Source organism: Reichenbachiella sp. MSK19-1 (assembly GCF_003590315.1).
In the GTDB taxonomy this organism is placed as follows: domain Bacteria; phylum Bacteroidota; class Bacteroidia; order Cytophagales; family Cyclobacteriaceae; genus Reichenbachiella; species Reichenbachiella agariperforans.
The window spans coordinates 115,343-160,021 of record NZ_MIER01000019.1 but is presented as its reverse complement, the minus strand read 5'-3'; the positions used below and the strand labels follow the sequence as shown (position 1 = coordinate 160,021).

The window sequence follows — 44,679 nt, the reverse complement described above, 5'->3', positions numbered from 1 at the left end:
CTCTCGAAAGAGCGGTAGCGGTCATACGACCCAATGTTGTCTGATATCCTAGCCTTAACTCAAAGTCGATCCTAAGATCAATCATTGAACGGTTTGTTGTTTTATTCTCATCTTCTCAAAGAACGTTTTGACTACCTGTGATTCGAAAGATTTAACTCATATACTCGATGGCTATTCTCTCTCTTTTTATTGAATCACTCTGTCAATTGTTATAAAAATCTCGTTTGATCTTTACCAGTAAAAACCTGCCGTTTTTACTATTTAAAGCCGCTTTTGGCTCGCTTTCTGAACTCTCGTTCTAGAAGCGGATGCAAAAGTAAGAAGCTTTTTTCTTATCTGCAAACTAAAAATGAAAAAGTTTTTAACTCTTTTCAGGATCATTTTTCTAGCACTTTTAACTACTAGTTTCTCCCTTATCATTCGAAGTTTTCAGTACATTAATCCAGCAACCTTTTGTCGCTTTCTCTTCTTGTTTTGCCCCGTTGTTTTGTAACGGGATGCAAAAGTAAGAAAATTATTTCTAATTCCAAGACTAAAGATGAAAAAGTTTTAACTCTTTTCAAGATCATTTTTCTAGCACTTTTAACTACTAGTTTCTCCCTTATCACTCTACTCCTTTCACTAAACTAATCCAGCAACCTTTCGTCGCTTTCTCCCTAACGGGACGCAAAGATAAGAATAAACCCTCTCCAAATCCCAAACAATATCGAAATTAATTTCTAAATAATTCCTAGCCCTTAGTAAGTAGCTAATTACCACCACCTAACACCAAAATTATATCGATACCTCACTAAAAAAATCCAGAAACCTTTCGCTCCCTTCCCCCTTAACGGGACGCAAAGATAGAAAGATATTGATCAAAATAACTAATCGGAAACTAGATTAATTGAACATTAATATTACTTGATCGATCAACCTATTATAGACCAGTAAGTTAAGTATATTAAAAAATTCAAATTTTGTGTTATTACTCTAATCAGAGAGATCAATTAGAGTAATAACACTCCTACATATGGAACACAAGCCCTACTCGACTATCTGTTGCCAATCGGTATGAAACACATCTTCTAGTGATCTATCTTTCCTCCTATAGGTATGAGACCCAAAGTAATCACGCTGAGCTTGTATAATATGGGCAGAGGACTGCTCGGAGGTAAATCCATGAAGATAATTAATAGCCGCCGAGAATACAGGCATGGCAATTCCCATTTGTAAGCTATATGCCACTGTATTAGCTAGTGTTAAACGCTCTCCTTTTAGTTGATGAATAAAGGAATCTATCAATAACGTGTGTTTTAAAGGATTGTCACTATACTCCTGAACCAGCTGCTCCATTAAGGAAGAACGTATGATACACCCATTGGTCCAGATACGAGCCAGTTCAGACAAATTGATATCCCACCTATACTCCGTTGATGTCGTACGAATCATTTCAAACCCTATGGCGTGGTTGACCACACGAGCGGCCTGATAAGCGACCTTTAACTCCGCAATCATAGTTTCGGTATTCTCTGAGGGATTCTTTGGGTAATCCCTATAGTGCTTTGAGGCCTCTACACGGGTAGGTTTGAATGCAGATAAACACCGCGCCATCACCGCTTCTGAAATGGTACCGAAAGGTGCACCAACCTCCAGTGCGGAAGTTGTAGACCAGCCTCCTGTCCCTTTCTGCTGAGCCGCATCATATATGAGCTCTACGAGGTGAACATCACCTTCCTTGACCATAAGTATATCCGCTGTAATCTCTAGAAGATAACTCTGAAGCTCTCCTTGATTCCACTCCTTAAATATTACGGCAATCTCATCGATCGATAAACCTGCCCCTTCTCGCAACACAGTATAAGCCTCTGCTATCAATTGCATCTCGGCATACTCGATTCCGTTGTGAACCATCTTGACGAAATGTCCAGAGCCCTGCAAGCCTATATTCGTGCAACAGGCTTTTCCCTGTTGGTCTCTGGCGGCAATCTGCTTGAGATATGGTAATACCGCATCGACAGCTTCTTTGTCTCCCCCTGGCATAATAGAAGGCCCCTTCAAGGCTCCCTCCTCTCCGCCAGAAACACCACAGCCTACAAAATGAATAGAATGCTGGTTCAAAAGATCTATGCGACGCGTGGTGTCGTGGTAGTGAGAGTTACCTCCATCTATTATGATATCTCCTTCTTCCAAAAATGGAAGTAAATCCTGAATCACATGATCCACTGCTGGCCCAGCGTTGACCATAAGCATAATTTTACGAGGAGAGATCAAGGTCTTTACAAATGAACTAAGGTCATCAAAAACCTGAAGATTAGTTAAATGCTTATTCGTCGAAGCGAAATTCTTAGCCACATGTTCCTCACCAAGCACTGACCTATTGTAAGCAGATACATTTATATCGTGATGGGCGAGGTTGAGTGTAAGGCTCTTGCCCATCACACCTAAGCCGATCAGTCCCAAATCGGATTTCTTCATATTCATATTCTCTATTATCTCTGACACTATAGTTTTAGGTGGTTTAGCAATATCGACATTGTATGCGTACCTAGGTGGCTCCATCGTCTCCAACTGAGTCTGCAACAACTCTGGTTTGAAAAAATGTCCCTGCCTGTTACTCAGCCTTTGTTCCAGAAGTTCACGACTACCTGACAAATACACCCACTGGATCGGGAGATGGCAATATTGACCCAGCGTCTGCCTGTAGATTTCCTTCAATGCAGAACAGGCGAGTATTCCTCCTCTATTCTTCGCTTGGACTGCCAAATGGCGCGCCATGGATTCTAACCACGGCTGACGATCTTGGTCATTAAGGGGTTGGCCTGATGCCATTTTCTCCTTGTTTTCAATAGGATGAAAATCATCTCCATCATCAAAGGGTATTTTCAATGCCTCAGCTAGTATTGTACCAACAGTACTCTTACCCGACCCGCTGACCCCCAAGACCACAATAATGGATATTTGTTTCTTATTATTCATTCAGCAATTCAAATTCTCCTTCTAATCCACTTTTCGCATTTTCTGCTATCCACACTTTGAATACTCCTGACTCTGCTACCCAATCGCCCGATGCATTGTAGAAAATTAGATCTTTTTGGGTGATTCTAAAATCAACCCTAGCTTGTTGTCCAGGGTTCAAAATCAAACGTTCGAATCGCTTTAATTCCTTTACCGGTCTCGTGAGGCTACCGAATCTGTCCTGCAGGTAAAGTTGTACAATTTCCGCTGCCTTTACATCTCCTGTGTTTCGTACTGTGGCTGATACTACTAAGGTGTCGGTCGGTTTGATTCTATCATCCGATATAGTCAAATCACTATACTCAAACTGGCTATAGGTGAGACCATATCCGAAAGGATACATCGGTTCGAACCCCTCATCGAGATAATGCGAAGTATTACCCAAGGAACTTTGCCATGCATGTAATGGAATATCATCAATATGCACAAAGCTCTCTTCGTTCGCTGGCCGACCTGTACTTTTATGGTTATAATAGATAGGGATCTGTCCGACAGACTTAGGCCAAGACACTGGCAGCCTACCACTAGGAGAAGCTTCTCCAGACAGCAAATCAGTCACCGCTGGCCCTGCCATCGTACCTGGATGCCAAGCAAACAATACGGCATCTACCTCCTCTATAATATTACCTAATGTGATCGGACGCCCCGCCATTACTACCAGTACTATTGGTTTTCCTGTTTTCGCCAGTTCGTGAATCAAATCCTCCTGTCTGCCGGGTAAGCTAATATCTGCACGACTGTGCGCCTCTCCTGACAAAATAGCCTCCTCACCTCCGAAAAACAAAATGACCTCCGAGCTCTTGGCCACTTTAATTGCAGACTTGAATCCAGAAGTCGACTGATCACGGCTATATGACAATCCAGAAGCATACTTGACTGCTTCACCATACTTTCCCTTTAAACTAGTAAGCGGTGTGACCGAGTGTTTTTCGTCTCCGTCAAATATCCAAGTGCCCAACTGTTCTCGTGGTGCATTCGCCAACGGACCTATGACAGCTATATTCTTTGTCTCTGACGAAAGTGGTAGGACCGACTCGTTTTTCAGCAAGACCATGCTTTGGATTGCCATTTCTTTGGCCGCTTCTAAATGCTCTTCTGCATACAGCACGTCCTGATTGGGATCAAAATAGGGTGACTCGAATAGTCCCATCCGAAGTTTGATACGCAAGATATTTTTCACCTTCTCGTCCAACTGCTCCATCGACAACCGTCCTTCGTTGATCAACTGTTTCATATTGTTTTCATACGCGTGACTGGTCATCTCCATGTCCAGTCCAGCACGTGCAGCACTGTATGCTGCCTCCTTTTCATTGGCACTGTATCCGTGTGCTATCATCTCCGTCACGCTGTTCCAATCACTCACTACTATACCGTCAAACTTCCAGTCATCTCGCAATATTTGTCTCAAGACATATTCATTGCCCGAAGCTGGTACCCCATTGACTTCATTGAAAGAACTCATAAAGCTGGCTACACCTGCATCGGCTGCTGCTTTGAATGGCTTCAAGTATACATTGTGCAACAACGGTTCACTGATCACAGCGGTATTATAGTCTCGTCCTCCTTCAGCTGCACCGTAGCCTATAAAATGCTTGGCACATGCTGCCATAGAGTTAGGGTTAGACAAGTCATCGCTTTGAAATCCTCGTACAGCGGCCGCTCCCATCATGGATGTCAAATAAGGATCTTCTCCAGAGGACTCTGCGATTCTCCCCCACCTCGGATCACGAGCAATATCAATCATAGGAGCAAATGTCCAACGGATACCTGTCGAACTGGCTTCTATCGCTGACACTCTAGCCCCCTGCTCTACCAAATCAGGATTCCAACTGGCTGCTTGTCCTAAAGGAATCGGGAAAATGGTTTTGAACCCATGAATCACGTCACGTGCGAAAATCAATGGAATACCATTAGGGCTCTCTTCGACGGCTATGCGCTGCAGTTCGAGGATAGATTCTTTACTCTGGACATTGAGAAACGACCCTACTCGCCCGTCTCGAACCATTTGTTTTAGTTCTTCAGATATTCCGTTCTCACGAGAGGATGTCCCTCGCTGATTGAGCTGTCCGAGTTTCTCCTGCAAAGTCATTTTGGAGAGTAAAACACTTATATACTCCTCGTCTGGATCGTTGGTTTCTGATGGTGTTTGCCAGCCAACCATTGTGAGCATGATGGAAACCGGTAGTATGAACAGTAGTTTGGAAACGAGTTGTTTTTTCATCGAGTAAATTCTGAAATATCTTAAACACCAAAACTACCAAGAGAGGCAATAGAAGTCCCTTGTATATATTTCAGAATGGATGGGTAAATATATCAATGCGAAAACTTGACAGGAAATCAAGTAAAACAAAAAAGCCCACAAGTTCTGGTATAGCTAGAACTTGTGGGCTTTTTCAATACTCCTTTTCGTTACTGATTGAGTTGAAACACTTGAAGAGGCCCTTGGTTATTGGCCACTACTATGGTTTTGGTACCGTCATCTAGCAACTGTACCTTCTTGGCATCATACGGAACAAGCAGACCAGACTCCATCATACTCTGCGCTGCAAAGTTTCCCTGTCCATCGCCTAACATGACTAGACCAATACCTCCATCGTTTCGCGGTGTTTCTATCTCTGAGGCATACAATCCGCCAACAGATACTAGATCTAGGTTTCCATCACCATTCAGATCATTGACCAACCAATCATTGATCGTAGAAAACTGCGCTTCATAAGGCAATTCATGCCTCACCAGCTTACCATCTTTGTTCTCCAAATACACACTAGCAAAATGCTCCACTTGAAAATGGTAGGAGCTATCGAGCATATCGTCCCCGAAGATGTCCTGCATACTCGCGGTAGAAAAAGAGTTGTAATCTTTGTAAGCTACCTTGATCGCTGGAATCTGTTGCGACGAGCATTGACGCCCTCGGACGGGATACTCCTCTCCTTCGTTGTGATAGCTGAGGACTATGTCGCTTTTGTTGTTGTTATCAAAATCATCTGCATAGATACCAAAAGGCGCCTCTGGACTGGCCTGATACTTATAGTTCCTGCCCAAGTTACCAAGGACATAGTCCATGTCTCCATCACCATCAAAATCACCCTGATCTATGCTAAACCACCACCCGGTGGTATTGCCCGCTAACCACTGTGTACTCTGATCTTCGAACCCTTCTTCAGTTTGAATGTATGCTTTGATGGACATCCATTCCCCTACAACCATCAAATCTGTCAAGCCATCAGCATTGATATCAGTCCACAGAGCATCCGTAACCATACCTATATTGGTTAGTTCAGGTAAGAGCTCATCAGTCACGGGCTTATATTTGAGTTCCCCAGTTTCCACCGTGTTTTCTAGCAAATAACTCTGCCCTGGATAAGGATAGTTTTGTGCAAAATGCCTCCCGCCTACGAAGAGATCCAAATCACCATCTCCGTCATAGTCATACGGTCGTACACATCCACCACTGTGGTACATCATCGGTAGCACATTGACACTACGTGTAAACACACCCTTTTCATTAAGAAAAAGTCGATCTTGATAATTTTGATGCCCTGGAGCATCTTGATTACCTCCGCTCACTACATAGAGATCCAAGTCTCCATCTGCATCTGCATCATAAAATACAGCATCTAAATCCTCGTGCCATATATTGTCCTTAGCATCCAGTAGCTGAGACACAAATTCTCCTGAGTCCGTTTGCATGAAAAGTTGACCCGCATAACCAGATGCAGCTCCTAGGTAGAAATCTTGCTTGCCATCACCGTTCACATCTGCAGCAGCCAGTGCTGGGCCAAAATTGGACATCTTGTGAGGGAGTAGCACTTGGACTTTAAAATCATTGAAATCGTTTTCGACATGAATAACTGATTTGCCCAACTTGTCCTTTGTCACTTCTGTGAGCAATGATTTCCTTTTTGGTGCAGTAGCATATTGCTGCTGGCTATCCATAGTTATCACTAAGGTTTGGTTAACCGGTAAGTCAAACCGCTTTTCGATCACTTCACCGTTTTTGACTATCCAGATAGAATCTACTTTGATTGCGTTTTTCAATCCGAAGTGCAACAAAGGCTCTACGGCAGACTGAAAACCACGAACGGGATTGAGTTGTCCTGTTTGCATTTGTCCATCGGTATATACCTTGACTTCAGCACCGTATGCCGAATTATTTGACTCCTTACTCGTGAATGAAAGGCGCAAATAATTACTCCCTGCGATATTCTCACTATTGTTTCGGTAGATGAGCGCTTCACTGTCGATGTTGTTGACGACCAAATCAAGATCTCCATCATTGTCCAAATCACCATAGCTCGTACCATTAGAGAACCCTACAAATTCAACTCCCCACTCTTGGTTCACCTTTTCAAATCCCTCACCTTTTTTATTCCTAAAAATGAAGTTGTCTATCGGCTCAGAAGGGATACTGTCAGACAAAAGTTTGAGTTCATGATCCGATGCTCTGTCGAGTTTGCCATCCAGTGGAATGAAAAAATCTCGATTATTAATCTCTTTTCTGGTTCCATTGGACACGAACAAGTCTTTGAATCCATCATTGTCAAAATCCGCGAGTAAAGGTGTCCAACTCCAGTCCGTAGAAGAAACGCCTGAAACCCATGCGACATTACTCATGACTGGCAATCCATCTTTGATCCCTCGATTCAGCTGTAGACTGTTATACATATACTGATAATGAAACCCACTGTTAACAGTCGACCAAAACAATGCAGGGTTCATACTGGCCATGTTGGCTTTGGATCTGCGGTTGTTGGCGGCAGACATATCTACTTGGATCAAGTCGATAAGACCGTCATTGTTGATATCTGCGGCATCTGACCCCATGCCATAGAAGCAGGTCTGTTTGGTGATCTGCTGTAGTTCGTTTCGAAATGTACCGTCTCCATTGTTGATATAGAAATAATCAGGCGTACTAAAATCATTAGACACATAGATATCCTCCCAACCGTCTTGGTTAAAATCTACAATACTTGCACTCAGACTCAACCCAAACGAGAGCAATCCTGACGCTGCTGTCGCATCGACAAACACACCGTCTCCATCATTTCGATATAGGTGGTCGCTTTTCTCTAGGGTTGGATTATTGACCAGATTGTAATAAGTAAAATTACTCGTGTTGAACCTAGTAATAGGATAGTTGGTCACGAACACATCTAAGTCGCCATCATGGTCATAATCGAGGAATGATGTTTGGACAGAATTACCCGGATCGGCTAGCCCATACTCCACGGCTGATTCGGTAAACGTCAAATCGCCGTTATTAATATAAAGTTCATTGGTTCTATCCTCGCCTAGTCCAGCGACACTATAGTATAAATCCATCCACCCATCAGAGTTGATATCTACGATACTGACTCCTGTGTACCATTTGGTCGTATCACCCTCAAGGTTCGCAGAGTTAGTGAGATCTTCGAATTGCAGGTTGCCCTTGTTGAGGTAGAACTTATTTGCGACCATATTTCCAGTAAAGACAAGATCTTGTAGACCATCATTGTTAAAGTCTGCGATGGCTACCCCTCCTCCCATATAGAGATAGGGATACTTAAAATAATTGAGGCTGTCTGATTCTGTAAGGGTGTTGGAGAAAGTGACCTTAGAGTGCTCACTTTGAATTCTATCGAATCTTTTATACTGCGGATCGTCACATGAGCCTAAAACAAAAACACCCACGACACACCACAAAGACCAAAAATTAATTTTCATAACTCTGCTTACTTATTGTATTCTGTAAATAAAAAAAAGGGCTGAATATTCCAGCCCTTTCCAATTGTTTTTTCTAGAACTTATTGTCCAGACCAAGCATCATTCTGCGTTAAATTCTCAGATATATCCAATGCACGCAATGGAACTGGGAATATGTTATGCTTCTCCGTATATGTATTCGCAGAGAAAGTAGTCACTGTTCTCTTTTCGTTTGCAACGAACTCGTTGATGATATCAACTGCATAAGAAGGATCATTTTGACTCCACCTTCTCAAGTCAAACATTCTATGTCCTTCCATAGAGAGCTCCAGTCTTCTTTCGAACCTTACCATCTCAACAGGATCAGTAAATGTAAGCAAAGTATATGGCTCTATCGAATAAGCCGCAGCGTCCGTAGTACCGTCCTCTGCTTTGACTGTCGTAGAGGTCTTGGCACGGTTCCTGACCTCATTTACTAATGCCATCGCTCCAGCAGCATCACCTTGCTCAGCTTTCGCTTCGGCAGCCATCAATAGTACGTCTGCGTATCTGATCACATTGTAGTGAATACCAGAGAACTGCTGTCCCCAGTCGCCTGTACCCATTGTACTAGTTTCACCTGATTTATAAACATTCTTCTTAGGTAGATAAGGTCCTGCATCTGCCTGAGCTCTCACCCAATCAAACCCAGCATGAATACCATAACCATTGTACTGTATACCTCTACGACCAATTGTATAATCCAACCGTGGGTCTAAATCACCAGGATACGGAGTAAATGGATCCTCAGATGTCAAACCGTAATCGTTGTTGATATCTGTATCATTATAGGTATCGATCTCTGGCAAACCAGCAGTCGTCTTAAATGCATTAGCTAAATCTTGTGTTGGCTGATAAAACCCACAACATGTGCCTAAAGGACCACTACCTGGAAAGTTCAATGTCCCACCTTTGTTGCCATTGGCATTATTAGTAGCTCCATCATTCGCTTCGAACTGGATAGAGAATATTGCTTCCGCAGAATTCTTACCCGCTGCGTTGAAATTATCATTGAACTCCGCATTAAGTGCATATGGGCCGTTATCAATCACATCATCAAGCATAGTCTCTGCTGCAGCCCATTTTTCTTGATACAAGAGTGCTTTACCCATATAAGCTTTTGCAGTCCATGAGCTAGCTCTACCCGCTCCATTGTCAGGAGGCAAGTTGTCAATCGCAAACTGAAAATCAGCCTCTACTTCTGCCCAAACGGGACCTTCATTCGGTACGTCAGGATTTTCTATCGCAGTGATCTCATCTACATAGGCCACATCACCATAGAGTCTGGTCAACTCAAAGTAATAATGTCCACGTAAAAATCTAGCCTCAGCAATTTTGGTAGTTAAATCTACATCTTCGATCGTATTGGCTAGTGCAATCACTGCATTGGCTCTGTTTGCTCCGGCATAAAGCGCTACCCACTTACTGTTGATAAAACTATTACCTGTTGTCCAATCATAAGTTTGCAATGCATGTAACAAAGGCTGGTCACCATTGGTACTACCCTTGTGCGAATCATCTGTCAAGGCATCCATCCACCAGTTGTCACCAGTCGGTTCCCAATCACCTACTACTCCTACTTGGCCATCCAGCGCACTATATGCTGCGGTCAGAAGTAAATCTACCCCATCCGCATTGGCTAGAGCCGCGTCACTCAAAGCACCTTTATTAGTACCTTCAGAAAAATCTTCACTACATCCCAGTACAACCAAAGCTGTAAGGATGTATGCTATTATATGTTTTTTCATCTTGTTTTCCTTTTAAATATTAAAAATCAACACTTAAACCAATGAGGTAAGTCTGAGACGTAGGGTAGCTACCAAAGTCAATACCTGTGTCTATATCACTGTTATTGAATCTTCCGATTTCTGGATCTAGACCGCTATATTCTGTGATGGTAAACAGGTTAGATGCCTGTACATAAATTCTAGCTCTAGACATAGCAACACGAGACACTACTGATTCGGGAAGCGTATATCCTATCTGAATATTCTTCATTCTGAAGTAAGACCCATCTTCTACAAAGTAGCTATTGGCTTGTGTCTCTGAGTTGGTTACATTCCTACTCAAAGCAGGAACACTCCCATTTGGATTAGATGCTGAAAATGCATCTAGCACTCTCGTACTTCTATTACCATCATAGAAACTTGCAAAATCTGTAAATATTCTCGTATAGTTGTAAATCTCGTTTCCTTGCGACCCTGTAAAGAACATAGCTAAATCAAAGCCTTTGTATCCCAAATCGATATTGATACCATAGGTAAAATCTGGATTGGGACTACCTAGACTGGTTCTGTCATCGTCCGTGATCGTACCACTATTATCTATATCCGCATATCTGAAACGTCCAACACCATCTGCTGGCGTGGCAAAACCTTGATCAGGAGCAGCGAGCACTTCAGCTTCATCTTTGAAGATGCCAATGACCTTTCTACCATAAAAACTAGAGACAGGGCCACCTACAGCTGAGTTCGTAAACGTGATCCCTCTTAGGTTTCCTCCCACGATACTCGTTCCAATATCGTTTGTTTTAATAATCTCATTTTTATACTTAGAGAATTTCAAACCGATATTATAAGTGAAATCTGAGTTAGTACCCTGATTACCATAGTTCAAACTGATATCAAACCCTTTGTTATTGATTTCCCCATTGTTAATATATGGATTACCATTACTGGCTACTGGGGCTGTTGATGGCAAAGAAGTAGAGATAATGTTATCCTTACTGGTCAAATTGAAATAATCGAATGTCAACTCTAATTTATCGTTAAGTAATCCGACATCCAATCCAAGGTTTTGCTGAACAGATCTTTCCCACGTCAAATTCGCATTCCCTGGTGTTGACAAAACAGCCCCTGGTGTATATACTCCTCCGAAGTTGTAAAATGCCAGTTGATCGTTTGCTTGGTTAACATTAACTGTTGGGGTAGCGTTAGGAATACTTTGGTTTCCCATTTCACCATAAGATCCTCTCACTTTCAAATTAGAAAAGAACTCAGGAATGAAAGCCTCTTCACTCAAGACCCATCCAGCACTCACTGCAGGAAAGACTCCAGTATTGTTACCATCCTGGAATCTAGACGTCTTATCTCTTCTCAAAGTAGCCGTTAGAATGTATTTACCAGCATAGTTATACTTGAGCTGACCGAAGTAAGAGAACAGTGTAGTTGTGTTGCTCTGTGACTGTTGTATAGAAGTCGCTCCTACACCAAATCCTAACAAATGGTTGTCTGGTACATCATTCAACAAGAAATCTTGCTGTGCAACCGAAGTAAACTCAAAGTGATCTTCGATAGCCTCAATACCTCCAAGGAAGCCAATGTTATGATTGCCTACTGATTTTTCGTATCTCAGTGTATTTGTAAACACATACCCTGAGCTGATATATCTTCCCGTAATCAGCGAATTAGTAGTAATCGCTTCGCTATGTTCTGGATTGAGAGAATTAAATACATCACCCACTCCTGATCGATAGTTGACCCCTATATTAGATCTAGCTGTCAACCCATCGATGATATCCACCTCAGCATACGCATCTCCATAGATTCTCATGTTGGAATTGTTATTATTCTTAGCCCGGGTCATAACAGCTAACGGGTTCTGTGCGTTACCCAAACCAGCAGCTGACTGATAAGTACCCGCGAAATTTCCTCCATCGTCATAAGCCGGCATCAATGGACTCGCTCTGTACGCTAGGCCCAGTGGGCTATCGTCACCATTTTGACCTGGAAATAAGATTTGTCTAGAATATGCAAAGCTTAAGTTTTGACCAATTCTAATTCTTTCTTTGATACTAAACTCTGTATTGGCTCTCCCAGTATATCTATCATATCCAGTACCCGTCAAGATACCTTCTCTATCCATGTAGCCCATAGACATCATATACTTACTGGCTTCTGTACCACCATTCACGGAGATGTAATAGTTCTGATAAGTAGCATCTTCGAAGATTTGGTCAAACCAATCCGTACCACCGCTGGTAGCTGTCAGTCTGTTAGACCCTGCATCATACGGCAGTGATGGATCACCTCTGTAGTAATCAGACATACTAGGTGTATCACCACTTCCAAACTGTGGGTGTCCCCAAGCTTCATCACCTACTGACAATCCATCATTCCTCATACTTTCCCAAAACACTTCTCCAAGCTGCTCGGAATTCAACATATCCGGAGCAGTTACTGGTGTCTGCACACCATAAGAGATATCCAAAGTAACTTGTGGTTTTCCCGAGATGTCATAGTTGCCCTTTCTGGTCTTGATTACAATCACACCGTTGGTCGCTCTAGCTCCATATACAGAAGATACTGCTGCATCTTTCAGTACAGTCACACTCTCGATATCACTCGTATTGAGATCAGTCAAGAAATCTGGATCATTGGTTTGATACCCATCGATGATGTACAACGGATCATTATTACCCGTAGTAGCGATACCACGAATTCTTACGATCGGTGCTGCTCCTGGACTACCATTCGATACGACAGTCACACCAGACAAACGACCTTGGAAGCCTTCTGCAGCTGAAGTAGATGGAATAGAGAAAGCTTTCTCTGTATCCAAGGCATCAATAGATCCTGTGATGGTTTTCTTTGATTCGGAAGAATAACCCGTCACAATCACTTCCTGTAGAGAAGCAATATCCTCTTCTAAGCTGACATCCACAACAGAACGAGAGCCTATGGCTACTTCCTGCGTTTTCATACCAATAAAAGAAAAAACAACTGTCTGAGCATCTGCTCCGACTGAGAGTGAATAGTCTCCAGAGATATCTGTGACTGTTCCGTTGGAGGTTCCTTTTACTAGAACACTCACGCCTGGCAATTCTTCGCCAGTAGTTGAAGTCACTTTACCTCTAATGGATCTGTCCTGCGCTTGAACACTAAAACAAACTAGTGCAACCAGCATCAGGGATAGACTCATTAAGCGCTTCAACTTAATTTTAACTTGTCTAAGTTTAATCATGCTAATAGATTTAATAATTAGTAAATAGATTTAGTAATAATCGTCTTCCAAACTTCCTATTTCAAACACTGCCAAGCGCACGGGATTTGTCACAAAGGGAACGGGTAATTATTGCAATCCCCTCTTATACAGCTTAAAACAAGGTTTTTAGTTTATTTTTTCTTTCACATCGTGAGCATATTCCGATGGATTTACGCCGTATTGTTTTTTGAAACAATCTCTGAAATATTGTAAATCATTGAATCCTACCTGATAAGTAATCTCTGAGATGTTCAGTTCATCTTGCCTAATCAACTGCGCTGCTCTTTTAAGTCGAATAGAACGGATGAACTCGTTGGCTGACTGGCCTATCAGTCCTTTGAGCTTTCTATACAATTGCATGCGGCTCATTCCTAGTTCTCGTCCAAGATCATCCACATAAAACTCAGAATTAGAAATATTCTCCTCTATAACAGCTACCGCTTTAGCAATGAACTCCTCATCTCTTGATGCGATTTTTACATTCTTCGGGTTGATGTTGAAAGTGCTCTTGTTGAGCAATTGTCCACGAATTTGGTCTCTAGTCTTGAGGGCGTTCCTCACCCGTAGGCTCAGTAACTTTGGATTAAATGGCTTAGTAATATAGTAGTCCGCTCCTAATTCAAATCCGGTCAAGGCACTGTCATTGGAAGCTTTAGCCGTGAGTAATATCACGGGGATGTGACTCGTCTTGACATTAGATTTAATCTCCTCGCATAACTCAAGACCATCTTTGCCCGGCATCATCACATCAGATATGATCAGATCGGGGATAAACTCCTGTGCCTTTGACACACCATCGTTTCCATCCTCAGCCTGAATCACTCTATATTCTTCTTCCAATATACTCTTGATGTACAACCGTATATCGGTATTATCTTCTGTGACCAGAATTAAGGGTAGTTTTTTATCTTCTTCCTCGGCAATCTGATCATTAGATGAAGCGGACTTATAAAGCGACTCTTCTATCTCATAGATGCCTTGATTGGCGGATATAGGAGCTACTTGTTCGTCTTCCAATTCAAAATCCTCTGCTTCAAAATGCATCGTCCCTTTAAACAAGTGTACTTCGAAACTCGTCCCTTCATTTTCCTCACTCTTAAACGCTATGTGCCCATGGTGCAACTCGACCAATTCCTTTGTCAGAGATAAACCTATGCCAGTCCCTTTACTCTTCCGTGACTTGTGGTCACGGACTCTATAGTATCGATTGAATATGTAATCTTGGTCTTCCTGAGGAATCCCTATACCGTCATCCTTAACCTCCAGTACCACTTTATCCTCCTCCTCTCGGAGCGATACGGTGACCTTCCCATAGTCATTGGTGTATTTGAAAGCATTGGACAGCAAATTCACTACGATCTTCTCCAGCTTATCTTTGTCAAAAGACAATTCAACAGCACCTTTAGGCATTACAACCTTATAAGCCATGTTATTGCGGCTGGCTAAGGATGAAAAGGAATGAACTATGGGCTTCAAAAATGCAGTTACGTCCTTGGTCACGAGTTCCAACCTCATCTTACCAGACTCCAGTTTGGACAACTCTAATAACTGATTGATCAGATTTAGCAGATTCTCGGCATTGCGTAGCATCATGTGGACTTGCTCCTCATTACTCACATAGTTTCTTTTCTCAATCATGGCCTTCAGCGGTCCCAATATCAGGGTCAATGGCGAGCGAAACTCATGTGAAATATTCGCAAAGAAGCTCGACTTCATCTGATCCAATTCTTGCATTTTGGACAACTCCATGTGCTCGACCATGAGCTTGGTCTGCAAGCGTTCTCTATTGATGATCACCTGAAATGCCCAGTAGAGCACTCCCAGCAAAAACATCGAATAAAGGACATAAGCCCACACACTAGCATACCATGGCGGATCAACAACCAAAGAAAAAGAAGCCTCTTGACTACTCCACTCTCCACCATTGTCAGTACCTCTGACTTCAAACGTATAACTCCCCGGAGGTACATTAGTATAATATGCCTCCCGACGGTTCCCCGCCTGTTGCCACGTCTTATCGTAGTTCTTCAACCTATAGGCATATTCATTTTTACTGGTTTGACTAAAATTGATTTGAGCAAACTCAAAATCAAAATCGTTCTGGTCATAATTGAGCCTCACCTGCCCCCCTTCTATCAATCCCTTTTCTAGATAGACGCCTGCCATATTCTTAATAGACTCGTTAGAGACCTTAAAATCTACCAAATAAACCTTTGGCTCTTCGAAGACATCCGAAACTTGCGCTGGGTGGATCACATTGAATCCGTCAACTCCCCCAAAGAGTAACGCGCCTGTTGACAGCTTGAAGCTCGAATGTTTGAAAAACTCCATGGATTGCAACCCATCGTTGAGATCAAAATTTCTAACTTTTCCAGTTTCTGGGTCAAATCGCACCAATCCCTTATTCGTACTCATCCACAGCATCCCTTTGTCATCAGACAAAATCGAATGAATCACCACATCAGCAAAACCTTCGTCATACCCATACCTCGTAAAACTGTCATTTTCGGGATTGTACAAATTCACTCCCCCAGATGTACCCACCCAAATATTGCCCTGATTATCTTCTAGAACACATTGGACGGTATTGTCACTGATAGTTGTCGTATCGTCGGCAGAGTGGTTGAACCGTCTAAAGACTCCTGTAGATGGATCTTCTAGGACATTGAGTCCCGCACCTTCTGTCCCAATCCAAAATCGACCTTTGCTGTCTTCGAAAATATATCTCGTCAGATTAGAACTAAGACTCTGCTCGTCATCCTCATCATGTGTAAACACTTCGAACGTCTCTGTCTTGGGGTCATACACCTGAATTCCACTGCGAAAAACTGCAAACCAGAGCTTCCCTTCTTTATCCTCCCTGATAGAAAACACATTCTCCCTGCCTTCACGTACCTTGATCCCTGGCGGAAGTTTAAACTTCTTGAACGTAGAGCTGCCCTTTCGTTTGACCAGCGCACCACCTTGCCAGTTCCCCACCCAGACATTTTCCTGACTGTCGATCATCACGCTGAGTACCTGATTGCTCATCTGGGGGTACTCATCCTTTCGATAGTGGGTAAAACTCTCTGCCTCAGTGTCCCAATAATCCAGACCTCCTCCATCAGTTCCTATCCATACGTTCCCTTTTTTGTCTTCATAGAATGAACTTACGGCATTGTGTGTTAGAGACGTCTCGTCGTAGGGATTATGTTTATAGACGGGAAATTTTCGATTTCCTTCATCTAGTTTAAATATCCCTTTGTTAAAAGTCCCTACCCAAATCACTCCTTTTTGATCTTCGAAGAGAGACCATATAGAGTTATTCTTGATGCTATACTCCTTCTTAGAATCAACGGTGTACCAGTGATACGCTCCATCATCCGTATCTAGAATACCCAAACCATGGTTTTCGCTCCCAATCCAGAGTCGCTGTTTTTTGTCCTCTATCAAATCAAGCACAAATGGCTCTTCATCCTCTTCGCTCTTGATCACCATGTGTTCAAACCTATACTTTCCTCTATCATCGTAGGAGACTCGATCTACTCCTCGATCTGTACCAAGCCAAATATGCCCGTCGCTACCACCAGTCATACATCGGATAATGTTCGAATAAGGACTATTGACATCCTCTTCGTCGTGTCGATAGTGTATAAATCGCTTGGTATTGGTATCAAATAGGTTCAGGCCACCTCCCCATGTCGATACCCAGAGATTGCCACGGCCATCGCCTATGACTCCTGTCACGGTGTTAGAAGAAATCCCCCAAGAATCATTTTCATTGTGACGATACTGTACGATGACCTGATCTTGCGCTCTCCACATGAATAGCCCTTTTCGCTCCGTCGCAATCCATATATTGCCTTTTTGATCCTCATAGAATGCATTGACCGTCACATGATCCAACTCGGGATACCGTTCTGCGGTGGGCAGTTTACCGAATGTACCATCGGTATCGTTATAGATGCAATATCCTCCTGCCAGCGATCCAACAAATACTCGATTGTTAGTACCTATATAAAGCGATCTTATATAATTGTTGCAAAGGGATGTAGAATCACGCTCATCGTGCATGAAACTCATCATGTTGATACCGTCATAGCGATTGAGACCGCTTCTAGATCCTATCCATAGAAACCCTTCTTGATCTTGAGCCATGGCAGACACTGTGTTTTGGGATAGTTCCTGATCAATGGTAACAAACTGATAGTCCGAAATCCCTTGCTGAGAAAAGAGCAAAGAAATCGTGATAAGATTGACCAAAAAGTATATCCCTAGTGCTTTCATAATACATTGTTTACCGCAAATAATTCAAAAATACCCGTAAGTAAAATAGCCTGAACAAATACCCTCGCCTCTTTGGTATATATACCTCTGTGCGAAAATGCCCTTCTAAATCATCTTTGTGATTCAATATTTTATAACCAAGTATTTCATTCTAATGATTACAAAATATACAAAGTTTATAGCAGGTATAGTGACTATCTCTATATTCTATTTGGCATCATGCCAACAAAGTACGCCGCAAACAAATAGCGACCAAGACGGCAGAGTCACCGAACTCATGAGCCAGATGTCTGTAGAGGACAAAGTAGGCCAGATGACGCAGATCACACTGAGCATGCTCATGAAGGATAATCAGCTCAACATCGAAGAGTTGAAAAATGCCATCATCAACAAAAAAGTTGGTTCAATACTCAATGTCAACGGTACACCACTGAGCATCGAAGAGTGGCACGAGCTACTCACCAGCATCCAAGACATCGCTACAAAAGAAACCACACTAAAAATCCCTGTGTTATATGGTATAGATGCCATCCACGGGACCACATATACACAGGGTTCGACGCTCTTTCCGCACAACATCGGAATGGGTGCCACCCGAAACCCTGACCTAGTCAAACAATCGGCTAAAATCACCGCACTAGAAACACGTGCCTCTGGTATCCGATGGAACTTTGATCCAGCACTAGGTATCGCTCGACAGCCACTATGGTCTCGATACGAAGAGATGTACGGCGAAGCAACTGTGCTGTCTACCGTACTCGGCAGTGCTGCAATCACCGCATACGAAGAAGATGGACTAGACCAAGTCACAGCTGTTGCCTCATGTATGAAGCATTTCCTCGGATACTCTGTACCCTTGAGTGGAAAAGATCGGACACCTGCCTACATCCCTGACACGCAACTCCGAGAGATCTTCTTGCCTCCATTCGAGGCGGCCGTACAGAGTGGCACCTCTACTGTTATGATCAATTCAGGTGAAATCAACGGAGTACCCGTTCATGCGAGCAAGTACTACCTCACGGATATCCTCAGAGGAGAACTAGGGTTCGAAGGACTCACTGTGACGGACTGGGAAGACATCATCCGCCTACATGGCAGGCACCATGTCGCTGCGACACCAAAAGAAGCCGTCAAAATCGCCATCAATGCAGGGATAGACATGAGTATGGTACCAGTAGACTACAGTTTCTTCGACTACCTCGTAGAACTCGTCAATGAAGGAGAAGTACCTATGTCGAGAATCGACGAAGCGGTATATAGAATTTTGAAGTTGAAATATGATCTCGGGCTATTTGACAATGCCTATCCAGAGCAGGAAGCAATAGCCAATTTTGGCAAAGCGTCCTACAAAGATGTCGCACTGAATGCTGCGCTAGAGTCTATCACACTACTGAAAAACGAAGGACAAACGCTACCGCTCGACAAAAATGCAAAAGTCCTCCTCATGGGACCAGCAGCCAACAACCACGGCTCGCTACACGGATCATGGTCGTACACTTGGCAAGGGCAAGATGAGAGTCAATTCGCTAACGAAACATTGACACTCAAGTCAGCTCTAGAAGCCAAAATCGGCACGGGTAATGTCACTTGCAATACCACTGCTGTATTCGAAGATGCTGCTAATACAAGCGTTGATTTCTTGAAGAAAAATGCTGCTAAATCAGACGTCATCATACTCGCAATCGGAGAAAAATCTTACGCAGAGTCACCAGGAGGTATTCACGATTTGAATCTCGAAGCAAACCAAATCGAACTCGCTAAGGCAGCTTATGCCACTGGCAAACCCGTTGTTCTACTAATCGCACAGGGGAGACCGAGAGTTATCTCGCCCATCGTAGAGGGTGCGGATGCAATCGTCAACCTGTACCGCCCTGCTAGTCAAGGAGCTACTGCGACCATGGAGATTCTATTCGGAGATTACAATCCGAACGGGGTGCTCCCTTTCTCCTACCCAAGACATGCGGGAGACATTCTCCTCTATGACAGAAAGCACACCGAAGAGGTGACCGAATTCATCCCAGATTCTTATGGTGGTGGGGGGTACAACCCTCAGTGGGCATTTGGACATGGACTCAGCTACACGACATTCGAGTACGGAGACATCCAGTTGGACAAGAAGGCATACGCCAAAAATGAAACTATCACAGTAGCGATCGACATCACCAACACTGGGGACAGAGATGGCAAACTAGCCATAGACCTATTCGTTTCGGATCTCTATGCCTCAGTGACGCCTAGCTATAAGAAACTCAAGAAATTCAGCAAAGAGAATTTCAAAGCAGGAGAAACCAAAACGGTAACCTTCACGTTGGATGGCAAAGACTTGACCTACATCAATGCAGAAAGCCAAAAGACCTTAGAAGCAGGAGAGTTTACAGTAAGTATCGGTGACAAAAAATCAACGTTCGAGTTAAAGTAGTTCACTACATAGACTAGATATTGGTTTTCGCTTTTTTTGATTTTAACACTTAATAAAAGAGCCGATGACAAACTCTTTTGCTTCTTCCTTAGCATCAAATGCCTAGGAGATTTAAACACATAAGTTTTTGATTTGAAACCTCAGGGTATACACGCTGAGGTTTCTTTTTTTTATATAGTCCTGCCCTAAATGGCTTAGCGATTCTCATGTTTCTTTTGGGCACGATGCTCTCTTTGCTTGAAAACAAACTCCGCTAAAAAACAACCAACAACAATAGACGCAGCAATGTAGACACTCAAGCGATTGGAAGTGAACTGCTGTGCAATCAGTGCCACCAGCGCAACAGCACAAGCCACACTCCCTACACCCGATATGAGCCTATTACCCTTGATTTCTTTGGACAGTCTATAGGCTACTAGGTTAATGACCGAAAAAATGAACAAAAAACCAACACTACCAGCCGTCGAGATACTCTCTAAAGCCAATACATTGACCGCTACCAAAGTAGCCACAGAAGTGATCAACAACCCAATTGGTTGATTCCAAAACATTCCTGTAAACTGATGAGGGGCTTCATCATCTTCTGCGATCTCATAGTTGACCCTGCTCCCACCATATAGGGACGCATTGATGGCCGAAAACGTAGAGAGCAACGCCGCAACAGTAATAACGGTAAAACCTATCTGCCCCAACATAGGCTTGGCGGCCTCTGCCAGTACATAGTCCTCCGCTCCTGCGATCTGATCAAATCCCAAAGAGCCTACTGTCACGCATGCAATCGTGATATAAAGAGCAATGACAAATATCACAGAAATGGAGTAAGCCTTGCTAATGTTTTTTTCAGGATTTTCGATATCAGGGGCCGCATTAGCGATGAGTTCGAATCCCTCGTACGCTACGAATATCACCATCCCAGCAGACACCAGATGAAATGGTGACTCCCAGTACTGTGGCGACAACTGCTCCAAATAGGGATTACCAAATAACCCGTAGACTCCTACTGCTACAAAGCCCAGTAAAATCACCAATTTGGTCACGACGGCTATGGACTCTATTTTACTCACCACAGCTATACTGTAATAATTAATCCCCGTGGCAAAAATCACAATCCCACTAGCATAAATATGGGAATCGATGGTTTGATCACCAGTCATAGAGAGTAGGTTGGGCGCATAAGAACCAAACGCCGAAGCATAGAGTGCAAGCATAATAATGTAGCTAATCCATAGCAGATTATTCACCCCACCACTAAAAACACCTATACCAAACCCTTGATTGACAAATCTCACCGTCCCTCCTCTATCTGGATAGGAAAATGACAATTTGCTATAAGAGTAGGATGTGAGCAAGGCAATTGCTCCCGCTATCAAAAAAGAAATAGGTGTCCCGCCTTTGGCAAGATTCGTAGCTAATCCTAGGACAGCAAATATCCCTCCTCCCACCATACCTCCTACCCCGATGGATATGGCATCTCTTAGTTTGATCTTTGTTGGCATACGGTTCTTGGTTTCACAACTTGGTTCGGATTCAAATATAGAAAAGAAAGCCTCCTGACACTTAGAAACCTAAGTTCGATTAATAAATCTTGTTTTAGAGTTCTTCAATAGGCTTTCACAACACCTCTCCCCAAAAGGCTTTTTTACTCCCATATAGCTCAATTTTAAAAAATATATTTACTTTAATTGAAATGGGGCGAGGGTTATGTTTGCAGGAAATGTAAGCCTATAGTATAGGCTTCCCCGAACTTAGACGATCTGAGTTACCCGCATTGAAATTACTAGGCTAATAAATCCCCAAAAAGATGCAAGAATATTTATACGTGAAAAAATCCGACGGAAACAAAATGGGTACTAACATGAACAAAAACACGGATTTGTGCTACGACTTTTTTTTGAAGACAACACGCATGGAGACGATATGCTCCATGCCGTTTACATGACTTTCGAAAAAACATTAAAATCAACACCTAAATAACAGCGCTTGTACAGTCACATGTGCTATACGGCGGGCTGTCTAGCGATAACCAACGCAAACTCAACGAATAGGAAATGGAAGGAGATGACATCAAGAGAATTTCGAGACTGACTGCCATACTAACACAGTTGCAGACCAAAAGAATCGTAACGGCAGCAAGCCTTTCCGAAAAATTTAGGGTCACGCGACGAACGATTTATCGGGACATAAAAGCACTAGAGAAAGCCGGCGTCCCGGTTTTGACCGAAGAAGGCAAGGGGTATACCCTAATGGAGGGATTTAGAATCCCTCCAATCATGTTCACCGAACAACAAGCCAACGCCTTGATCCTAGCCGAACAATTGGTTTTGAAAAGTAAAGACGCCTCATTTGTACAGGACTACTCGGAGGCTATGGATAAAATCAAGTCCATCTTCAGATATACGATCCAAGACAAAGCCAACCTATTGGCAGATCGAACCCAATATGACGAAGCGCTGAATCAAGAAAGAAACAGCTCCAATTTATCTGACCTACAATATGCACTCACCAACTACAACCTGGTCAAAATACAATACATCAACAAGGAGGGCATAGCCACTGACCGAGAGATTGAGCCATTTGCCATACTAAATTCAGAGAATTGGTATTTGATCGCGTGGTGCCGTTTGCGAGAGGAGTTTCGTTTTTTTCGACCCGACAGAATTCAAAAAATGGACGTCCTTACAGAAAAATTTGAACCCCACAAGATGAGTTTACAAGAGTATTTTGATAAATATCAATAACTCTTTCGAACCCTTGACATAAGGCTGTCTCATGCCTCCCATACGTTTGCCTCACATCTTTAAAAAAACATAAAAATGACAAACGTAATGAACTCACCCCTTGATAAAACAGGGTTTCCCAAGCCTACTTTCATATCGGCCAATGGCGTAGAACTAGAAGTCTATGAAGCAGGTCGACAAAATACAGGAAAACCGATTGTACTATGTCATGGCTGGCCTGAGCATGCCTTTTCTTGGCGCTTTCAGATCCCTGCACTTGTCAAAGCTGGCTACCATGTCATGGTCCCAAACCAACGAGGGTTTGGGAACTCATCCGCTCCATCCGAAACAACAGCCTACGACATTGCGCAGCTAACAGGTGACCTAGTGGCTCTACTCGATCACTATGGATATAAAAAGGCCACTTTTATCGGACATGATTGGGGGGCAAATATTGTATGGGGGCTTGCACTGTTGCATCCAACACGGGTAAACAAAGTGATAAACTTGGCTTTGCCTTATCAACAAAGAGGAGAAAAACCTTGGATCGAACTCATGGAAGAAGTCTTTGGAGGAGACCACTATTTCGTTCACTTCAATCGACAGCTAGGAGTTGCCGACGCGATACTGGACGAAAACAAGGCACAATTCCTGCGCAACTTGTTCCGCAAGAATGTACCTCTTGCTCCACCTGATCCCGGAATGTTGATGATGAACCTTGCCCGAGCCGAAAAACCACTCGGTGAACCGATAATGAGCGAAAGCGAATTGGCAGTTTTCGTTTCCGCCTTCCAAACATCTGGGTTTACTGGAGGTATCAACTGGTACCGAAATCTAGACCGAAATTGGCACCTACTGGCAGATGCAAACCCAATCATCCCACATCCTACACTGATGATCTATGGTACACAGGATATGATCCCTCAGTCCGAAAGCCTACAAGAATTCGTCCCTAATGTAGAAGTAGTCAGTCTAGATTGCGGCCATTGGATTCAGCAAGAAAAACCCGAAGAAACCAATCAAGCCATCTTGCAATGGCTGAAACAACAAAATGAATAAGTAAATAGAGACACATTCTCCTCAAAACCGAACAGATTGGAGAAACTGGTTAAAGAAAAATCACCGGTTGAAACAGTCTGTTTGGTTTGTCCATTTTTAGGTCATCTACGAAGACCCCTTCTATCCACTGGAGGAGGCAGTAAATGAGGTCCTTTGCTTTGGATGAATAGATCACATAAAAAACTCTTGACAAAGAAAAACGGTTCTTGGTCATTGTACCCAAACGGTAATTTTCATTAAAAATAGCGATTGTAACAGCTGTATATGAGACGTAGTTTTGTTGAAAACAATATTAACTATGTCCAAGATATTAGACACTCTCAAATCATATTGTAAGGGGCCAATTCCAGAAAGATTGTATAGCTTTTTCACTTCAGAAGTTGAAAAATACAATGATTGTAAAATTGCCAATCTACCTGGATGGGATCCTGAGAGCACGTTTGGTTTGAAATTTTCAAAGGACACAATCGAAGAACTGCAAGAGCGACATGGAGATTGGATAGCAGACGGATCAGCGAATGATCGCTGTGAGTACATTGCCTTTTCTAGTTTGATTGATCTCGATTACGAAGATAAACTTACCGATTTTATTGCTGTCAATATTAGTGACGAAAATTGTCCCGTGTATTTTGGCAACCATGAAAATGGTCAATTTGAAATGATCTATAACAGTCTAGATTATTTTTTGGCTTATTTGGATAAAGAAGAAGCAAACCCTATGGAAGGCTTTACATCACTATATGAAAGCGCGAAGAGTGCTTTTTATAATGGTGATAATGAACAAGTGATAGAGGGGGTAGCTCCTTTTTTCGAACAACATGAAATAGATCCTAGTAAACCAGGCCCTTATATGAAGGAAATCCCTGATGCATTGAATTTATTGGCATGTGCCTATTATGACAGAGATCAACCAAACCAAGCTCTGGCTTATTTAGACCAAGCCTGTAAAGGCTTCTTCTGTAGAAATGCCTACTTAAACAGAGCGAAATTTATCATGGTATCTTCTGACTATGAGCGAGCCATGGAGCAATGCAATCAAGGCTTGGAGCGATTCTCAGATGATTACGCTACTTCCTTCCTCAATCTATACAGAGGTGTTATCTACGGCATTTTGGAGCGATATGATGATGCACAAACCTGTTTTGATTTGATGACTGGAAATGTCGAAAAATCTGACTTTGATATCCTGACTCCCGTAGCTGCGGTTTATACACACTATACAGAAAGCGACGATTTCGAAATGGTTTTCAACAAGGTAGCAACCCTGATCAAAGAGAGTGAATGATCCGCACATGCGATGAAATCAACGAAATAGCCAAACAATAGAAGCCGTACCGCCCCAAGGTTCTCACCTTGAAGATGCCAGACTAAATGAACACGCTAGGGGTAGCTTCATTAGCTAAAAACATACATCCAAAAACCCGCGCAGATGTAGTCCCAAACCTACTGAAGTTTTTCCTAAAGTCTGCTGAGGTTTTGCCGCAAGACACAGTAGGTTTTGTCTCAAACTCGTGCAGGTTTTGCCTAAAATCTACACAGACTTTTATTAAATCTGCGCGGATTTCCCTTCAAGTCCGTGCAGACTTTACATCAGATCTGCGCAGGTTTTCCTTCAAGTCCGCGCAGACTTTACATCAGATCTGCGCGGGTTTTCAGACACACATCAAATGGCATTGAAAAAGGGAATACTCAATTGAGACATAGCAAGAGTATATGTGAATTAACAGGACTTAAAATCAACCCACATGAAGCTTATATAATTTCAGAGAAATTAAGCTTAGATGGACACCTAACTGTAGATGAATCAGATAAATGGGTGTTTTCTATTAATTATGAAGGAATAATGTTTCATAGATACGGAGGATACAAACAACAATTAAAGGATATTAAAAGAAAGAGGTTAAAAGATGACCTTTATAAAATATCGTAGCTGTTGGAACAACTTTGGCAGGTTTTTATACTCTATGGCAAGTTTGGTTAGAATTAGAATGATTGAAAAATAAAATACCTTTTGCCTATCAAATAAACTGCCGTGGGCTTATCGCCCACGATGCGCCTCTCACACCTCCCAATACTTCCTTCGTCAGGACAGACCAAGCAGTTCTCGTACTGGGCTCACTAAATCACACCTTCACTTTTTGGTAGTAGTCCATTTTTGGAAGATTTCGGTCAACAATCACATGATTTGTATAACACTGAAGCTCAGTTGATTATTTTTTTTTATCAAAAACTGAATTTTATTTGATCGTAGCACTGAAAGAGCTGGAATTGCATTTAGACAAGTGCTTCATCTCGCAAAACCTTAATTAAACCGTTACATGCTACTTCACATACAAGTAGTTCATTTATTTTATTGTACTAAATACAGAAATATCAGAATTAAATTTTGATAAAGTGATCAAAAAACATAAATATGGCAAAATTCGGGTATTGTGTTTTATAAATGCATGTGCTAACTTCTTTTCTTTTTAATCACTTAACCAGTTAACAATGAAAAAGTTATGCCACTTATTTCTTGTCATGGGAATCGTATATTCATCCCATGGACAAAACATGTCGCAACAGACAAATGACAAAAACCTAATCAAAGTAAACGCTGCAAAGATTAATCAGACACCTCAAGTTTTGATGAAGCAGGAGTTAGGAATGAATGCTCACGAAGAGATGCGGTCTCTTAAAATTGAAAAAGATGATCTGGGTATGGAACACCAAAAGTTTCAACATTATTACAAAGGAATCAAAGTAGAAGGCTCCACTTATACGATTCATTCCAAGGATGGAAAAACAACCTTGATGACGGGCAATTATCGAGAGATAGAAGACATATCTGTTTCTCCATCTTTGTCAACGTCCACAGCACTGGAAGCTGCAAAAAGTGCAACGCAAGCTAAGAGTTTTGCCTGGGAAAACACCTCGAGTAATATGAGAATTGCTTCAGGCGAGAATTTCGAAAAACCTGAGGGAGAGTTGGTCATTATCCAGAATACTGCCAACGGTTACAAATCTAGATTGACGTACAAGTACCACATCATCGCGGCTGATCCTTATGTAAATGCCTACATCTATGTCGATGCACTCACTGGCGAAGTAGTGAGGTACAATAGTGTGATCAAGCATGCGGATGCAACAGGTTTAGCAGCGACTCGATACAGTGGTACACAAACTATCATCACGGATAGTTTTAATGGTTCCTATAGGTTGCGAGATTACTCTAGAGGAAACGGAGTACTGACCTATGACGCCACGACTTCCACAACTTACAATGGCACTACTGGTGCACCGACCAATGCCTCGGAGTACACCGATAGTGACAACAATTGGACTGCTGCTGAATTCAACAATACAGACAAGGATAACGCCGCTCTGGATGCGCATTTTGCCGCAGAAGCAACCTATGATTTTTTCTTTACCAATTTTGGACGGGATAGTTACAATGACAATGGAGCAGCAATAACCAGTTATGTAAACACGGACATAGAAGATGTGTTTAATTACCCCTCTGGATACAATGACAATGCTTTTTGGACTGGATATGTCATGGTGTATGGCAAGGGCAATAGCCTAGATCCACTGACTACCGTGGATATTACAGCGCATGAGATTGGACATGCTTATTGTGAAGGTACCGCCGATTTGATCTATGAAAAGGAATCTGGCGCCATGAACGAGGGGCTTAGTGATATATGGGGAGCCAGTGTAGAATATTATACCAACCAAAACTATGGAACGACCAAAGACTTGTGGAATCTAGGGACGGAAATTGGTCAAACATTTAGATCCATGTCCAATCCCAAAGCCTATGGAGATCCTGATACTTACGGAGGGACTTATTGGGTGAGTCAAAACTGTACTCCTAGCAATAGTAATGATTATTGTGGGGTGCATACCAATAGTGGAGTAACCAATCACTGGTACTATGTCCTAGCAGTAGGAGAAACCGACACCAACGACCTAGGCGACTCCTATAGCGTAGCAGGTATTGGCATAGATGCTGCCGCTGCTATCACATGGCGTACGGAATCTACCTATCTGACTTCTTCTTCTAATTATGCTGATTTTAGAGCGTACTCTATACAATCCGCCAAAGATCTATATGGCAGTGGGTCGCCCCAAGAGATAGCTGTGACCAACTCTTGGTATGCAGTGGGAGTTGGTGCCGAATATGTCACAACTTGTACTTTGGGAGCCCCAGGAAGTCTTGCTTCGTCTAATGTGGCAGACGACTCGTTTACCTTAAGTTGGGATGCGGTATCAGGTGCTACATCTTATACTGTAACAGTGGGCTCAACTTCTACTACTGTCAGCGGTACGAGCTACGATGCGACGAGCCTTCAATCTGGTACTTCGTATAGTTGTTCTGTTGCAGCCAATTGTACTACTGGAGGTTCTGGTTCATCATCTATTCTCAGTGTAAGCACTACAGGTACAACCCCATTGATTTACTGTGCTTCTAATGGCAACAACACTTCAGATGAGTACATTGGTACTGTACAGCTCAATACAATCAATAATTCTACAAGTGCTTCCAGCGGCGGATATGGAGATTTCACTTCGATATCTACCAGTCTAGTGAAAGGTAATACCTATACAATCACGGTCACACCAGTATGGACAGGTACTATCTATAACGAAGGTTATGCAATGTGGATTGACTACAACCAAGACGGGGATTTTACTGATTCTGATGAATTGGTTTGGTCTATGGCCGCTAATCAAACGGCTTCTGTGTCAGGATCTTTTACTGTCCCTACTACTGCCACTACTAGCAGCACACGAATGAGGGTAGCTATGAAGTACAACGGAATCCCTACCTCGTGTGAAAGCTTTTCTTATGGAGAGGTAGAGGACTACACGGTGACATTGATCGATGGGTCTGGAGACACACAGACGCCAAGTACACCGACAGCTTTGACAGCTTCTAATATAACCAGTTCTTCTTTTGATGTTTCATGGACAGCTTCTACTGACAATGTAGGTGTTGCTGGCTATTCAGTGTATTTGGATGGCGCATTAGAGGGCACGACTACTTCCACAAGCTATTCTTTTGCTGGTCTTGTGGCATCAACGAATTATGCAGTTTCGGTAGAGGCATATGATGCCATGGAAAATACGTCTTCTCCAGCTACAACCTCAGTAACTACCAGTTCTGGAGGCGGTTCTGGATCCGATATCCTCATCGAAAGCTATTTTGAAACAGGATGGGATGGTTGGACCGATGGAGGGAGCGATGTAGCCAGATATTCTGGTTCGCGATCATTTGAAGGGAGTTATTCCATTTATATCAGAGATAACTCCGGTACAGGGTCGTCCATGAGCTATACAGGAGTCGATGTTAGTTCCTATGACGCCATAGACATATCGTTTTATTTCTATCCATTTGGTATGGAAACGGGGGAAGATTTCTGGTTACAATTTTATGATGGATCATCATGGCAGACCATTGCGACATATGTGAGTGGTACTAGTTTTGATAATAATAGTTTCTATGTGGCCAATGTTTCAATTGATCCCTCTACCTATACCTTTAGTAGCAATTCTGGTTTTAGGTTCGTCTGTGATGCCAGTGCAAACAATGATTTGATCTACATTGATCAGGTCACGATAGTGGGTATCAGTGGCTCAGCCTTTACGGTAAATATGGTCAACGAACTTGGTGATTTGCCTGCAAACTCGGTTGCCGTTATTGAAACTGGCGGTTTTGAAAACATTCTAGTCTATCCTAACCCCACTACCAATTGGGTAAAAATAGAAGGGATCCCTACCGATGCTAATATTCAACTATTGGATGTAACTGGGAGAGTACTGTATACATCAGTGGGCAAATCAGAATTTGATTTATCTACCTCACCAAGTGGTATTTATCTACTGCAAGTGAGAATCGAAGATGAACTGAAAGTCTATAGGATTAGCAAGAATGACTAGTCTTAAATAAGTGATACAGTTTTAGAATAAATATTTAGATCGCATCGGGTTTTGACTCGATGCGATTTTTGTTTTTGTAGGTTCTTATTTTGACCTTGTCTTACTGGTGCATATTGGCAGGTGTATTCATCCAACAGCTCCAGTGAGGTCGGTCATTATTGTAAATATGGAAGCATCCTAGAAAAAGTTGACAGGTTTTAGATAAATACGGATATGAGTATACAAAGATAATCTTAATCCTTTGATGAGTAAACAGGTTAGAATGTAGTCCTGCTTTGGATTGTCTTTTTTTCTATTTAATCCTTCATTCTTGGTTTTAGTTGTCCTAGTACCCGATTTCCTAGTCGCATGTCAAAATGAGACAAAAACCTTCTAAGTCATTTGCAATGTCGAATAAGAATAGAAAGAAGCTAGCCAAGCCGTTTATCACATCATCGCTACACTTTCGAAGAAACTAAAGTATTTTGCTGTGGCTAACTTGATACAAAACGACACACATGCACCCATCCAGCAAGAAATACCTTCCAATCATCCTGACACTATCGGGCATCAAGCTACTGATCCAATGCCTCGGCAACCAACGGTATGGATTTCATCGCGACGAATTGCTTCACCTCTCCGTCAGTGAGCATCTCGATTGGGGATTTATGGAGTTTCCTCCACTGATCGCTCTGCTGGGGAAGCTCTCCTATTTGCTGTTTGATTACGCGCTTTGGGGAGTCCGGCTCTTCCCTACGCTGGCCGGTGTGGGCATCCTCATCCTCTGCTGTCTCATGGCGCTAGAGTTGGGCGGAAAGCTCAAGGCCGTTGTACTGGCAGGAGTTTCTATCCTCGCCTTCCTCCCCTTTTACCGAAACCATACCCTGTTCCAACCCGTGGCTTTTGACCAACTGTTTTGGACCTTGGGGTTTTACTTTGTGATCAAGTTCATCAACTCCCCCCACAAAAAGCACCTGCTGGCAGTAGGCATCACACTAGGACTAGGATTGATGACCAAATACACCCTCTTGGTTTGGGCTTTTGGCACCTGCATCGGTTTGCTCTTCTACGAGAGAGGACACCTTTTTAGATACAAATGGCTTTACCTCTCTGCGTGCCTGTCGCTAGTCATCTTCTTGCCCAACGTCATCTGGCAAGTGCTCCATGACTACCCTATCCTAAAGCACCTCCAAGCGCTGAACCAATATCAACTGGACGACACTGACCCGATCGCCTTTGGCATGGATCAGTTGGAGTACCCCTTCACACTAGTCGTTAGCCTCATCGGAATAGTCGCCATGGTCGCGGATCAAAACTTAAAAAAATACCGAGCCATAGGAGTAGCCGTTTTGGTGATTTTCACCACCATGTGGTTGCTTCACGCCAAAGCCTATTATGTCTTTGCTATTTACCCCGTTCTATTCGCTGCGGGAGCGGTAAAGCTCGAAGCACTCCTCACCAAAAAGCCAGCCCTAGTATATATCGTCTCGGCCATTGTACTCTTACCATCCCTCTATTTCATCCCCCAAGCAACACCCATTCTACCGATCGATACTTACGTAAAATATGCTGGCCTAAAAGAAGAAAAAGGACGTATCGAGCTGACAGGGGACTATGCAGATATGTTTGGCTGGGAAGAGCAGGTCCAACTCGTACATAGTGTCTACCGATCCCTCACGCCCATAGAAAAACAGCATTGTGTGCTCTGGGCAGAAAACTATGGCGAAGCAGGAGCCCTCAAAATACTAGGAAAGAAATACCAGCTCCCAGATCCCATCAGCAGGCATGGAAGTTTTTGGACTTGGGGCTATGGAGACACAAAGGCTACCGTGTGGATAAGTTTGGGCAATGAGAAACCAGCTGTAATGTCTGTTTTTGAAGAGGTAAAACTGATAAAAACAATCACACACCCGTATGCCATCGCAGAAGAGAACAATATCCCACTATACCTCTGCCGAAAACCCAAAGTTGACATTGAAAAATGGTGGAGAGACTATGAAGCGCATATCTTTGACTGATCCAAACCCCTCACTTCTAAGGATTCGTCAAACCTCACCAGTACGGCTGTTGCTAGGGTTCACTCTAGTGCTCACTCGACAAGCCACTACAGAGACACCAAGGTCGTCCTCATGCATACCCCTACAAATGACTAGAGACGACTCGGAAGTCTCACGCAGATGGATTAGTTTGGCCAGCCCAAATAGAGCTGTAGACTTTGAATATTAGTAGACTACTTGATAGAGCGCACGATCAAAATCCTAAACTAGACGTATTGAGAACAACATAAGTCCTAAAAAGAAAACGATGAAAACCTTAAAAGAACAGACAGAAGCCAAAATTGCAGCAGGGCGACAAGCTAATCCTGACTTCATGAAAGGAGTTGACGATATCATCCTAAAAGCCAAAGCTTTTCAACAAGGCGATGATGCGATTCAAGTTGGGCAAAAAGCGCCAGCTTTCGAACTCCCCAACGCTGAGGGCAAGTTGGAATCCTTAGAGTCTCTACTAGCCAAAGGGCCACTTGTGCTGACCTTTTACAGAGGCAGTTGGTGTCCTTATTGCAACTTACAGCTTAGAGCCTTGCAGGCTCGACTAGACGAGATTCATGCACTGGGTGCGACATTGGTTGCCATCAGCCCACAAGTACCTGATGGATCAATGAGCAAAAATGAAATAACAGAAATGGATTTCACCGTATTGTCAGACCAAGATGCGAAAACTGCCTCTCAATACGGCATAGCCTGGGAAGTGCCCGCATTTTTGAAGGAACACATGCGCGTGGATCGCAACCTTGATTTGGAAACAATCAATAACGGCAACAGTAGTATATTACCGATTCCAGCCACGTTCATCATCGGGCAAGATGGGGTAGTCCTATGGAATTATGTCAACGTTGACTATCGAACACGTTCAGAACCTGAAGAAATTATTGACGTCTTGAAAAACATGTCCTAAACGAAGCGTATACAACGATTTTGGTATACGCCCAAAGCAGAAGCTTTTCTACGAATACCCAGCGGTACCTATCCCTCATAACTGCCTTGCAACCCCAGTATCCTCTACAAGGACGAAATAGCCCAATGGCATGTCCAATCACGCTACGTCACAAGAGGGCTGGGTAAAACCTAAATCCCTCGCACACGCGCCTAATATTATTGGTCAATCCCTGCACAGTATTGACCGAATAAATTAATTTTGCCGCTTAATTTTTATACAATACCATGATTTTAAGCGAACAGGAAATAATCAGACGTCAAGCCAGAGAGCAATTGATGCAATCGGGCATTGATCCCTATCCATCTGACACCTTCGAAGTGAACGTGACCACCAAGGACATTCACCAAAACTACGAGAAGCGAAAGACAGACTACAAGGATATTTCTATCGCGGGTCGACTCATGAGTCGACGCATCATGGGGTCAGCATCATTTGCAGAGCTGCAGGATGCCTCAGGTCGTATCCAGATCTACTTGCGCCGAGATGATCTCTGCCCAGGCGAGGACAAGAGTCTCTACAACACCGTCTTCAAAAAAATGATGGATATCGGTGACATCATCGGTATCAAAGGCTATGTATTCACCACTGAAGTAGGCGAGATATCGATACACGTCACTTCACTCAAGCTGTTGACCAAGTCGCTCAAGCCGCTACCGATCGTCAAGGAAGCCAAAGACGCTGACGGGAACCTCAAGACCTATGACGCCTTCACCGATCCAGAGATGCGCTACAGACAGCGCTATGTCGACATGATCGTCAACCCAGAGGTACGCGAGACATTCGTCAAAAGAACACAACTCGTCAATTCGATGAGAAACTTCCTCGCAGACCGAGGATACCTAGAGGTAGAAACCCCTATCCTACAGCCACTATACGGTGGAGCAGCGGCACGTCCGTTCAAGACGCACCACAACACACTGGACATGACGCTCTATTTGCGTATCGCCAACGAGTTGTATTTGAAAAGATTGATCGTCGGAGGGTACGATGGCGTATTTGAGTTCTCCAAAGATTTCCGTAACGAAGGTATGTCCCGCTTCCACAACCCAGAGTTCACGCAAGTCGAGCTCTATGTGGCCTACAAGGATTACGAATGGATGATGGACTTGACAGAAGCCATGGTAGAAAAAGTCGCCATGGACCTACACGGCACGACCGAAGTACAAGTCGGTGACAACATCATCAACTTCCAGCGACCTTGGAAGCGCTACACGATGTTCGAAGCGATCGAACACTTCACAGGTATCGACATCTCCGAGATGGACGAAGCAGGCCTCAGAGAGACCGCCCAAAAACTCAACGTACCCATCGACGAAACCATGGGCAAAGGCAAGCTCATCGACGAGATCTTCGGAGAGAAATGCGAGGGTCAGTTGATCCAACCGACCTTCATCACCGACTACCCAGTAGAGATGTCACCACTCGCCAAAAAACACAAAAACAAGCCAGGGTTGGTAGAGCGCTTCGAAGCGATCGCCAACGGCAAGGAAATCTGTAATTCGTTCTCAGAGTTGAACGATCCTGTAGATCAACGTGCGAGATTCGAAGAGCAACTCGAACTCGGCAAGCGTGGCGATGACGAAGCGATGGTACTCGACGAGGACTTCCTCCGAGCACTCGAGTACGGCATGCCTCCTACGGCAGGACTGGGTATTGGGATCGATCGTCTCTCGATGATGATGACCAACTCCAACTCGATACAAGACGTCTTGTTCTTCCCCCAGATGAAGCCTGAGAAGAAAGTCGTAGCACTCACGGCAGCACAGTACGAAGAACTCGGTGTGGCCAAAGACCTCATCCAAATCCTACAGAAGATTGGCATGGTCACCAAGCAACAATTCGCAGAAGCCAAAGACGGAAAACTACACCAAGATGTCTGTGGCAACAAAAAGAAGATGAAACTCAAAGAGGTAAAGAACCCTAGCCTAGAAGACGTGCAAGGCTGGATCGCCAAAGCAGGCGAAGAGTGACATGTAGATTCTCGATCATTAGACTCTAGAAATTAGACGAATTGATCGAGGTAAAAAACAAGAGAAAGCGACGAGCCTAGCAGTTTGTCGCTTTTTTTATAGCCTTTGAGATACATCAGTTTTTCAGGCCATGTTCATTTTAGTAGGGAAATAACCTCCAAGACTATCTTCGAACATCCGATTTGTGAATCACCCCTCTAGATGACTAACTTACCCTTGTGAACAGCTACGAAGACAAAATCACCCGAGAGTTGGCCGAATGGCAAAGTACGATGCAGCGCACGCCGAGTTTCTCCAACGAGAGCATCAAGAATTTCCAATCCAAAATCCAAAACCTCATCCCAGAAAAAGTCCATCAAGTGATAACCAAAGCAGTCAAGGAACTGACACGCGCCGTACTCTTCGGAGCAGCATTCACGACAAGCAAAAAAATCACTGGTCCCATCAATCTCATGGACGCAGAAGACCATGTAAAAGAACGGATCAACTTCTATACCTCGTCGGCCACTGCCGAAGGAGCTATCACGGGATTCGGAGGCTTTCTCAGTGGTTTGGCAGACTTTCCGCTCTGGCTGAGCATCAAGATGAAAATGCTCTTCGAGATTGCCCATAGCTACGGGTTTGACACCAACGACTACAAAGAGCGAATCTACATTCTGTACGTTTTTCAACTGGCATTTTCTAGTCAACAGCGCCGTATCGAACTCTACCACTTCATCTCCAACTGGGAACAAAACCAAAATAATTTACCCGAAGACATCAATAATTTCGATTGGCGCACGTTCCAACAAGAGTACCGTGATCACCTTGATATCGCCAAGCTCCTGCAGCTGATCCCAGGGATCGGTGCGGTAGTTGGTGCCTACATCAACCACAAACTCACCAACCGCCTAGGTAAAACAGCCATGAACGCCTACCGCATGCGGCTCGTTCAAAACACACCCAAAATTGAAGATTAACCCCTCCAAAATGACTGATTTAGACAATTTGATCCAAACCCTCGCACTCGTACCACACCCAGAAGGGGGCTATTACAAAGAAACCTACCGCAGCACAGACAGTATCCAGCTTGCCTCCCCCTTTGACGGAGCACGCAACTACTCCACGTGCATCTATTATTTACTGACTTCCGAGACTTTCTCTGCCTTTCACCGAATCAAACAAGACGAAATCTGGCACTTCTACCAAGGAGCGACCATCGATCTCCATCTCATCCATCCGGATGGGCGCCACGAGCTGATAGAGATTGGGCACGACCTAGGCATGGGGCAAGTTCCACAATACGTCGTCCCAGCCGGTGTCTGGTTTGCAGCAGAAGTAGCAGCACTAGATGCACATGCCTTAGTAGGGTGTACGGTGTCTCCAGGCTTTGATTTCAAGGATTTCGAACTCGCCAATCGTGCCGATCTCAACGCTACATTCCCCGATCATTCAGAAGTTATTAGCCGCTTGACCCGCTGTTAGGCAATTTGCGTAGCTTGACATTTACGCATTCATACGGATTCTATTATATGTACATACAAGCTTTCTTTGCATAGTTATTTCTCCCTTCAGCAAGGAGAATAAACCCACCCTTAGATGGCAGCAATGCTATCAACCTAATTGTTTTGTTTCCAGCCTAACTGAAAATAAAACAACATTATAGGTGAACATTTATCGAGAGAAAATTAATTCGGAACTAGCCGACTGGAAGCATCAAATTGCACATCCACCTGCACCCTCGTTTCGTACCATCAAGCGAATACAGCGCAAGCTCAATCGACTGATTCCACATCAAGTACATAACATCATCACTCACGCGATCAAAGACATCGTGCGTGCTGTTTTGTATGGAGCAGAATTCAGTACACCCAAACGCGAAGGAACTATAGCGATCCATCATGCCGAAGAGATGATTCGTGAGACAATCTGGTTTTACTCCAGTTCTGCCGCAGCACAGGGTGCCATCACTGGTCTAGGTGGACTGGTCAGTAGCGTAGCGGACTTTCCACTATGGCTCAGTATCAAGATGAAAATGCTCTTTGAAATTGCTAAACTATACGGGTACGATACCAAAGATTTCCAAGAGCGTCTGTTTATACTCCATGTATTCCAACTCGCGTTTTCTTCCCGTCAAAGAAAACTACGAACCTATGACATCATCGCTAACTGGGATGAAATGAAAGCTAAACTCCCTCAGAACATACATGAATTTAACTGGCACGGTTTCCAGCTAGAGTACCGCAACAATCTCGACCTCATCAAATTGTTTCAAATGATCCCTGGCATAGGAGCTGTAGTGGGTGGATGTACTAACCACAAACTTACGTACCGTCTAGGCAAGACCGCTATGAATGCCTACAGGCTCAGGAAATTGAATTCCAATCAACTTTCACCAATCAACTAATCGAGTTATATTAGTCCCATGTCATTCCATCCTAAATTCATGCAGATGGCCATAAATTTGGCTATCGATTCGGTACAGTCGCGAGAAGGAGGTCCTTTCGCTGCAGTGGTCATTAAAAATGGTCAGGTCATCGGTCAAGGACACAACACTGTCACCGCTACCCACGACCCTACTGCTCATGCAGAGATCAATGCTATTCGTAATGCATGTCAGCAGCTATCGAGTTTTCAGCTAGAGAACTGTGATATTTATACGACGTGTGAACCCTGCCCCATGTGTCTCGGAGCAATCTACTGGGCTAGGCCCAAGGCTGTGTACTATGCTAGCGCAAAAACAGATGCTGCTACTGCTGGTTTTGATGATCAGTTCATATACGACGAGATCGCTCTACCTATCCACTCGCGCCAAATCTTGACACAACAAGAAATGAGAGATGAAGCTCAAACTATATTTGACCTTTGGGTAACGAAGAAGGATAAAACGAAATACTAAAGTTAAGACTGGAGAAATGCGACAAGTTTATGCATGGCACGTCCTCTGTGAGAGATCTCATTTTTGCCAGCAGCACTCATCTCAGCAAAGGTAGTCGTATGACCTTCAGGAACAAATACAGGATCATAACCAAAGCCTTCATTACCTTTTAGTTCAGTAGTGATATGACCATCTACTACGCCATCAAACTGATGTTCGACCCCATCCACAAGCAAGGTAATCACGGTTCTGAAACGAGCCCTCCTATTGGTATGTCCTTGGAGTTTTTCTAGCAATAATCTTATGTTAGCTTGATTATCCTTTTGCTCTCCCGCATAACGTGCTGAGTAAACGCCTGGCGCTCCGTCGAGTGCTTCGACCTCTAGTCCTGTATCATCAGCAAAACAGTTGATTCTAAAATTTTTAGCTACAAAAGCTGCTTTGATATGGGAGTTTTCATCAAGAGTGATGCCATCCTCTGGAATCTCCTCATCACACCCTATATCATGAAGACCGACTACATCGAATCGGTCTCCTAATATCTGTCTTACTTCTTTAAGTTTATTCGGATTATGGGTCGCAAAGCAGATCTTCATTCGCTTATGGTCTGATATTCTGCAAATAAATTTCAAATACGATAACCGTATTCCCAGGAATCACATCACTACCTGTACCATTCGCACCAGCAGTCCCATATACACCATAGCCCAACACTGATGGGAACATCATCAAACCACTAGCTCCATGGTTAAGATAAGGAGTCAGGGCATGCAATCCAGTCCTATAACCCGACACAAAATTTGAGGGTATCCCTGTCCCCGTTTCGGTATGATTATAGGTCGTAGGAGTAAAACTACGAGAGGAATAATAGAGTGTGATATCTAATGGCTCAGATGAAAAAGCCAATTCTGTGAGCTTCTCTCCTGTCGTCATTCCCGTGACATCAATCGTATCTACGGACACTCTAGTGCCATTGTCATCCACTGTTTCTCCGACATAAAGCGTCTCTTGAGAAAAATCATTATCCGCCAAAGGATAATCTTTCCAAACCTCAACCCAAGCCAAACTATCGGTCATCAGCGCCAACGTATCGATAGATGTATCGAAAATAGTTCCGTCAGTAAACTTCCCCACATAATGAATCGAAACGATATCATTGATAACTGGGTAATCTCCCGTTCCATCTTCAAGAATCACATAGCGGACTCCTCTTCCTTCTATCCCACTAACAGAGTAAATCAAGGTATCACCATAGTCATTGGCATCCCAATAATCCACAATGACACTAGAGTCTATTTGAGCCTGAGCTAGTGAATCTTCATATACTTTTTGTTGCGACTCTAACTCATCCTGAACAGGGTCATTACACGCTACCATCATCGAGATCAACGCCAATACTACCAAAAAGAAACCTTCTTTAATTATCTTCATCTACTAACGTACGTCAATCACTTCAATATCAAACATCAGGTCATCGTAAGCATTGATTTCACCTGTACTATTGAGTCCATAACCCATTTCGTAGGGAACGAATAAGGTTCCTTTTTGACCTTTTTTGTAGAAAGTCAGACCCTTTTCCCAGCCTTCTATCACGGACTCTTGCCCGATCACAAAGGTAAACGGAGTACCACGATCGATCGACGAATCAAACTTCGTGCTATCCATTAGATACCCTGTATAATGCACAGTCACAGATTGCCCATCTGCAGGAAAGTCTCCTTCTCCCTCTCCTTCTATAGTATAGTACAAGCCTTCAGATGTGCTTTGCGCACTTGTTACATCATTGTCAGCTACGAATTGTTCTATAGAGTACTTAAATTCCCCAGCTGCAAGTTCAATGATCAGGTCTTCATTTTGGCGAACCACCCCATCAACGCCGTACTGTCCCCATCCTAGTTCGCTTGGCGTAAGCATAGTCACTTTGTCTCCTAAGTTCATCTCTCTCAGTGCTTCTAAAATACCAGGGACAGCAATCGCATAATCATTCAGGGAGGTAACCCATTGGAGAGAGTCCTTAAATCCATCATAGAGCAAATCGCCATTCATCGAATGAATCTTGACGTAAAAATAAATAACATCATCGCCACTAATCTCCTCTCCTTCACCAGTGATATCCGTTCGAGTATAGAGACCTGTATTGCTCAATGTAAACTCTGACACATCGTTTTCAGCCAAATACTCTTCCATCGTCCCTCTTGGCTCTGGTGTGCTCTCGTCATCCTTACACGCAGTAAAGATGACGGTAGCTGCCAACATCGCAGTAGCGATAATTCTTATTTTCATAATTCTTATTTTATACCTATTAACTCAACTTCAAATTTCAGGATAGAGTTAGGTTTGATGATTCCGCCAGCTCCTCTAGGCCCATATGCTAATGCACTAGGAACGAAAAGAGTTGCCTTAGAACCTACATTTAATAGCGCGATACCTTCGTCCCATCCTGGAATCACTCTTCCTTGACCCAATGGGAATTCGAAAGGTTGATCTCTGTCGTAAGACGAATCAAATTTAGTGCTATCCATCAACGTACCATTGTAATGAACGATAACCACATCACCAGCAACAGGCTTTGGTCCTTCAGCAGACTCAGTGATTACATATCTCAATCCTGACTCAGTAACGACTACATCTTCTATGCCGTTTTCTGACAAGAAAGTATCGATTTCAGCACCTTGCTCTTCTGTTCTTGACTTTTCTTCTTCAGCCATTTTAGCCTGCTCTTTTTCTACTCTAGCAACTCTGTACTCTTGAAACTCGTCAAAAGTCATCTGATCTTCTACTCCTACATAAAACTGAATGTTCGACTCAGCACCGATAGAATCTGGCACTGGCTGTCCAAATGTTTTGAGGTATAGCTCTGTTGCATCGATTTGGAAGCTGATACTATCACCTACCTTGACAGTGCTCAACACTTCGTAAAATACTCTAGACGTATCCCACTGCGCTGCGTAGTATGGCAAAGTAATCGGTCCTCCACGCTCAGCAGAGTTGAATAAATCCGCACCAGTCTCGGTGATATACCTCATATTAATCAACAGTACACTACTATCCTTTAGGGCTTCATCGCCTCTAGATTCATAAGACACGACAACTCCAGATTTGGTTGTAGCAGTATCTTCACAAGAAGAAAATAATGTCGCTAGCGCGATCATTGATAGTGACAATAGGGTGTTAAGCTTCATAGTTTAATTCTTTTATTTGGTTCTGAACTAAGTCTTTAAATTTATTGATCGTGGTTTGTAGATCATCAAAAGATGCGCCGCCTGCGGCATTCTTGTGTCCTCCACCATTAAAATATTTTCTTGAAATCTCATTCACTGGAATATCTCCAAACGAACGAAAGGAAATTTTCACATTTTTCTCTTCCTCGATAAAAATAGCAGACACATTAACCCCCTTGACAGCTAGCCCATAGTTGACTAGCCCCTCAGAGTCACCCGTCTGATAATTGAATCGCTTCTTATCTTCAAGTGTCAAATAAAAGAAAGCGACCGTACTCCCTTCTATCACTTCCAATCTCTCGGACAAGGCAAAACCGAGCATCTTCATTCTATCCAGTGAATTATCATCATATACACAGTGGCTCACTTTAGATACATCTGCACCCAATTCCATTAGAGCCGCCACGATATTATGTACGTGAGGTGTGGTTGCTGGAAGCTTAAAATTGCCCGTATCAGTCATCAGTCCCGCATACAGTGCTTCGGCCATCCCCTTGGTTATCTTCTCCACATCGTCTAGCATCTCTATCAAGTCGAAAATCAACTCAGCGGTAGCTGCTGCCTCTGTACTCCATAGAACATACTGCGCAAAAGTCTCAGGGTTTAGATGGTGATCGATCAGTACCTTTTCGGCCTCCGACTGACGTACTAACTCTCCCAACGCTCCGATTCGACTTAGACTAGAAAAATCAAGACAAAAGACCAAATCAGCATTCTCTACGAGATACTGTGCCTTTTCTTCGTTCCCCTCGAAAATCATGACATCTTCATTGCCATCCATCCAGTTCAAAAACTCTGGATAGTCCGTAGGTGTGATCACACACACCTGATGTCCCCGCTTCAATAGATAACCTGCCAATCCTAATGAAGAGCCTAAAGCATCCGCATCTGGCTTGACATGAGTGGTGATAACTATTCGCTTGGGTAGGTTTAATTTTTCCTTAAGAGCTGCTAGATTCTGCATTTATCATGATAAACAGTGTGCAAAATTGACATTTTTTATGGTAAAACCAAAAGCCTGCTCCTTTCTAGTTTTGGATCAGGGGATTTGGCTTTTTTATCCAACCCAATAGCCTTAACTTTGCGCCTTTTGAAAACACATATCACAAGAAACAATGACGAACAATAAAACCTTCACAATGATAAAACCGGATGCTTTTGCAGACGGACACACAGGAGCAATTCTCAAAATGATTGAAGAAGCAGGATTCACAATCAAAGCGATGAAAACAGTAAAACTGACAGCTGAGGACGCTGGACAATTCTATGCTGTACATAGTGAAAGACCATTCTACGGAGAGTTATGCGCATACATGTCCAAAGGGCCAATCGTCGCTGCTATCCTCGAAAAAGAAAATGCAGTAGCTGACTTTAGAGCACTCATCGGCGCAACTAATCCCGATGATGCTGCAGAAGGTACAATCAGAAAATTGTTTGCTAAATCACTAGAAGCAAATGCAGTGCATGGCTCAGACTCTGACGAAAATGCTGCTATCGAAGGTTCATTCTACTTCTCTGAGATAGAGAAAATATAAGACACATCTTATCAAGATATCGGAAGAGGTTCTTTTTGACTAAACTCGAAAAGAACCTTTTTTCATTTCGTATTCTTCTGAAAAAACCGACTCCTCACCCATCTCGGTAAAAATATTGCCCCTAGCAACAGATAAGGATAATAAGACATCAATCTCCAAAAGATGCTAGACACAAAGGTGTAGTCTCCTAGGTACTCGTAAAAAAACTGATTGAAGAAATACTCTGCAGTACCAGAACTCCCTGGTGTAGGCGAAATCAACATGACAATCCACATGATCACCTGACGGGAAAATATCACCATGTGATCTGCCACAGACAGCGTGTGATAAGCCTCCACTAGGCTATTGAGCATAAGGTAGCGCGCACTCCATATAAAGGCTGTTGCGCCAGTGATTTTCAACCAATAAGAGACCGCTTTGCCTTTGAGTCCAGCTGATGCCATGATAATCTCGTTACCATATTGGTTGGCCTTTCCTCTCCATCGTTTGAAGTATCTGATGGCGGTCACCTTGAGTAGAAACCACTTGAATGCCCGCGGCCTGACAAACAGCGCATAGGACATCACCAGCGTATAAGCTGCTATCAGCCCATAGCTCATAAAAAACAACAACTGCAAGCTCGTGCCGATTTCCAAGTCCATCGCTTTGACATCTGGAAAAATTAAGCCCTTCGTCAGCAGCATCACGATCGGTGCAGCAATCACAAAGAACAGATTGTCCAGAATCGCCGTGAGCATCACATACGCCAACGACTTACCCACATTGATCCCCTCAGCCATAAACACGAATACCACGACGGCCGTCCCTCCCACAACCGAGGGTGTAACCGCTGAAGCGAATTCCCACAAAATAATGATAACAATACTGCGTGACCAGTTGAGTTCTCCATCCGATATGGTTTTGACCCGGTAGACATAGCCCGCATCTCGTGCAAAAAGCACCAGAAAAGCGACAATCACAGACGACAATTTGGCATCAAAGATCAGATGAAGCGTAGCTGCTGTAATGTTCGGGTCACTGTAGAACATATAAAACACAACCGCCAAACCGAGGACGATAGGAATCCAGATCTTGTTCGGGTCTAGAACCTTGAATACTTTCTTATTGCTAATATCCATTAATCTACTGCTACTTCCTCTCGTCCTTCTATCCAAAAATTATTAAAGCCTTCTCCCAAGTGAAGTTTGACCTGCTGCAGCTGTAGCAACTCTAGTATCGCTAAGAAATTAAAAATCACGTATATCTTTTCGGGGTTCTCTTTGATCAAATCAGTAAATGCCATGCGACCAGATGCACGAACACTGTCCAAGATATAACTCTTCTGGTCCGCAATAGTGTAGGGGTACTGGACAACTTGATGAATCACCTTATTTTTCTCCATCTCGTAGCGCTGCATGACCTTCTGATAGACCTTGAGGATTTTGAACAAATCCAGGTTCTGGAGTTCGGCCTCTACGTTGGTAGATTCTGCCAGTGCTTTGATTTCTCTGGTGATATTGCCTCGACGCTCCCTATCCATGCGATCCGTCTCTAGTTGCACGAGTTCAGCGATCACAGATTTGTATCGCTTGTACTCTAGCAGGTGACGCACGAGTTCTTCTCTCGGATCGATCTCATTACCCTCTTCATCGATCACGGGTCTAGGCAGGAGCATTTTAGCCTTGATGCGCATCAGTGTCGCCGCTACTAGGATAAACTCACTAGCTACTTCGATATTGAGTTTTTCGAGCTGATGGACGTAATCCAAAAAATCATTAGCGATCTGCGAAATAGGAATATCATAAATATCCAACTCGTCTCTTTCGATAAAAAAGAGAAGAAGGTCAAAGGGACCTTCAAAGAGTGGTAATTTAACTTCGAATTTCAAACTGACTTTTCCTTAGATCTCAAAGGTATATTGATTCGCCCTATTGAAAAAATCAGCGGGACATGTTTACTTAGGATTTGACCTTTGGGCGTTTGTACAGTGGTACGGCACTACATGCCTCTCCGTACATCAAGCTAGACACCACAGGTTTTAGCAGGCGCGTGATCTC

Annotated in this window: 28 protein-coding genes (1 of these 28 running past the window's edge); 13 read left to right on the top strand and 15 right to left on the bottom strand. The window is 43.3% G+C overall.

The features are described from left to right. Positions 1–1,026 precede the first annotated feature (1,026 nt). From gndA to BGP76_RS17880, 6 genes are all read right to left on the bottom strand, one after another. Positions 1,027–2,958: an NADP-dependent phosphogluconate dehydrogenase gene (gene gndA, locus BGP76_RS17905; RefSeq protein ID WP_119845701.1), complete on the bottom strand. Its 1,932-nt coding sequence runs from the start codon at positions 2,956–2,958 to the stop codon at positions 1,027–1,029. After that, on the bottom strand, positions 2,951–5,218 hold the full coding sequence (gene bglX, locus BGP76_RS17900) for a beta-glucosidase BglX (protein WP_119845700.1): 2,268 nt from the start codon (positions 5,216–5,218) through the stop codon (positions 2,951–2,953). The genes gndA and bglX overlap by 8 nt, the downstream gene beginning before the upstream one ends. A gap of 188 nt (positions 5,219–5,406) precedes the next feature. Then, positions 5,407–8,700 (bottom strand): FG-GAP-like repeat-containing protein, encoded by a 3,294-nt coding sequence (locus BGP76_RS17895; RefSeq protein ID WP_119845699.1) that lies wholly within the window; start codon positions 8,698–8,700, stop codon positions 5,407–5,409. Positions 8,701–8,780: 80 nt separating this feature from the next. Beyond that, positions 8,781–10,466: a RagB/SusD family nutrient uptake outer membrane protein gene (locus tag BGP76_RS17890; protein WP_073125040.1), complete on the bottom strand. Its 1,686-nt coding sequence runs from the start codon at positions 10,464–10,466 to the stop codon at positions 8,781–8,783. A gap of 19 nt (positions 10,467–10,485) precedes the next feature. Beyond that, positions 10,486–13,680 carry a TonB-dependent receptor gene (locus BGP76_RS17885; protein WP_119845698.1) on the bottom strand — a complete coding sequence of 1,065 codons (3,195 nt, stop codon included), beginning with the start codon at positions 13,678–13,680 and terminating at the stop codon, positions 10,486–10,488. Between the two features lie 147 nt (positions 13,681–13,827). Further along, complete coding sequence (locus BGP76_RS17880; RefSeq protein WP_119845697.1) at positions 13,828–17,967, bottom strand: two-component regulator propeller domain-containing protein; 4,140 nt, start codon at positions 17,965–17,967, stop codon at positions 13,828–13,830. Between the two features lie 154 nt (positions 17,968–18,121). Here BGP76_RS17880 and BGP76_RS17875 point away from each other — a divergent pair, with 154 nt between their 5' ends. Then, positions 18,122–20,386 carry a glycoside hydrolase family 3 N-terminal domain-containing protein gene (locus tag BGP76_RS17875; protein WP_119845696.1) on the top strand — a complete coding sequence of 755 codons (2,265 nt, stop codon included), beginning with the start codon at positions 18,122–18,124 and terminating at the stop codon, positions 20,384–20,386. A gap of 194 nt (positions 20,387–20,580) precedes the next feature. Here the strand turns inward: BGP76_RS17875 and BGP76_RS17870 are convergent, their stop codons facing one another. After that, positions 20,581–21,882, bottom strand: coding sequence for an APC family permease (locus BGP76_RS17870; RefSeq protein WP_119845695.1), 1,302 nt, complete (start codon positions 21,880–21,882; stop codon positions 20,581–20,583). 552 nt (positions 21,883–22,434) lie between these two features. On the opposite strand from BGP76_RS17870, the gene BGP76_RS17865 reads away from it, so the two are divergent. The 11 genes from BGP76_RS17865 (at position 22,435) to BGP76_RS17810 (ending at position 37,908) form a co-directional block, all read left to right on the top strand. Further along, the gene (locus tag BGP76_RS17865; protein ID WP_119845694.1) at positions 22,435–23,124 is read left to right on the top strand and encodes a YafY family protein; all 690 of its coding nucleotides are present in this window, start codon (positions 22,435–22,437) and stop codon (positions 23,122–23,124) included. Positions 23,125–23,199: 75 nt separating this feature from the next. Next, on the top strand, positions 23,200–24,162 hold the full coding sequence (locus BGP76_RS17860) for an alpha/beta fold hydrolase (RefSeq protein WP_119845693.1): 963 nt from the start codon (positions 23,200–23,202) through the stop codon (positions 24,160–24,162). Positions 24,163–24,460: 298 nt separating this feature from the next. Beyond that, a complete protein-coding gene (locus BGP76_RS17855; RefSeq protein ID WP_119845692.1) occupies positions 24,461–25,447 on the top strand; it encodes a tetratricopeptide repeat protein in 987 nt (328 codons plus the stop codon). Positions 25,448–26,682: 1,235 nt separating this feature from the next. Continuing rightward, positions 26,683–30,084, top strand: coding sequence for a M4 family metallopeptidase (locus BGP76_RS17845; RefSeq protein WP_221409906.1), 3,402 nt, complete (start codon positions 26,683–26,685; stop codon positions 30,082–30,084). 497 nt (positions 30,085–30,581) lie between these two features. Continuing rightward, positions 30,582–32,081 (top strand): glycosyltransferase family 39 protein, encoded by a 1,500-nt coding sequence (locus BGP76_RS17840; RefSeq protein WP_119845689.1) that lies wholly within the window; start codon positions 30,582–30,584, stop codon positions 32,079–32,081. Between the two features lie 286 nt (positions 32,082–32,367). After that, entirely contained in the window at positions 32,368–33,018 is a 651-nt protein-coding gene (locus tag BGP76_RS17835; RefSeq protein WP_119845688.1) for a peroxiredoxin-like family protein, read from the top strand. A 266-nt stretch (positions 33,019–33,284) separates the two neighbouring features. Continuing rightward, positions 33,285–35,030 (top strand): lysine--tRNA ligase, encoded by a 1,746-nt coding sequence (gene lysS, locus BGP76_RS17830; protein ID WP_119845687.1) that lies wholly within the window; start codon positions 33,285–33,287, stop codon positions 35,028–35,030. A gap of 218 nt (positions 35,031–35,248) precedes the next feature. Then, a complete protein-coding gene (locus tag BGP76_RS17825; RefSeq protein WP_099597315.1) occupies positions 35,249–35,989 on the top strand; it encodes an EcsC family protein in 741 nt (246 codons plus the stop codon). A gap of 10 nt (positions 35,990–35,999) precedes the next feature. Next, entirely contained in the window at positions 36,000–36,494 is a 495-nt protein-coding gene (locus BGP76_RS17820) for a cupin domain-containing protein (protein WP_119845686.1), read from the top strand. A 181-nt stretch (positions 36,495–36,675) separates the two neighbouring features. Beyond that, complete coding sequence (locus tag BGP76_RS17815; RefSeq protein WP_119845685.1) at positions 36,676–37,416, top strand: EcsC family protein; 741 nt, start codon at positions 36,676–36,678, stop codon at positions 37,414–37,416. An 18-nt stretch (positions 37,417–37,434) separates the two neighbouring features. Next, positions 37,435–37,908, top strand: coding sequence for a nucleoside deaminase (locus BGP76_RS17810; RefSeq protein ID WP_119845684.1), 474 nt, complete (start codon positions 37,435–37,437; stop codon positions 37,906–37,908). Positions 37,909–37,910: 2 nt separating this feature from the next. Here the strand turns inward: BGP76_RS17810 and BGP76_RS17805 are convergent, their stop codons facing one another. The 5 genes from BGP76_RS17805 to BGP76_RS17785 are packed head-to-tail and all read right to left on the bottom strand — an operon-like array spanning position 37,911 to position 42,072. Continuing rightward, entirely contained in the window at positions 37,911–38,483 is a 573-nt protein-coding gene (locus BGP76_RS17805) for a non-canonical purine NTP diphosphatase (protein ID WP_119845683.1), read from the bottom strand. 4 nt (positions 38,484–38,487) lie between these two features. Further along, positions 38,488–39,318: an FKBP-type peptidyl-prolyl cis-trans isomerase gene (locus tag BGP76_RS17800; RefSeq protein ID WP_119845682.1), complete on the bottom strand. Its 831-nt coding sequence runs from the start codon at positions 39,316–39,318 to the stop codon at positions 38,488–38,490. A 3-nt stretch (positions 39,319–39,321) separates the two neighbouring features. Next, positions 39,322–40,170, bottom strand: coding sequence for an FKBP-type peptidyl-prolyl cis-trans isomerase (locus BGP76_RS17795; protein ID WP_119845681.1), 849 nt, complete (start codon positions 40,168–40,170; stop codon positions 39,322–39,324). 5 nt (positions 40,171–40,175) lie between these two features. Then, on the bottom strand, positions 40,176–41,069 hold the full coding sequence (locus tag BGP76_RS17790; RefSeq protein WP_084190665.1) for an FKBP-type peptidyl-prolyl cis-trans isomerase: 894 nt from the start codon (positions 41,067–41,069) through the stop codon (positions 40,176–40,178). Continuing rightward, positions 41,059–42,072 carry a bifunctional oligoribonuclease/PAP phosphatase NrnA gene (locus BGP76_RS17785; RefSeq protein ID WP_119845680.1) on the bottom strand — a complete coding sequence of 338 codons (1,014 nt, stop codon included), beginning with the start codon at positions 42,070–42,072 and terminating at the stop codon, positions 41,059–41,061. Before BGP76_RS17785 ends, BGP76_RS17790 begins: the two co-directional genes overlap by 11 nt. A gap of 151 nt (positions 42,073–42,223) precedes the next feature. Here BGP76_RS17785 and BGP76_RS17780 point away from each other — a divergent pair, with 151 nt between their 5' ends. Next, on the top strand, positions 42,224–42,643 hold the full coding sequence (locus BGP76_RS17780) for a nucleoside-diphosphate kinase (RefSeq protein WP_073125082.1): 420 nt from the start codon (positions 42,224–42,226) through the stop codon (positions 42,641–42,643). 62 nt (positions 42,644–42,705) lie between these two features. Here BGP76_RS17780 and BGP76_RS17775 read toward each other — a convergent pair whose 3' ends face one another. The 3 genes from BGP76_RS17775 to BGP76_RS17765 form a co-directional block, all read right to left on the bottom strand. Then, the gene (locus tag BGP76_RS17775) at positions 42,706–43,761 is read right to left on the bottom strand and encodes a lysylphosphatidylglycerol synthase transmembrane domain-containing protein (protein WP_119845679.1); all 1,056 of its coding nucleotides are present in this window, start codon (positions 43,759–43,761) and stop codon (positions 42,706–42,708) included. Continuing rightward, a complete protein-coding gene (locus BGP76_RS17770) occupies positions 43,761–44,510 on the bottom strand; it encodes a ScpA family protein (protein ID WP_073125085.1) in 750 nt (249 codons plus the stop codon). The genes BGP76_RS17775 and BGP76_RS17770 overlap by 1 nt, the downstream gene beginning before the upstream one ends. Positions 44,511–44,580: 70 nt before the next feature. Next, on the bottom strand, positions 44,581–44,679 hold the end of the coding sequence (locus BGP76_RS17765) for a DUF2480 family protein (RefSeq protein WP_073125087.1). It continues 420 nt past the right edge of the window; only the last 99 of its 519 coding nucleotides appear in the window; its start codon lies off the right edge, out of view; its stop codon occupies positions 44,581–44,583.

Bases quoted from the DNA above. Each gene is read 5' to 3' on its own strand.
- BGP76_RS17845 (WP_221409906.1), top strand. From the start codon at position 26,683: ATGGGAATCGTATATTCATCCCATGGACAAAACATGTCGCAACAGACA.
- BGP76_RS17790 (WP_084190665.1), bottom strand. From the start codon at position 41,069: ATGAAGCTTAACACCCTATTGTCACTATCAATGATCGCGCTAGCGACA.
- BGP76_RS17875 (WP_119845696.1), top strand. From the start codon at position 18,122: ATGATTACAAAATATACAAAGTTTATAGCAGGTATAGTGACTATCTCT.
- lysS (WP_119845687.1), top strand. From the start codon at position 33,285: ATGATTTTAAGCGAACAGGAAATAATCAGACGTCAAGCCAGAGAGCAA.
- BGP76_RS17855 (WP_119845692.1), top strand. From the start codon at position 24,461: ATGTCCAAGATATTAGACACTCTCAAATCATATTGTAAGGGGCCAATT.
- BGP76_RS17805 (WP_119845683.1), bottom strand. From the start codon at position 38,483: ATGAAGATCTGCTTTGCGACCCATAATCCGAATAAACTTAAAGAAGTA.
- BGP76_RS17785 (WP_119845680.1), bottom strand. From the start codon at position 42,072: ATGCAGAATCTAGCAGCTCTTAAGGAAAAATTAAACCTACCCAAGCGA.
- BGP76_RS17885 (WP_119845698.1), bottom strand. From the start codon at position 13,680: ATGATTAAACTTAGACAAGTTAAAATTAAGTTGAAGCGCTTAATGAGT.
- gndA (WP_119845701.1), bottom strand. From the start codon at position 2,958: ATGAATAATAAGAAACAAATATCCATTATTGTGGTCTTGGGGGTCAGC.
- BGP76_RS17880 (WP_119845697.1), bottom strand. From the start codon at position 17,967: ATGAAAGCACTAGGGATATACTTTTTGGTCAATCTTATCACGATTTCT.
- BGP76_RS17835 (WP_119845688.1), top strand. From the start codon at position 32,368: ATGAAAACCTTAAAAGAACAGACAGAAGCCAAAATTGCAGCAGGGCGA.
- BGP76_RS17865 (WP_119845694.1), top strand. From the start codon at position 22,435: ATGGAAGGAGATGACATCAAGAGAATTTCGAGACTGACTGCCATACTA.
- BGP76_RS17810 (WP_119845684.1), top strand. From the start codon at position 37,435: ATGTCATTCCATCCTAAATTCATGCAGATGGCCATAAATTTGGCTATC.
- BGP76_RS17870 (WP_119845695.1), bottom strand. From the start codon at position 21,882: ATGCCAACAAAGATCAAACTAAGAGATGCCATATCCATCGGGGTAGGA.
- BGP76_RS17895 (WP_119845699.1), bottom strand. From the start codon at position 8,700: ATGAAAATTAATTTTTGGTCTTTGTGGTGTGTCGTGGGTGTTTTTGTT.
- bglX (WP_119845700.1), bottom strand. From the start codon at position 5,218: ATGAAAAAACAACTCGTTTCCAAACTACTGTTCATACTACCGGTTTCC.
- BGP76_RS17860 (WP_119845693.1), top strand. From the start codon at position 23,200: ATGACAAACGTAATGAACTCACCCCTTGATAAAACAGGGTTTCCCAAG.
- BGP76_RS17820 (WP_119845686.1), top strand. From the start codon at position 36,000: ATGACTGATTTAGACAATTTGATCCAAACCCTCGCACTCGTACCACAC.
- BGP76_RS17890 (WP_073125040.1), bottom strand. From the start codon at position 10,466: ATGAAAAAACATATAATAGCATACATCCTTACAGCTTTGGTTGTACTG.
- BGP76_RS17800 (WP_119845682.1), bottom strand. From the start codon at position 39,318: ATGAAGATAATTAAAGAAGGTTTCTTTTTGGTAGTATTGGCGTTGATC.
- BGP76_RS17780 (WP_073125082.1), top strand. From the start codon at position 42,224: ATGACGAACAATAAAACCTTCACAATGATAAAACCGGATGCTTTTGCA.
- BGP76_RS17795 (WP_119845681.1), bottom strand. From the start codon at position 40,170: ATGAAAATAAGAATTATCGCTACTGCGATGTTGGCAGCTACCGTCATC.
- BGP76_RS17840 (WP_119845689.1), top strand. From the start codon at position 30,582: ATGCACCCATCCAGCAAGAAATACCTTCCAATCATCCTGACACTATCG.
- BGP76_RS17775 (WP_119845679.1), bottom strand. From the start codon at position 43,761: ATGGATATTAGCAATAAGAAAGTATTCAAGGTTCTAGACCCGAACAAG.